This window comes from Bacteroides sp. AM16-13, assembly GCF_003602705.1.
GTDB lineage: Bacteria > Bacteroidota > Bacteroidia > Bacteroidales > Bacteroidaceae > Bacteroides > Bacteroides xylanisolvens.
Map to the genome: position 1 here is coordinate 3826 of NZ_QTLK01000029.1, position 57671 is coordinate 61496.

Consider the following 57671-nt stretch of genomic DNA (forward strand, 5'->3'; position numbering starts at 1 on the left):
ATGAAGTGCCTGCTATTGTTCAAGGTTGGTTCCTGGGGTCGGAAGCCGGAACAGCTCTTGCTTCCGTATTGGTGGGAGACGCTAATCCTTCAGGAAAACTTCCTTTCACCTTCCCTGCAAAACTGGAAGATGTAGGTGCTCATAAACTGGGCGAATATCCGGGTAATAAAGAAGAGCTGGCACAGTCTAAGCATAGAGGGGACACCATTAATGAAATCTATCGGGAAGATATTTTCGTAGGTTATCGCTGGGCGGATAAAGAGAAAATCAAACCGCTGTTCCCGTTCGGACACGGATTGAGCTACACTACTTTCGCCTATGGAAAACCCTCGGCCGACAAGAAAACAATGACTGCAGATGATGCCATTTCTTTCACAGTCAATGTGAAGAATACAGGCACTCGTGAAGGTCAGGAGGTTGTTCAGCTTTATATCAGTGATAAGAAATCCTCTCTCCCTCGTCCGGTAAAAGAGTTGAAAGGTTTCCAAAAAGTGAAATTGGCTCCGGGAGAAGAGAAAGCGGTAACGCTGACGATTGATAAGAAAGCATTGAGCTTCTTTGATGATGCCAAACACGAATGGGTGGCCGAACCGGGCAAGTTTGAAGCGGTTATTGGAAGTTCATCAAGAGATATTAAGGGAATTGTTCTGTTTGAATTAAAATAAGATCTGAATTTTAATATAACTCGTAAGATGTAAATATTTATTAGGGTTTCTCGTAGGAAAGCAATTGAATTGTTTGAAATAAGAGTAAGGAACAGAATAGGGATGGAAATTTCAACTATACTGGGCGATTGTCGGAAAATAAAAAAATGTGTAGTTATATTTTTTATTGAAAAGGCTGTTTTGTATATAATAATATTCTGTTGAGCCAAAGCCTAGTACTATTATGGACTTCAAATGGAAAACGAATCTAATACGACTAGACCTAGATATTGAAAAATATATTATATGGCTGATTAGGGAATTTTTTCTCACTACTTATTTTGGGGGTAGTCAAGCAGGAATGAAGGATGTAAGTATAGATTATTATGTGTTTAAAAATTAAAATATTCTCGGGATATATTATCTTGATATTCCTGCTTGTCTTGACCATTTGTCTCTTCCGTAAGGAACAGATGAAGCGAAACTGTTTGCAACAGGATGAACAGGAACTGCTTCATTTCTGGCATCTGACCGGAGAAGCCTACGCCGGCCTGCTGGATCTGGCTACTTATGGAGAGACGGTCAGTGTGTGGGACGAGAATGACCGGAGTACTTATCAGAAAAGGAGAAACGAGGTATGCGGCACATTACAGTCCTTGAAGCAATATGTCCATGCATCCGGACAACGGGTGCATATAGATTCGCTGTGCCTGCTTCTGGCGAGAAAGGAACAGTTGCTTGACACGGTAATGCATACGTTCAGCCGTTTTCGTGAAGCCGGTGAAATCATAAACCGGAAAATCCCGGTGATTGCATCCCATATCCGCGAAGAGAAAGTGTCTGTTGGAGTCAAAGAGGAAGTTTCGAAGAAAAGTTTTTGGTCCTTCCTCAAACGTAAGAAGAGAAAATCCGTTTATTCGGAACAGAAGGAAAAACGGGAACGGCTACAACCTGCAGAAAAAGACCGGGAGATCTCAACTGCAAGTATGCTTCATTCTCTAAACAAGGAACTGACCGGCAGGCAGGAGACTGAGCGTGAACGGCTGCTGGTACAAATGGAGCGTCTGTACAATAACAATATGGCATTAAATTGCAGGTTGTATGGTATCATCAGGGATTTTGAATCGGAGACCGACCGGCGCCTTGAGGAACGTTACATGCAGTTCCTTTGGGCACGAGACCGGTCCTTTTATACGGTTTCCACTCTTGCCGTCTTTATTTCATTGCTGACTATTTTACTTTATATCATCATACATCGGGAGTTGAACCGGCGGAACCGATACCGACATCAGCTGGAAGCTTCCAACTTGGAAAACATGGAACTCCTCCAATCCAGGAAGCGTATGATGCTGACTATCGCCCATGACCTGCGCTCTCCCCTTGCCACTATCAGAGCAACGGCGGAACTGCTGCCCGGTGAAAAGGAAAGGGCCGGACAGGAGGAATATGCCGAAAATATCCGGCATGCATCGGACTATATGCTTTCTCTGGTTGATACACTGATGAATTTCTATCTGCTTGATACAGGACAGGCACGGGAGAATATTTCCGTTTTTTGTCTGGAAACCCTGTTCAGGGAGATTACCAACAATTACATGCCGCTCGTTCAAAAGAAAGGATTGCAACTGTTGACCCGGTATTCCGGCATGAACGCTGTTGTCAGTTGTGACAAGGGACATTTACAGCAGATTGTGAATAATCTGCTTTCCAACGCTCTGAAATTTACCGGGAAAGGATATATCCGGCTGGAGGTGACATTCAACGTCGGCGAACTGTGTATTAAAGTACAGGATACGGGAGCGGGAATGAATGATGAGGAACAGAAGCGGATATTCAATGCGTTCGAAAGGCTTGACAATGCCCGTGGTGTTTCCGGTTTCGGACTTGGCCTTGCCATCGTTTCTCAGCTTGTTTCACAGCTGGGCGGTTCCATCGGGGTAGAGAGTCACCCGAGGAAAGGCAGTTGTTTTACCGTATCTCTGCCCCTTTTCCCTGCTGACAGTAGTTCCTTGAAGGAGAAGTTACAATTTCCGTCTGATTATCAAATGGAAGGCCTGCGTATTCTTCTTCTTGATGATGACCCGAGACAGCTTTCCGTAACACGTGAGATATTCAGGCGAAACCGGGTTGAATGTGACTGTTATACCGATTTCCGGCAGGTGGTTGCAAAATTACGGGATGAGGATTATGATGCGTTGCTGACGGATATCCGCATGCCTGACATGGACGGGTTCGGGTTGCTGGAGTTGTTACGTTCATCCAATATGGAAAGGGCCGGAACAATTCCGGTCATAGCCGTGACTGCCGATATGGATCCGGAAGAGGAGTACCTTTCCCGGGGATTTGCCGGATGTATCCGTAAACCCTTCCGGATGAATGAGCTGCTGGAAACCGTTTCCCGAATTGTCAGAGAAAATAGGCGGACGGCATGGCAACCGGATTTTTCCCTGATTTTGACCGGGGAGGACAACAAGGGGGAGATGCTTGGTATCTTCATCTGGGAAAGCCGCAAGGATCTTGACAGATTGCACGGGGCGTTGGAAAGGGATGATCGTCAGACAGTCCGTGAGATTCTGCACAAGAACCTTCCCCTGTGGACAAGTGTCCGCCTTGATTATCCGATAGAGGAACTGCAGGCTATTGTACTGTCTGAACCGGAACTCTGGACGGAAGAACAGATAAGGTGTATCTATAAAGTAGGAAAAGCTGCCGGGAAACTAATTGCCTGTGCTGAAAATATGAAGAAGAATATAAAATAAGCAAATGAAAAATATACTGATTATAGAGGATGATGTTGTCTTCAGTCGCAGTATCAGTAACTGGCTGAAGAAAAAGGGTATGGCAACCGCTTATGTGGTTACACTCTCGGCAGCCCGTAAGGAACTTCAGGCTAAGGAGTTCGACCTTGTCCTGGCAGACCTGCGTCTGCCGGACGGCAGCAGTATGGAGCTGCTGAAGTGGATGAAGGGAAAACATTATTCCATCCCGTTCCTTATTATGACCAGTTACGGCCAGGTGGAGAATGCGGTGGAAGCCATGCAGCTTGGGGCTTCCAATTACCTTTGCAAGCCGGTACATCCGGACCGGCTTTGGGAAGTCATAGAAAAAGAGTTCAGCCGTCCGCAGCATGGCAGTACGGAATTCTACCGTGGTGAAAGTGAAAAGGCCCGTGAGATGTACCGGCTGATAGGCCCTGTGGCCCGTTCTGACATGTCCGTCTTGCTTCGTGGAGCATCGGGTACGGGTAAGGAACATATTGCCGCCGAGATTCATGAGCGGAGCCTGCGCAGGCACAAGCCTTTTGTAGCTGTGGACTGCGGTGCCGTTTCCGATGACCTTGTCAGATCCGAATTCTTCGGGTACTGCAAAGGGGCGTTCACCGGTGCGGACAGTGACAAGGCGGGACTTTTCCAGGCTGCCGAAGGTGGTACGTTGTTCCTTGATGAAATCGGTAACCTTGCTCCCGTAAATCAGATGAAACTGCTTCGCGCCCTGCAAGAAAAGCGTTACCTGCCGGTCGGGACAGTCAGGGAACGGCCCTTTGACATCCGCCTTATCGCCGCCACCAATGCGGATCTGGAGAAGGCCATTGCGGAAGGGAGTTTCCGTGAGGACCTGTACCACCGTCTGAACGAGTTCACTATCCGGGTTCCCCTGCTCTCCGAATGCGGGGAGGATATCCTTCCGTTGGCTGAATTCTTTCTGAAGCAGTTTTCCGCAAGATACGGGAAATCGGTTCAGGGCTTCGACCGGGAAGCGGCTGCCGTGTTACGGCAATACGGCTGGCCGGGGAATATCCGTGAACTGAAGAATACCGTCCGGCGTGCCGTCGTGTTTGCCGGGGAGGGGCGGATATCCGCACAGGAACTGAATCTGGATCAGGGCATGAAATTGGGAAACATGATTGTCTGTCCGGAAAAGGAGGAGCAGCAGATACTTCGGATACTTGGGCAGACCGGTAACAACCGCACCCTTACCGCCCGTGTACTCGGCATCAGCCGGACTGCCCTGTATTACAAGCTGAGGAAATACGGTATTGTGTGAATAAGGGAATATAGGACAGCCCCCGGAAAACGGGGGCTGTTTCATCTTTCAAAATTATGGAGGAGGAAATGCGCATTTATTCCTGTTTCCCGTTTCTCTTCTTTTTGTCATCTTCATTCTCCAGTCCCAGCCTTCTGCAGAGTTCCGGGTCATTTTTAATGCGTTCCATTTCCATGTTGATGATTGCCTGGGCATCCGCCTTGATCCTGTCATAGTTCCGCCCGATCTGCTGCGTCATGATGTCGTTTCCCTCCCTGTCCCTGAATTCATTGATGACGGGTATTTTTCTGTAATTCTTCTCTTCCCCGCTGACTTTTTCATGGTCCACGATGATTTCGGCGTGGAATATCTTCTGTTCTATTTTTTCTCCGAAGTTGTCCGATACGGCACCAACGAATGTTCCTTGTGAAAGGTTGGCTATCTTGGAGGCAGGAATAAGAGAGTCGAGTTGCGTGTTGATTGAGGTGGACACATCCTGCCGGTTGATGGATACGGACTGCCGCTTCTGGAGTACTTTCCCGAACCGCTCTGAAAGTGTCCTGGCTGTTTCCCCGACCACCTGTCCACTAAAAATATTGCCCACAGTATTTTGCACCACTTTGGATTCTTTTTCACCATAATCGCGGTTTAACTGGCTGAAATCCTGAAAGCCCAGACAGACCGCTACCTTGTTGCTTCGTGCCGTGGCAATCAAATTGTCCAGTCCCCTGAAATATATAGTCGGTAGTTCGTCAATGATTACCGTACTTTTCAGTTGTCCTTTTTTATTGATCAGCTTTACAATGCGGGAATTGTACAATCCCAGGGCCGCCGAATAGATATTCTGCCGGTCGGGATTATTGCCTACGCACAGCAGTTTCGGTTCGTTCGGGTTGTTGATGTCTAAGGAAAAATCATTACCTGTCATTACCCAGTAAAGTTGTGGCGAAATCATTCTGGTGAGCGGGATTTTTGCACTGGCAATCTGCCCCTGGAGCTGATCCTGAGCTCCGGATTTCCAGGCGTCCATAAAGGGTGAAAGGTAGTTCTCCAGCTCCGGATAAGAGGTTAATATAGTAAATAAATCTGAATACGGTTTGTTCAGCAGTTCCACCGCATGCGGGAATGTACAATAGATGCCGTTTTTGTAAATCTTTAAATACCAGATAATTGCCGCCAGAAGAATGATGGGTGATTCCACGAAGAAATCCCCCTGTTTCTCAATCCACGTTTTGTTCAAATTTAGCATGATTGTGTAGCTTGCTTCATATGCATCCGAGATGTCCGTCATGAACTCCGGATTGATAGGGTTACATCTATGTGATCTACGCGGGTCATCAAAATTAATGACATAGAATTTGGGCTTTACCTTGTATTTATCCATATTATTTAACAATGTGTTATATGCAATTGTGGATAAATCGTCAAACTTGTAATCGTAAATGTAACAACTGTATCCCTTTGAAATCATCTGGCGTATGTAGTTGTTTACCACTGCGTATGATTTTCCCGAACCGGGTGTGCCAAGCACGATGGTTGCGCGGAAGGGATTCACCACATTTATCCATCCGTCATTGAGCCTCCCCTGATACTGAAACTTTGTCGGCAGGTTGACTGAGTATTCATTTTCCATCAACCGTGTTTCCTGTTGGAAAGACTCGTTTTCGAGATTGAACACGTCCTCCATCAGGTTGTGCCTGTATAGACGGCTCATCCACAATCCTGCCATCAGCAGGCAAAGATAGCCGGACACCAATGTGAATACATAAAGTGCGGTGACAGCCGCATGGTGCAGGGTCAAATCCAATATCCACCAGTTGAGAAAGAAAAGGATGCATCCTGCGAAGAGTGCTGCATGGATTTTGTGCCGGGTGATCTTCTCGCCCTTGACACCTTTTGTTCCCAGACACGAGACGGCCATCAGCAGGGTAGCTGCCAGCTTGCTCCATAGGACGCAATTGAAGATTCCGGTTGTATTGTTGAAGTTCATAATTATCTTGTCTGTCACTTCCAGATTTAAATTCCAGCTGGCAATGCTCGGATAACAATACACGTATACGTGTACCACCAAAAGAAAAATGCTCACCGCCCTTCCGAATTCCATTATTTTGGCGAGTGCTCTCAAATCGTCTTCCTGTTGCATAATACTTATGTGTAAATGGGGGTAATAATCAGTTTACCTTAAATACCGCGAGACTTTCGTTTCGCTTTTCTCCTTTTCTTCATCCGGCGTGCAAGGGCCTCCTCCCCGTAATCCACCGGATTGGTTTCCATGGAGAATATGCCTGCCGCCTGTTCCAATGCGCTTCCCGGTTCTGCCTTGTGCGAATGGTGCTGCCATAGTTCGGTACCGGTATGTGCGGAACGTTCTGTGGCAGGTATGCCGTCCCACCATTTGAAAAGTTCATTGTAAATGTTAGCGGAAAACTCCTTGCCCATGCGCGAACCGTTGAATACTTCCCGCCTGTTATGGTCGATGAACGTGACACCGTAGATACGTCCCTGCTCATTTTCCCGGAATACTGCATCAATGCGGGCTTTCTTTAATAGTCCGGCCAGTTCTTCACGCGAACGTGCGTGCCGCATGGCATAAACCACCTGTGCATGAATAGCCGGTGCCCATTTACCATCCTTGAAATCCCTGGTGTGTGAAAGCATCCTCTTTTCCAGGCGTTCGTTCCCGAAACGCTTGCCGAAGCGTGAACTCTTGAAAGGCGGGCTGACCACTTTCCCGCTATCATCGGTTGCCGAGTAGATAATACCGGTATAAGGTTCGCCTTTGAATTCTCCCCGTACCTGCCTGGCTTCAATATTGAAGGTAGACAGTACCGCGCTGTATTCCCCGAATGTCTGGAAGCGGTAACTTCCTAATACGGCTTTTAGGGTGTTGCTTATCTGATGCCGTATGTCTCCCCCGGACGTATTTACCTTCTTTAACTCCGCTTTCGGGTTCCGTTCTTCCATATCCGCACTATTGCGTAATCCGAAGTCTGTTTCCAATTCCCGGCAGGCGGTCATGGAACGGCGGTGCTCGAAAGAATCATTGATTTTCCGTCCCTCTTCATCCACGCATACACTTACGATATGAATATGCGTATTGTACGTATCAGCGTGTTTATAGGTAATGTAGGGCTGATTGCCATATCCCATCTTCTGCATGTACATTTGTGCCAGTTCTGCCAGCTGTCCATCATCAAGTTTGTCCTCCGGTGCCGGACTGAGTGCGATGTGCAGGACAGGCTTCTCCGTGTTCCTGTTTGCCAGCAGGTAATTCTCAAAGGAGAGCAAGGCAAGACGCATGTCCTCGCCCGGTCGTCCCGGGCGGTCTGAAATCATCCGGTTGCCGGAGAGTATTTCAGCCGTCCCTTTCTCTACTTTCTCGTGGTTGTAATGCAGTGCCCCGTACAGGCTGGCTCCATGACTTATTTTTGCAACCATTTCTTTTGGTATTCTTCGGTTAGTGCTATAACTTTTTTAGTCAGTAGCATCAGTTCAAGTGTCATTTTCTCCAGTTTGTAAAGTAGCGACATCGCTCGTTTCTCCCCGAAATTGGTCTTGATGGCACGTACGACCTGATTGTAGTTGTTACCGACGGCCTGGAATTGTCTGTGAAATTCCGTAAGGCGGATGTAGTAATCCATTGTCGCCTTGTCGATTTTAACCACTTTGATTGTGCCACCGAAAATGGCTTTTTTGATGAAACGTGTTTTGTCTTTTGCCTCTGATTCGGTAACCAACTTTTCGAACCTCGTGTTCTCTCCGGCATTCAGGCGGAAGCTGTATTTGTAGTCCGCCGGATCGCTTTTGGGCTTTCTGCCCGTTTTTGCTCTCGATTCTTCCTTCATACTCATTGCATAATTATGGTCCGTCCTTTTTTCTCTTCCGGAATTTCCGACTTTGGAGGAAATTCCCCGACTGTCAGGTCGGGCAAGCTGTTTTCGTCGGACAGGACACTTCCTGTCGGACGAAAACACAACTTGCTATGTTCGTTTGAACATAGAATCCTCCTTCGTCGGATTGCTGCGCGACGTTCACGGCGTGCTGTTGTCCGATGAAGCATGGTTTCCTCCATTGTCTTATTCCGACTTTGCAAAGTTATGAAGGACTAAATGCTTGTGAAATAGAAGTTTATGTGACAAGTGATGACATCTGATGACATGTCATGTCAGGTGAAGCGGATTTTAGTTATTGTATCAAAAATCCGTTCTACTTTTGGAACATGATAGTGAAAGGACAGTGTAATCTGATGATAAAACTATGAGATTTTATTCGTGTGTCAGGCTGTTATTTCGGCACAAATAAATAATAGTGTGTCAACATTATAAAATAAGGAAATGACGACAGGGAAATATAATTATACAATAAAAGTCTGTTATAAAATGATGGCAGGGCAATATGAGTATAACGTTTTACCGTACGGTTATAATCAGATATTGTTCTTATAAGCCAGAACTGGTTCGACATGTTCTGATAAGGATGCATTTTCTGTCTCTCTTTTATAGGAATATGATGCGGTTGCAGTGTGGAAAACATGCAATGTTTTTCAGAGAATTTCCAAACAATAAGATACCGGAACGATAGAATACCGGGGTAATAAAGAAACAAATAATGAGAATGTGAAACTGATTATTAACCAACCATTTGAAACGTATGAGCAAACAATGTATTTTTATTGCCTTGAGCAATCAGAAAGGCGGAGTGGGCAAATCCACCATGACGGTGCTTCTTGCCAGTTATTTTCATTATGTGAGAGGTAAAACTGTCGCGGTCATGGATTGTGACTATCCGCAGTTCAGTATTCAGACCTTACGTGACCGTGATGTGTCAAATGTAGAGAAAAGTGAACAGCTCCAGCGGAAGCTTTGTGAGCAGTATGAGCGGGTCGGTAAAAAAGCCTATCCTATTGTTACTGCCGGAGCAGACAAGGTTCTGGAAGCGGCAGGCAGTCTGTCGGAAACTTGTGACCTTATTTTCTTTGATTTACCCGGAACGGTAAACTCTCCGGGAGTACTCGAGGCCATTATGAATATGGATTATGTGTTCACTCCAGTTATACAGGACCGGATGGTGATGCAGAGCAGTCTGTCATTCGTTTCCACCATCCAGGATTTCATCCGCCGACATCCTCAGGTGCCACTGAAAGAAATCCGCTTGTTTTGGAACAGGATTGATGGACGTGTTTCCAAGGACATTTATAAGTTATACAATGAAATTTTTGGTAAGATCGGGCTGTCAGTACTTGATACGGTAATGCCAGACATGGAGCGTTACAATAAGGAGGCTACCACAGGCAGTCGGTTCCTTTTCAGAAGTACGTTTTTCCCTCCTTCCGAGACCTTACTGAAAGGAAGTAACCTGGATATGCTGGTTACGGAAATTGAAAGTATTATTCACTTGTGAGCACTTAGATTATGATAAAAAGAGAAGCTTTCAGTGTTAATGCAGAACGATTGAAGGAAATAATGGCAAAAGAAACGTCTGCTGATGGTACTCCAAAAAAATCCCGGATTGAAGAGGATACACAGATCCCGCAGAGACAGGACGTGCCGGAAAAATCGTTGGTTGCCCCGCGAAAGACAGACCGTACGGTTTCCGCTATTGCGGAAAAGGTTGAAAAGTATGAAATGATTTTCCTTAGTCGTAAGGAATCAGTGCATCGCAAGCAGACTTATATCAGTTATGAGACCTATCGCAAACTTGCTCGTATCCTGCCGTTACTGAGTGAACGTATGACGGTTCCAGTTTTTTTGGACAATGTGCTGGACCATCATCTGAAGTTGTATGATGAGGAACTTGGTGAACTGGTTCGTCGTAATACCCAAAATACACTTTAATTATGGAACAGATTTTTATTTACCCGATTTTGGTTTTTACCAGTTATTTGTTATATAAGGTGTTCAATTTGAAAAGCCGTGAAAACAAGTTGAGAAATGAGAAGTCCTGTTTACAGGATACATTAGATACACTTATAAAAGCGGAAGAACATCTTAGTGAAGTGGAAGTGTCCAATGACCTCTCTGAAGACCCCGTTAAGCCGTCTGATGAAGCACCAGACATTGATGCTTATACAAGAACTTTTTTATGTAGAAAAACAGGCGGAGTGAGAAGGCAGACTTATGTGAATTCTCCATATTATGAATACCTGTCCCGTATGCTGCCGGTTATTGCACCCGGTACGTCTATTCCCATGTTCCTGAATAACCTGTTGGAAGAACATTTGCATCGGTATAGTAGCCTACACGACCGGCTATATGTACAGAAGACCAAAGACACTATAAAGGAATTTAATGAATGGATAAGTTGATTTACATGTCGGTACATCTGGTCTGTCTTGTTTATATATTATATAAAGTATGGGGCTGGAAAAGTAAAGTGTATGAGATCTGCATATTACTTTATGAGAAAAAGTCGGAAAAGAATTTTGTGAATGAGAAACCGTTTGATTCTTCAGTACCGATTGATGAAACTGACGTAATTGGACATACCCGCTTTGTTTTTCTGGATGAGAATGTCGGAGAGACAGTATCTCCCTATATGAGCCAGCCTTTGGATATGGAGTCGGATTATATAGGGGGGGAGGAAGATACACCGGAAGAGGAAGTGGAATGTAGTTTACCTTTGGAGGAAATGAGAATGTTGAAAGAAGAGCAGGAAGAATTGGATGCTATATCTCCTGAAACGGATGTAGTGTCCCAGGCTGTGACGCCGGATGATCTTGACAATGCCGGTGACGTATTGTTCAAGTTGAATGATGCGGATAAGGACGAGGAAAAGTCCCTCCGTGCTGCTATTACTTTGTATACCATCCGAAATACGGACCTGTATGATGTCTTTTCATCGCAGATGGAGAATAAAGAGGTTATTGAAAAACTGTTTGGAAAATATTTGGATGGGAATGGCATTCCTTTCCCGTTGAAAGATAATAAGAGGAAGCAGTCACAGCATAATTGGCGGAATCTTTTTTGACACTTTTTACTTGTATGAATTTAGGGGAGAGCCTGTATACCGAATAAATGTTATGCAGGCTTTATCTTTTTGATAGTTATGGCTAAGAAAGATTTTCTCTCTTCTAATTTGTTAGTTCAATATTTTTATTATATCTTGGCATTTAATTTCAGTTAAGTTTGTTTGATGCATCTTTTTTCTATTTACGTATAGAAATGGAGTGTAATCTGATACTATTTGAGAGGAAAAATTTCAGCTAATTTAAAAAAGTCCTAAATTATAAGGAGGTTTATATGATAAATAAAAGTCATTTATTTTTGCGCAATGAACAAGGAACTTCACTTTATTTTGACCGTACTCGTGGACGTGATGATTCAGAAGAAAACAAAAATGAGATTGAGAAGAACTATCGATATCAAAAAGATAAATTGTATGAATCTTATGTTGAATTTGAAAGAAGCAGGAGCCTTCGTCATGAGCGTAGAAGTAGTAGAATAGCTGGACTTTCTCATTATGATCTTATCTCCATTGATTTCTTAAAGATGGTGGGAGATCAATTGGCCCGTGAAATAGAACGAAAGTATGGACTTGCAGCTGTGAATTTTTCGAATTTCAATCAAACAGTACTTTTTGCTATAACAGAAGAAGAACGTTTTGAGCAAAATTTTAAAAGACAGATAGAGGCATATTATGCTGAACAAGAAAATATTGTACCTGATGAGTGTAAAACTATCACGACTATTCATCAATTTGAATATTTGGATAGTAAAGAAATCAGAAATGGAATGTCATCCAGCTATTATTCAAAGGATATGGTTGTTCAATTAATAGACGACAATCTTCTTATACAAAAAACTTATGCTGATATTAAAAATAGAATGTTTGAATTCCTTTCTTCGAGGCAAATAGAGATAAAGGAATTAACATCCCGTTTATTTCAGATAGATAGCATTGATGAAAAAACTTTGGATGAGTTATTGGATAACTATGACATTATTCAGCAGGTGCAAGGCCTCAGACATTTGTTGATTCGTCCTGATGAATCTGGCAATCCTCAGTTATGTGATGGACTGTGTCTTAGTTTAGTTCCAAATGCACCGACTATTGGAATTATAGATACCGGTATAGAGGCTGTTTCATCCTTACGGCCAATTTTGGCTGATGATGGCATTGATATTGTTTCACCTGCTGCTCCAAATCCTTATCATGTTGAGGTCGATCATGGTACAACTGTTGCCTCTTTGGCTTCGTTTGGTGATGATTTTTTTAATAATCCAAATTCTAATTTAACAGCTGATGCAAAGGTTTTTTCTATAAAAGTTCAGGCAATGGAGGAAGGACAGACTAATCTATCCGGTATTCAAACCGCGATTCGAAAGGCCTATATGGATTATGGTATCCGCATTTTTAATCTTTCGATGACAGCTGGTTGTAAGAATTATAATTCAGATATTTCAGCTTATGCCTATGTGCTTGATAAATTGGCTTATGAACTTGATATCTTAGTTTTTATTTCAGCAGGAAATCTTGATAAGCAAGATATTGAACAAATTGAATTAGAAAGAAGGGGACCCAACACCGATGGTTTTATACAGGATTTCTTAAAGTATCCACATCATTTTTATGATCCTTTTATAAAGATAGAGGATTCTCCGGTTCATGTCTGTGAATGTACAAATATAAGTGAGCCGGCCGAGAGCATGAATAATATAACAGTCGGAGCTTTAGCGGATAATTTGAGAGATGGCAATGATTATACCGATTTATCCTTAGGAAAGGAATATCCAGCTTATTATTCAAGAAAATACTATGTTGATTATAATCAACAGATTAATAATACAGGATTTAAAAAGAATCAAAAGAATAGCCATCTTTTTAAACCGGATATCGTAATGCCCGGAGGGGATTTATTGAATAGTAATTCAAAAATGCAAGTGCTTGGTTTGAATAATGGATGTCTTGCATATGTCTTTGGTTCTGGAACAAGCTACGCCGCTCCTTTGGCTGCCAATATAGCAGCCAAGATAGTGCGAATATATCCAGGGTTAAGAATGCAGACAGTAAAAGCTTTGATTATTAATAGTGCAAACGAGTTGGATAATAGATATTTGCTTCCTTTGATTGATACACTTAAAGCTAAAGATAATCCAGATTATCCATCTGTTGATAAGAAAGAAAAGACAAAACTTTCCTTAAAGTATAGTTCTGATTTGTTAGGTCATTATTTGTCCGGCTATGGGAAGCCTGATATTAAGAAATGTTTGTATTCTGATGATAAAAGGGTGACTTTCATAGTTGAAGGAATGATACAATTTGATAGTTACAAGGTTATCAATCTAAACATACCGGTTTATTTGTATGATCATCCTAATAAACAAAAAGCATTGATTATTAATGCTACGTTATGTTATCGATTCGATCCTATATTTGGTAACTCGATGTCGTATCTTCCAATTCATATAAGTTTTAATATGGGAAACAGTATGAATCATAATGATGTGAAAGCAAATGCTGAAGAATATTCTAGAATGCGTGCGAAAGATGACAATGATAGAATGGCTATCAAATCTAAAATGTCATCTTGGTCAGATGATTTTTTTCCGGCAAATACCAAGCTGTTTTCTAATGTACAGAAAATGAGGATGAGTCTGGTAGCAGAAAACCTGCGACATATAGATGGACAGATGGCTATTATTTTTAGATGTACTGGTCGTGATACTGCAACACTGTCTTCTCAATTGAATGTTGCTCACCCTTTTTCTTTTGTATTTACTATTGAAGAAGTACCTTCGGAAGAGTTAGCGGAAGAGAGTCTTTATGATGAAATATCCTTGGATAATTCGGTTGAAAGCATAGCAAATCTGGAAACAGAACTTACTTTAAATGCAGAAGGTTGAGGATTCCTCAACCTTCTTTTATTTCATTTGATATTAATTTCTTCCATATTTGCGTTTGGATGATATTATCTGTATGTCCATCCAAAATTGTACGTTTTATTGCATTCAATAAAGTTCGTTTTATTACATAGTACGAAATATTATGGCAATCTTCAATAATAGAATCTTTTAATTCGGAATTATCAAAAGTAAATCGGCCATTGATAGTGCGGTCTATTAAACTTCTTACCTGATCAATCTGGGGAAAATCCAATTTTAGAGATAAGTCAAAACGTCTTATTAAAGCATCATCAATCATTTGTAGTTGATTCGTGGCTGCTATGATAATAGAATTTTGACTCATAAAGTCGAAAAGTTGTAAGATGGTATTTACGACTCTTTTCATTTCACCATGATCCTGGTCATAATCTCTGATCTTACCCAGGCTATCAAACTCGTCCAATAGAATAATAGCCTTTTCGTGGCAGGCTTTTTTAAATATTCTAGTTAGATTTTTACTGGTTTCACCTAATTTGGAAGAAACTACTGCACCTAGATTTACAATAATGAGTGGTTGCTGCAATTCTCCAGCCAAGACATAAGCAGCTAATGTTTTTCCACAACCAGAAGGACCATGCAGGATAATTTTATTGGAGACAGGAATGCTCATGTCATGTAAAGATTCTGCTGCTTTACGTTCTTTAATAAAATATTCAAACTCTTCTTTGACGTCCGGAGTGCAGATTAAATCTTTCATTTTGAAAGATGACATAACAGTTTGCAAAATAATATTGTCAGAATTTGAATCTATATCTTGATTGGTGTAGATTTCCTTCAATTTCCCAATTTCTTCCTTTCTTGTAGAATCCTTGATAATAGATTGGAGTTGGGCTGCAAATTTGGCTCTATTATTTTTTTGGGAGTAGTCCACAAAATCGTATAAGGCTTCACGCAAATGATTTTGGTCATTTGCTAAAGCTAAACGTGCAATTTCTTTTATATAGTCAAACTGACTCATTATACAGTATTTATTTGGCAAAGTAACCATTTTTTTTAGAGTTTCCCAAGGGAATAACAAAGAATTTATATAAAGTGTTTTTAAAAGTTTGATTTTAATTTAGGATACTTTTAAAAATTGCAATGATGAATCGTATCTATATTATAAAATGGTTTTTACTATCATTTTCCGGTGGTTATGAGACATCTGCTGACATTTGCTGCCACCTGATGAAATGTTTGTATCATGGTCTTTTGTCTCTTCCTATATTTGCGTTCGAATTCAAATTTATGTTTCACCTTAAACGATTCTACAATGAGAAAGAGAATCCTTTTTTCAGTGCTTTTCGCGTTTTTCGCAGCCGGCTCTTTTGCGCAGGGGCAGGGGCTTGCGGGCATTAACGAAGCTACGAGCATGCTGACCTCGTATTTCGATCCGGCAACCAAACTGTGCTATGCCATCGGCGCGGTGCTTGGACTGGTCGGGGGTATCAAGACCTACAGCAAGTTTTCAAGCGGCGATCCCGATACCAGCAAGACGGCAGCCAGCTGGTTTTTCGCCTGTATATTTTTGATTGTGGCCGCCACTATCCTGCGTTCCTTCTTCCTCTAGAGGCTATGGAATATGAGATAAACAAAGGCGCGGGTAATCCTTTGGAATTCAAGGGCCTAAAATCACAATACCTTTTTATTTTTGCGGGCGGGCTTGTCGCGGTGCTGCTTGTGGTGGTCATCCTTTATATAGCCGGTGTGAACCAGTGGATATGCATTCCTTTCGGGCTCCTGTCCGGTTCGCTGCTGGTCTGGCTGACTTTCCGCCTGAATGCCCGGTATGGTGAACACGGCCTTATGAAGCTGCTGTCGGGGAAACGCCATCCTCGTTATCTGATCCACCGCAGGAGATTATTCCGATTACTGACCAAAAGAAGAAAGAAATGAGAAATGTATTGAAAGCTGAAACGCTTGAACGTAAGTTCCCCCTGCTGTCTGTGGAGAACGGCTGCATTGTCAGCAAGGACGCCGACCTGACCGTGGCCTTTGAGGTGGAACTTCCCGAACTGTTTACTATGACTGCGGCCGAATACGAGGCTGTCCACTCGTCCTGGGTAAAGGCTGTCAAAGTGCTGCCGGATTTTTCGGTTGTCTGCAAGCAGGACTGGTTCACGAAGGAGACCTACCGTCCTGATTTCCGGGACGGTGAACAGAGCTTCCTATCGAAAAGCTATGAGCGTCATTTCAACGAGCGCCCGTACCTGAACCACAAATGCTACCTGTATCTGACGAAGACCACGCGTGAGCGCAGCCGGCAGAGGAGTGACTTTAACAGCCTCTGCCGCGGTTCCCTTCTGCCCAAGGAGATGGTTGACAAGGACACGGCGCTCCGGTTTCTGGAAGCTGTGGAACAGTTCGAGCGTATCATGAACGATTCCGGCCATGTCAGCCTGCGCAGGCTGGAGGCGGACGAGATTACCGGCACTGAGGGACGTCCCGGACTGGTGGAGAAATATTTCTCCCTGTCGCTGGAGGATGAAACCGCCGTGCTTCAGGACATCTGTCTTAATCCCGGCGGTATGCGTGTGGGTGACAAGCGGCTGTGTGTGCATACCCTTTCTGATACGGAGGACCTTCCCGGCAGGGTGTCCACCGATATGCGTTATGAGCGTATGTCCACCGACCGCAGTGACTGCCGCCTCTCGTTCGCCGCTCCCGTCGGCCTGTTGCTTCCCTGTAACCATATCTATTCGCAGTATGTGTTTATAGACGATGCGCAGGAGATTCTCCGTACGATGGAAAAAACTTCCCGCAACATGCTCTCCCTCTCGAAGTACAGCCGGAGCAATGCGGTAAACCGGGAGTGGACGGAGATGTATCTGGATGAAGCCCATACGAAGGGCGTATTGCCCGTCCGCTGCCACTGCAACGTGACGGCGTGGGCTGAAGACAGGGAGGAACTCAGACGTGTGAAGAACGATACCGGCAGCCAGCTTGCCATGATGGAATGCACGCCGAGGCACAATACGGTGGATGCCCCGGTGCTCTACTGGGCTGGCATTCCCGGCAATGCGGGCGATTTTCCTGCAGAGGAGTCGTTCTACACTTTTCTGGAACAGGCCGTCTGTCTCTTTACGGCTGAAACCAATTACCGGAGTTCTCCCAGTCCGTTCGGCATCCGTATGGCTGACCGCCGGAACGGCATCCCCCTGCATGTTGACATCAGCGACCTGCCGATGAAACGCGGTATCATCACGAACCGCAACAAGTTCGTTCTCGGTCCCAGCGGTAGCGGCAAATCCTTTTTTACCAACCACCTGGTCAGACAATATTATGAACAGGGCACACATATCTTGCTGGTGGATACGGGCAACAGCTACCAGGGACTGTGCCGTATGATCCATGACCGTACGCACGGTGAGGACGGCATCTATATAACGTATGAGGAGGATAATCCGATAGCTTTTAATCCTTTTTATACGGACTCCGGACAGTTTGACGTTGAAAAACGTGAGAGTATCAAGACGCTGATCCTGACTTTGTGGAAACGGGAGGACGAAGCCCCGAAACGTTCGGAGGAGGTGGCCCTGTCGGGTGCGGTGAATGCCTATATCCGCCGGATTACGGATGACAGGGCGTCCAGGCCGGATTTTAACGGCTTCTATGAGTTTGTCCGTGATGACTACCGCCGTATGATCGAGCAAAAGAAGGTGCGTGAAAAGGACTTCGATATTGACGGCTTTCTGAATGTACTGGAACCGTTTTACAGGGGCGGGGACTATGACTTCCTGCTGAACTCGGACAGGGAGCTGGACCTGACGAACAAACGGTTCATAGTCTTTGAACTGGACAACATCTCCTCCAACAAGGTCCTGCTTCCGGTGGTTACGCTTATTATCATGGAAACCTTTATTTCCAAGATGAGAAAGCTCAGGGGAATCCGCAAGATGATATTGCTGGAAGAAGCCTGGAAGGCATTGATGTCCCCCAATATGGCTACCTATATCCAGTACTTGTTCAAAACCGTCAGAAAGTATTTCGGTGAGGCCGTGGTAGTGACGCAGGAGGTGGACGACATCATCTCTTCGGATATTGTCAAGGAGGCGATCATCAACAACTCGGACTGCAAGATACTGCTTGACCAGCGTAAATATATGAACAAGTTCGAACATATCCAGAAACTTCTGGGACTGACGGAGAAGGAGAGGGGTCAGATCCTTTCCATCAACCGTGCGAACCGTCCCGGACCTTTCTACCGTGAAGTCTGGATCGGGCTGGGCGGAACACACTCAGCCGTTTATGCGACGGAGGTCAGCGCGGAGGAGTATACGGTGTACACGACCGAAGAATCCGAGAAGCTGGAACTCCATGAACTGACGCGGGAACTGGGCGGCAATCTGGAGCTCGCCGTCCGGCGGCTGGCTGAGAGGAAAAGAGAGGAACAAAAACAAGTATCAACCCCTAAATGAACGAAGTTATGAGAAACAGACAATTGGTGAGGCTGGCGGTATGCCTGGTCGGCATGGCCGCCATGGTATTGCAAAGTTGTATGGAAGCAAACGGAACGGACTGTGACAGACTCTGCGGTTCGTGGAGCAGCGTGGAGGGTAAGCCTGACGTGCTGGTCTACAAGGAAGGCGGAGCCTATAAGGTGACGGTCTTTTCCCGCAGCGGAAAGACACGTGTCCTGAAACCGCGGACCTACCTGTTGGTCGAGGAGAACGGCAACCTTTTCATCAACACCGGATACCGCATTGACGTATCCTATAATGAAGCGACCGACGTGCTGACTTTTTCCCCTCACGGTGATTATGTACGTAATGAAAACAGACGATGAGAACGGGAGGCATATGGAAAAAGGCAAGCCTTGTTTGTACGGTGTTTCTGCTGGCAACCGTACAGTCAAGTGCTCAGTGGGTGGTTACCGATCCCGGAAACCTGGCCCAGGGTATCATCAACATGTCGGACAATATTGCGCATACCTCCAAGACGGCCACGAACACCGCGCAGAGCTTTTCCGAAACGGTCAATATCTATGAGCAGTCAAAAAAATACTATGACGCCCTTAAATCCGTGAACAACCTGGTGAGAGACGCCCGCAAGGTGCGTGAAATCATCCTGATGGTGGGTGACGTGTCGGATATCTATGTCACCGGCTTCGGCAGGATGATGAAGGATGAGAATTTCTCGGCAAGGGAACTGGACGCCATCGCTTCCGGTTATACGAAACTTCTGGAGGAGAGCAACGGCGTATTGCAGGATCTGAAGCAGGTAATAGATGTCAGCACCCTCTCCATGACGGACAAGGACCGCATGGACGTGGTGGATGAGTGTTACCGTGACATGCGCCGTTACCGGAACCTTGTCAGTTATTATACGAACAGGAATATCGCCGTGAGCTACCTGCGTGCCAGGAAGAGGAACGACATGGACCGCGTAATGAGGCTCTATGGTGATGAAACCTCCAGATACTGGTAGCCTATGGTATTGTTGTCGATAGATTTTGCCAGCCTCCATGCGATACTGGAGAGTCTGTACAATGAGATGATGCCTCTTTGCGAGGACATGTTGGGTGTGGCGAAGGGCGTTGCAGGACTGGGTGCCCTGTTTTATGTCGCCCTCCGCGTCTGGCAGTCGATGGCCCGTGCCGAGCCGGTGGACGTCTATCCGTTGCTTCGCCCTTTTGCGCTGGGTATCTGTATCCTGCTGTTTCCGACACTGGTGCTGGGAACGATGAACAGTATTTTAAGTCCCATTGTGCAGGGGACCCACAGGATGCTGGAAGGGCAGACACTGGACATGCAGCAGTACAGGGCGCAGAAAGACCGGCTGGAGAGGGAGGCCATGATGCGCAATCCCGAAACCGCCTATCTGGTCAGCGACGAGGAGTTTGACCGCCAGCTGGACGAGCTCGGCTGGTCTCCGGGAGACGCCGCCACCCGTCTGGGAATGTATATGGAAGTGGGCATGTATAATTTGGAGAAGAGTATCCGTGACGCTTTCCGCAGCCTGCTGGAACTGCTCTTTGCAGCCGCTTCGTTGCTGATAGATACGGTACGGACCTTTTTCCTGGTGGTACTTTCCGTGCTGGGTCCGATAGCCTTCTCCATTTCGGTGTGGGACGGCTTGCAGTCCACGCTCGGGCAGTGGTTCACAAGATATATATCGGTCTACCTGTGGCTTCCTGTCAGCGATCTGTTCAGTTGCATGCTTGCCAAGATACAGGTGCTTATGCTTCAGAACGATATTGCCGAACTGCAGGGAAATCCCGATTATTCACTGGACAATTCGAACTGCGTGTACATCATTTTCATGTTGATCGGGATTGTCGGTTATTTTACCGTTCCGACCGTTTCCGGCTGGATTGTCCAGGCGGGAGGTGGCGGCAACTATTCCCGCAATCTGAACCGTACGGCGACTAAAGCCGGTGGTTTCACTGCCGGTGCCGGCGGTGCGGCACTGGGTAATATCGGAGGGCGTATACGTGGAAAATAAACAATCAAAAACGATTCACAGATGGAATTCAAGTCATTGACTAATATTGAAAGCAGCTTCAGGCGTATCCGCCTGATGCTGGCAGCCTTTGTATGCTGCTGCACGCTCATTACCGGCTATTCGTTGTGGAGCTCCTACAGCTTTGCCGAGAAGCAGCGTGAAAAGATCTATGTGCTGGACGGCGGCAAGTCGCTGATGCTTGCGCTCTCGCAGGACCTTTCGCAGAACCGTCCGGCGGAAGCCAGGGAGCACGTGAGGCGCTTCCATGAACTCTTCTTCAGTCTTTCGCCGCAGAAGGACGCCATCGAGCACAATATCCACCGGGCTCTGCTGCTGGCTGACAAGAGTGCCTACCATTATTATGTGGACCTTGCCGAGAAAGGGTATTACAACCGTCTGATTTCGGGTAACATCAACCAGGTTGTCCAGGTGGACAGCGTGTCTTGCGACTTCAACAGTTATCCCTATAAGGCGAGGACGTATGCCCGGCAGATGATCATCCGTGAGAGCAACGTGACGGAGCGCAGCCTGGTGACGGAGTGCCGGCTTCAGAATGCTGTCAGGTCGGATGACAATCCGAACGGGTTCATTATCGAGCATTTTACCATTACGGAAAACAGGGATTTAAGGAGTGCCGACCGATGAGAAGAAGAAAATACCCGTGGAAACAGGCGGACATCCTGATACACCGATACTGCCGCAGACTGACGACAGGGCAGCGGTTGGCTGTCATCACCGTTGCATTTGCACTGTTTGTGGCAGGCTGCCTGTATATGATCCTCTCTTCCCTTTCCGGTTTCGGAGAACCGGGCGGGGGACTGAAAATTGAGCATATCCGTCCTTTGGATATAAAGCCGGAGAAAGATACAACCATTCACTTTAAAGACTATTATGATTATGGACATTCAGAAAATCAGGACACTGTTAGGCTTGTCTGCTGACAGACCTTTGAGTCCGGAGGAAAAACGCAGGCGTACCAGATATATTGTCTATCCCGCCATGTGCCTGCTCTTTGCAGGTTCGTTATGGCTGATTTATTCGCCGTCTGAGAAGGAGAGGGCGGCGGAGGAGAAAGAGAAGGGATTTAATACGGATATTCCTTCCCCCGGACAGCAAAGGATGGACGGCAACAAGGTGGACGCTTATGAGCGTGAAGAATTGGAGAAAAAGGATAAGTATCGTAAAAATGCATTTCAGGAGATGGCCTCGCTGTTCGGCAGTTCCGGTAAGGATATGGTGCACCTGCCTGAAGGCATGGCGGAATTACCGGTGGAAGAGGCGGATAACCCCTCTACAGGTTCCCATAATATTGTCCGTTCTTCTGCCGGTGCCTACCGTAACATGAACCGTACGCTGGATAATTTTTATACCCGTGCGGAGAACTCCGAAAGGAATGAACTGCTCCGACGTATCGAAGAGCTGGAACATGAACGGCAGATGAAAAAGCCGTCTCAGGAGACTACGATGGAAGAGAAAATGGCGCTGATGGAGAAATCCTATGAACTGGCTGCCCGGTACAACGGGAGACAGGTGGCGACGACTTCTCCGGCAATGGATAAAAGACAGCGGACGGCTGTCAAACCGGTAAAACAGGTCCGGCATCAGGTGGTGTCTTCCCTGTCACAACCCGCGAGCAACGGGGAATCAGGGAACGGATTTGCGGGGGAAAGGAATGTAGGGTTCAATACTCCTGTGGGGAAAGTGCTGACTTCTGACAGGAATACCATTCCTGCCTGCGTACACGGTACACAGACTGTTTCGGACGGTCAGGCGCTACGTATCCGCCTGCTGGAACCAATGGTGGTCGATGACCGGTTTATTCCTAAGGGGACGATCCTGACCGGCGGAGTCCGTATGGAAGGTGAACGGCTTGATATCCTTGTTCAGGCGGTTGAATATAAAGGTACGGTTATTCCTGTAGAACTGGAGGTTTACGATGCGGACGGCCAGCGGGGAATACCGGTTCCCAACTCGATGGAGTATGATGCGGCACGTGAGATAGCGGCAAATATGGGAACCTCCATGAACGGCAGTATTAATATCTCTACGGATGCCGGGGTGCAGATCGCTTCGGACCTGGGAAAAGGAGTGATACAGGGCGTGTCGGGATATGTCGCTAAAAAGATGTGGACGGTGAAGGTCACTCTGAAAGCAGGACACAGGCTGTTGCTTCATTCTCCCGAACAGTGAGACACAAAAGCAGTAAAAGAAAATCAATCATTAACCAACCAATCAAGATGCAATCGGATATGAAAAAGATTCTGATGATGTTTTTTGCCCTGATGACGGGTGTGACGGCTGCCAGTGCGCAGTTGAGTAGCGGGGATTTTTTTGAGGGACTGAGCCGCAAGATCGGCTTTAGCAGGATGATAGCCCCGCACGGGCTGGAAATCACTTATGATAAAACGGTACATGTCATATTTCCTTCCCCGATCAAGTATGTGGACCTGGGGTCCACCAATCTGATAGCCGGAAAGGCGGATGCGGCGGAGAACGTGATCCGTGTGAAAGCGGCTAAAAAGCATTTCCGGGATGAGACGAACATGAGCGTGATCACTGAAGATGGAAATTTTTACACGTTCAATGTCAGGTATGCGGATGAACCGCTCCTGCTGAACGTGGAGATGTGCGATTTCATCCATGACGGTGAAACGGTGAACCGTCCGAACAATGCCATGGAAATCTATTTGCAGGAACTGGGCAATGAGTCCCCGCGTCTGGTACGCCTGATTATGAAGTCCGTGCACAGGCAGGACAAAAGACGGGTCAGACATATCGGCTGTAAACGTTTCGGGGTCCAGTTCCTGCTTAGGGGGCTTTATACCCATAATGACCTGCTGTACTTTCATACACAGCTAAGGAATGAGACGAATGTCCCGTTTGATGTGGATTTCGTGACCTTTAAGATTGTTGATAAAAAAATCGTGAAACGTACCGCTATGCAGGAACAGGTGATCTATCCTTTGCGTGCCTGCAACTATGTGACCCGTGTGGATGGAAAGGCCTCGGAACGTACGGTGTTCGCGTTACCCAAATTTACGATACCGGAGGACAAGAAACTGGTGGTGGAGATGTATGAGAAACAGGGAGGCCGCCACCAGATGTTTGAGGTGGATAATGAGGACCTTGTGCGTGCTGAACCCGTTAACGAATTGAAGGTACGATGAGAATGACCGGAAAATTTGTGTTGCTGCTTGCGGCTATGCTTGCCCTGTTTCTGGGGCAGGCGCAGGCCCAACGCTGCCTGCCGGGTATGAAAGGTGTGCAGCTAATGGCGGATATGGTTGACGGTTTTTATTGCGGGAAGGAACGTAATGATACGGGATTCGCTTTCGGACTTGCCGTTTCTACCTATGCCAAGGGAGGAAACAAATGGGTATCGGGTATTGAAATCATGCGGCGGTATTATCCCTACCGTAATACACGTATCCCTTTGGAGCAGTATACTGCGGAAGGCGGCTACTATTACAATTTCTTTTCCGACCTGGGGAAAAATGTATTTCTGAATATTGGTGCTTCGGGATTGATGGGGTATGAAACTGTAAACGGTGGAAAGGGACTGCTCTTTGACGGTGCCGTCCTGAAAAAACACGAATCGTTCATTTATGGCGGTGCAGTGACACTGGAAGCGGAAACTTATCTTTCAGACAAGGTCGTCCTGTTACTGCGTCTTCGTGAACGTGTTTTTTGGAGGAGTGCCGCAAAGCACTTCCATACCCAATATGGCTTGGGCATCAAATACATTTTATAATGACTAAATCCATACGAAAAATGAAAAAGATACTTGATCTGATAATGATATTGTGCTGTATGGCAGCTTCCTTGTTTTGTTTTGGCTCTTGTAGTGATGACCTGGATATTCAGCAGGAATATCCGTTCACGGTAGAGGCGATGCCCGTAGCGGACAAGATAGCCGGCGGTCAGACGGTGGAAATCCGTCTGGAAATTACCGAAGAGGGCAATTTTTCCGGAACGCTTTATACTCTCCGCTATTTCCAGCCTGACGGGAACGGATTGTTGAAGCTGGAAGACGGTACGGTTCTGAAACCCAATGACCGCTATTTATTGAGTGAGAAGAAGTTCCGGTTGTATTACACTTCAAGGAGTACGAATGAGGCACAAACGATTGATTTGTACTTTGAAAATAACTGGCAGGATGTCCGGCAGCTGAGTTTCAGTTTCAATAACAGGAATGACGGGGCGGAGAAAACGGAAGGAGGAGCCCGTGCCCAGTAAATTGAGCAGGATGTTCTTGAACTGCAGTGACGAGAAATACACTCCGGGATACGGAGTGGCTCCCATCATCAAGTATCTGCCTGAGGGGAAGATCATATGGTGCCCTTTTGACACGTGCCACAGCGAGTTCGTGCTTCATCTGCAGGAAGCCGGATTTCAGGTAAAATACTCGCATATAAATACCGGACAGGATTTTTTTGCTTACGAGCCGGATTGTTGGGATATTATTGTATCTAATCCGCCTTTCAGCAGAAAAATGGACGTTTTTGAACGCTGCCTGCAACTGGACAAGCCGTTCGCCCTGCTGATGTCCAATTTCTGGCTGAACAGTGTCGGTCCGTGTCGGCTGTTCAAGGACAGGGAGCTTCAATTGCTGATGTTTGACAAACGCATCCAGTTTGACAAAGGGGGAGGTGTCTCATTTGGCAGCAGCTATTATTGTCACCGTCTTTTGCCTAAACAAATCGTGTTTGAGGAACTGGCGGTCCGCCGGAATGATTACAGCCGTATGCATCGGGATGTGGATAACTTGAATCGGAATATTGCGGAAGAAGACGCCGGACTTTCCTTAGGCGTTGTTTGAAAGCACAAACGGAAAAATGGATTATGGGAAAAAACTTTTTTATTGTTCTTTCGATTTCCGCCTTTTCCGCCCGTGCCGGAAATCCGCCTTCCATGATTGACAAGGCGGTCACCTGCATCAAGGAGTGGGATTATGACAAGTAAGATATTATGTAAAGTGCAATACTTATAAAATGAGCAAACCTATTGTATATTAATGAATTTATTTAGTCCCTTCGTATAAAAACTTCTCATTATATTCATTCTGTATATATCTAATTATAAAAGAATGATTTTATGGAGAAAGTAGAATTTAAAAAGCTCATTGAACAATGCCTCAATTACTTTTATGAGAGTGGTTATGCGAAGGGTACTATTAATTATTACAAGTGTTTGTGGACAAAAGGTGTTTGTCGGACGAAGGTATTGATATGTATACCTGCATATAGAGGTGTCCGAAGGTCCCTTTGCGACGGTCGGGTTTGGTGTGGATATTGATAGTTGTAAACCCTCTGCTGTTATCCATTCCTGTAAGTTCGGCCTCATCACTAAGCTTGTTGAAGACTTCTACGTCCTCAATCATGTCCGCTGGAATGTGCTTTAGTGTAGAGAGGACATCATTGCCAAAGAACTCTTCCCCATCAATCATGATTTTTCGTACACTTCGTCCATGTGCTTCTACTCCTTGATCGGAAACGGATATACCTGGCATTTTGGTCAGTAGCGATTCGGAGTTGGCTTCCAATACGACCTTATAGGCATTGGCACGATAGCTGAGAGTATCATCGTTCTGTGTGGAACGTAGAGCAGGAGTGCTGATTACTACCTTATCTAACAACTGCACATCTGGTTGCATTCGTATTGTGTCGGGAGAGAGAAAATGTGCATTCAAACGTATGTGGATTCGGGCAGGTTCATAACCCACAAACGTTGCTGTTACATTATAATCTCCATATGGTATTCCTTGAAACTTGGCTTTGCCGTATTCATAGCTTACAGTACTGAGTCGGGCAGGTAGAGCAATTCCACGACAGCCCCTTTCACTGGCTCACCGATGGTGAGGTCGTATAGCGTAAATTCAATATTCTCTTTTTTCTGACCGAAGGCAGGAGAAAGGACAAAGAACAAAGAAACACACGACCAAGGCTATTGTCTTGGAAAAGTTCATGATGATATAATGATTAAATAAGTTCTTGTTGTATTTGCAATTGGTCTAATGATGAATCTCTTCCCTGCAACTATTGTGAGAAGAGATTCATCGGTATTGAAAATTACGCTCCGGACACACGTGGCATCAATACAGGTTCGGCTTTCATGCGTGCCTGTAATGCTTTCAGCAGTAATTCTTTCTTGATTTCTTGGTATTCGGCATCATTCCAGCGATTCACCATTTCATTCGGGTCTTTTTCTAAATCAAACAGTTCTCCTTCATCGCTGTTCATATCGAAAGCTAACTTGTAGTGTTTGTCGATGTAAGTGCAAACATAGAATTTGGTCATTTGGAAACGGTTTTCCACTAAAACATGTTCCCTAAGTTCGCTCTTTTTGCCCATTAATACATCGGTTTGATCAATGCCGGTCATGGTTCTTGGGATATCTTTACCTACTATACCTAAAATGGTAGGAGCAATGTCCACCAATGAAATGAGTGCTTCACTTCTTTTGCCTTGCGGCATCTTGCCTTTGAAGGAGGCGACAAATGGAATCTTCACGGCATCTTCATAGTCGAATGCACCTTTGCCCACTAAACCGTGATGTCCGATAAAGGCTCCGTGGTCTGTTGTAAATATAATTAAGGTGTTGTCTATTTGTCCGTTTTCCTCCAAATGATCCAATATCTTGCCAATGTAATGATCCATCATGGAAACCATTCCATAATAGATGGCTTTGTTTTTCTGCAATTTTTCTTTTGTCCAGCGGTGCCGTGCAATGCCGTGCACCGGATAAGACGGATCTCCTTCCTGCCAGATGGATTTGTCTGGATTCTCCTCTCTGGTTATTCGATAGTGAAGAGGCATGTCTGAAATGTCATCGTTCACGGTTTCGGGTATGTCCATATCATTCGGATTGTACATGGATGCCCACGGTTCAGGTATTAAGTAAGGATTATGTGGGTCGAAGAAACTTGCCCATAAAAGGAAAGGTTTGTCTCCTTTCTTATATTGATCAAGTAGCGCGATGCAACGTTCGGCAATCCAAGCATCTGTATGGTACTTTTCTGGCATTGCCCATGAGCCATATTGTCCTTGAGGAGCATTTCCGGTAGGTGTGCGGTACCAGTCTTTCCATTGCTCTCCGATCTGATTCTGTAACCAAATGATATAATGTTGGCCTACGTGGGGCTCATCTGCATGATTTCTGGCTAACTCTACATGATTGAAACCATAAAATGGTCCGGTGAATGTTTTCCAAAAGTCTAAGTCCTGCAAGATAGGATATGCCTCGGCCGAAGGGTATTGAGCATTTCCAGCCAATGGTTGGAAATGGGCTTTCCCTATGAGTGCCGTTTCATAACCGTATTTTGACAGACACTCTCCGATAGTCAATTCCGTTTCCGGCAATTTAGTTCCTAATGCGTAAGCACCATGTTGGCTGGGATAACGTCCGGTGATGATGGATGCACGTGCGGGGGTACTTACAGGATTGCAGGTATATGCTTTATCAAAGATAACACCTCTTTGAGCCAATCTGTCCAAATTGGGTGTTTGACATTTTGGGTCATTATATCCCACAGCCATCCAGTGATGCTGGTCGCTGGTAATCAAAAGTATATTAGGAGCATTTTGGGAGATTGGGCTATCAATCTGTTTTCCATAATACTTTTGGTAAACCTCGTTAAGTGCAGACTCTTGCGCAATAATCAGCTGGGGTAAAATGACAGCTGTATTTAGCAATAAATTTTTCTTGTTTGTCATTGTAATTGTTCGTTTTAGTAGTTAATAAATTTAGATATGGCCAAACGGCTATAGGCAAATGGTGTTTATACTGTTGGCACGTAGTAAAACCATTTTCTTTTCTTTTCCAGAAGCTGATATTTCTATCCATTGATCTTGACCATCTTCTTCCACCATGATGATGATAATCTGCCCATCCGGATTGACGAATGAGATAGATTTCTGTGCTGCTTCGCCTGTGCTTTTAATGTAATGTGCATCTGGACTGACAAAATGTGATACGTGTTTCATCAGGTAATATTCCGGTGTCCAACGGTAAGTATGGCGAGTAGAATCGACTACAGCCAAAGAGTTTTGTGCCCATCCCCATCGGCTGACACCACCTTCTAATAAAGCCATATTCCAATAGTTATAGATGCTTACCCCATTATTCACGAAATGCTTTAGGATGTCCCAAGAATGGAGTAGCCCTTCCCAGTCGTTTTTGCCGTTGCCACACTCTTGTTCGGTTTGCAGCAAGCGCATTTGCGGGTATCTTTTGCGTACTTCACCAATGGCTTTGCGTCCAGCCCATTGAAAACCTACACCGGAGATGTATGGTGTGGCAGACGGGTTCTGTAAAATGGTATCCACTTGTAGATAATGGGGGCGTTCCATAGTTCCGAACATTACTTCTACTCCTTCTTTTTTCATTACCGGACCTAAATAGCTCCCAATAAATTTGGCCAGGCTGTTTGCTGTCCATATGCAACTGGGAAATACTTGTGCGCTATTATACTCGTTTTGGGGCATCACTGCAAAAATATTTATCCCGTTTTTACGATAGGCTTGGATGAACTTTTGGAAATAGAGGGCGTATGCATTCAGGTGAATCGAATCCGTACGGAACATATCGGTACCTTCGTGCCCTTCTTGTGATAAGAGCAATCCGTTACGGAACTTGTCGTTACGGCAATTGCGTTGATATCGTGAGGCATAGTGCCCGTTGGTTTTCATCCAAGTAGGAGGACACCACGGAGAAGCCCAAATCCGAATATCCGGATTGAGCTTCAAGGCACTATGAATAAAAGGAATAAGCGTTTCCTTGTCATGCTCGATAGAGAAATGTTCCATGGCGTAGTCGTTGGGAGTCTCTGCATATGAGTACCAATCCCTTGAGAAGTCATTGGCGGCTATAGGCATACGACAGATGTTGAAATTGGCTCCTTTCCCAGGTTGAAATAACTCTTGCAATACCTCATTTCGATCTTCTTCGGAGAGAAATGACAATGCGTCCCATCCCAGTTCATTGAAACAGGCTCCAAAACCCTCTATGACTTGGCCGGTATCGGCAGTGTTAATAGTCAGGGAAAGTGCGGAAGCCGTCTGTGAATTCTGCAAAATAATGTTAGTAACCATCTGCCAGGGAGCTTCGATGGTAGTGCTGATATGTAGGTGTGAACTTTGTGAACACCCGGTTAATAAAATTAAGACGCTTGCTATGTAGTAATAAATCTTATTCATTATGTAGGTCCTTTAAATTATTTTCCCCATTTGATAACGACAGTTTCTTCAGGTGTAATTGTAACTTGATTGGCAGTAATGCGGGCATCCTTATTGGCAAATACTATGTGACCTTTGTTTTTCCCACCAACGATGTTAACGCTCTGCATAGATTGAGACTTATTGATAATCAGAGAATAGACGCTGTTTTTACTGCGGAAGCTTTTCATAAAGACATCTTTGTGATGCCTGTCGAAATGAATGGTCTCATTCTGCATTTGAGATGGAAGCAGGTCAATGGTAAATTTAGCCAATTCAGAGTAATTTTTGGATGCACGCGCGCCTAGTGCGATGGGGGAGGGAATCCAATATACCTTTCCTTTGCCATATTGGTTGCTGCAAGCAATGCAGTTTCCGTCTTTGTCCAAAATGGGTGTGGCTTTTGAAGTTTCGATGGTTCCTTTCCACAGATGTGCAGACAGAGCGTACGGAATATTCTTCATGCCTAAATCGAATACGTTCTCTTTTAACTTGAACTCAATGGGGGAAGCTCCGAACAGATTCTCCAATGCAAATCCGCTGACCATCGTGCTGTGTGCCTGGTAGTCATAGAAACCGGTTAATCCGTCGGCAATCAATGTTCCTCCTTTTTCAACAAACGATTCAAGTTGTTGGATTGCCTTATCGTCCAGGGCTATCTGGTGGGAAAGGATAATCACTTGGTTGGTAAAATCATTCAGAGAGAAATCGAACTCTTTGAACTCTTTCAAGCTAACTTGATAACCGACTTCTGTTAATGCTTCGAAATAGGATAGAGGAGAACACATGGCGGCACCGATGCTACGTCCGTTACCATTTTGTTTGCCTCTGGTTTGTGCGGCTTCCACCCATGCGGATTCACGATTGTATAAAATGGAAATGCCGCTGTTCAATGTCTGGATATTCGACATCATTTCGGTGTTATCTGCAATGAACTTTCCTATTTTCGATGCCGCTGTTACTCGGTCGGTAGCCCTGTTCTTAAAATCAATCATTGCCCATTCTCCGGCCTCTGCGGCAGTACTTCTTGCATTGAAACTCCAGAAAATGTTTCCTTTGGCTTCGGTGGCAAAGTTAATCCAAAGCCATTGGGTAATCTCTTCGGCTGTCGGACAGAGAGGATTGGCGCCGCTATAGAGGTTGTTGCCTCCTTGAAGTTCGGTCATTAGCCAGGGTAACTCTCCTGCTCCTGAACGTATCAATTCGGCATTGGCTGACATGCCCACTGTATAGGATTTGCGGGGGAAGTAACCAAAGTGCCAACTTGCGTGTGCCGATCCGCCTAAACTATTCAGAAAAGTGCGCCATGTCGGGAAGTCGTATAAACCGTAGAGCCTGAATATGTTATGTGGATTCACGTGCAGGTTGTGTTTCTTGTCGTAGGTGCGTACCTGTTCTGCTAACCAATTCAGATACCAATTGTGGTAATCGACTACAAATTTGTCTTTTTCAAAGTTCAATACCGGATACCCTTTTTCGTTATAAGCAGAAAACCGGTGTTCTTTTTGCCAATTGGCAAAGTGTTCTTGAGTGAACTTTTCATCGAAAGGCAGGTTCGGTGTGCCCGGTTCATTAATTAATACCCACGCTGTCAAATTCTTGTATTGAGAGAAGTGAGACACTACATTCTTGATGTACCCTTCCACCTCTTTCTGGTGTGCGTCTGAGTGGGGAAATTTGAAACCACCTACATCGGTAAAGTCTGTATCGGGGAATAGAGTGGCATATACTTTTATTCCATATTTTTCCGCCATTTTGAAGGCTGTGTCGAATAAAGTAAAATTGTATGTACCGTTGGAAGTTTGTATATATTTTCCAAACATACGAATACGGCAAGTATTCATGTGGTTTTCTGCCAACAACCTGAACCACTGTTCGATTTCTACTTCGGTTTGTCCTGGTTCAATGAAAATTTGAGCTCCGATAAATGGAGTACTTTGCTTACTGATGTTTGTTCCAAATGAACTTAGATAAGGAACCAGCATGAATAACAGCATTAAAAATGTTTTCTTTTGCATACGGTTATTGTTATAAAATGAATGATTATTTTTTAGATGTTTGTTTTACAAATTCAGATGGAAGTATTTTGAAGTACTCTTTAAATGTCTTGCAGAAATAGGAATTACTGCTAATACCTACCTGATACATTACTTCTGAGACTGTATAATTGCCCTCCTTAAACAGTTCATAAGCCTTTTCCATTCTCAGATTGCGTATCAGCACGGATATAGGTGTATCAGTGACAGCCTTTATCTTTCGATATAGCTGGGTCCTACTCACATTGAACTCTTCGCAGATATTTACGATACTAAAATCCGAGTTACTGATATTTGTCTGAATCAGAGTAATCAGGCTTTCATAGAATGGGTCACAGGGTTTCTTGTCTTTCCTATGTTCTGTACTTTCGTTCAAGGTATATTTGATTAGATCTTTTTTACGGTATTTGATGATGTTATCTATCTTTCTTTGCAATATTTTCATTGAGAACGGTTTCAGAATATAATCTTCGGCACCGCATTCATAGCCTAAGGCAATTTCTTCAGGAGTGTCTTTGGCTGACAGCATCAAAATGGGGATATGATTGGTTATCATGTTGTTTTTCACAATGTGGCATAAGTCATATCCCGTTTTGTCACCTTCTAACATGATATCCAGAAGAATCAAGTCTGGAATGAGCCGTACAATCTCCTTGATAGCCTCATTGACATTGTTCTTGCAGATGATATTGAACTTCTCTGCTAATGAAACACCTAGGTAAGTGCTCATGTCTGAGTTGTCTTCCACAATGATAAGAACGGGTTTATCTTCCTGGAGATTTTCTGACTGTTCATTAATCACAATCGGGCTATCGCCTTTTTCCATTTTTTCATTTTCGTCATAACACTCTTTACCGATCGGCAACTTTATTGTAAATAGGGTTTGAGCTCCATCCGGGTTACTCTTTACCGAAATAGTTCCTTTGTGCAGTTTCACCAATTGATTTACTAATGAAAGTCCTATTCCTGTTCCTTTACTCTTTTGACGGTCATTTTGATAATACCGTTCAAATATATGCGTGATATCATCTTTGGAGATGCCATATCCGGTGTCTTCTACAGAAAACTCAATCGTATCATTGATTAAGGTCACAAATACAGTTACGCTATTTCCTGATTGGCAGAATTTGATGGCATTGGAAATTAGATTGCTGAGCATTTTAAAGACTTTGTCCTCATCCAAATAACCGATAATGTTTGAAGGTTCACAAATCAATCGGAATTCTACCCCTTGTTTGTCGGCAATGGGTTTGAAACGTTCATAGACATCTTGAAATAGTAGGGAAATATTAGTCTTGGTAACACAGAGCGAAATGGAACTTTCGTCAATTTTATGCAAATCTAAAAATTGAGAAACTAAATTGTTCAAATAATCTATGTTTCTGCGTACGATACTTAATTTTGTACTATCCGCCACCTCTTCGATGTCATTAATAATGTCATTAAGCGGAGCAGTCACTAAGGAGAGCGATGTACGTATTTCGTGCGAAATATTGGTGTGAAATTGCAATTTCGTTTCATGCAATATCTGCTCGTTTTCCCGTTGGATATATTCTATCTGTAAATCCCTTTTTAACTTATATTTAATGAAATAGTGATTTAGAATCAGTCCTATTATCCCCGTCACTACAGCTAAATATAATAAGTAGGCCCATCCGGTATTCCATGGAGCTTCTTCTACAGTTACTTCTATACATTTTTCAGGTGTATTCCATACCTCTGCTGTTTCTGATGCTTTTACTCGAAAGATATATTTCCCGGCCTTTACGTTGTTATAGGTGGCGATACGATTCTCCGAGGAGGTGTTGACCCAATCTTCGTCTACTCCGTCCAGTTTGTAGGCATAGTGCATTTTATCAGGGAAGGCATAATTGGGTGCGATGAATTCAAAAGAAAAGTTGTTGTTTAAGTAAGATATCTCTATTTTGTCAGCCTCTGTGATGTTGCACTTCAATGGTACACTTGAGTTAATCTCTTGATTCGGCTTGATAGTTTTGTTGTAAACCATGAAGCGTATGATTTGTGTTTGTGTATTACTTTGAGTGTTAGTGATTTTTTCAGGTTTGAAATAGTTTATGCCATTGATGCACCCCACATATAAGACTCCGTCAGTATCCAAAAAGCTGGCTTCTGTCATGCAATTGGAGTACAGACCGTCGTTGTAGTAGTATTCTCGGTAATGGTTGTTGGTGGGATTGTAATACAATAATCCTTGACTGGTATTTAGCCAAATAGAACCGTCTGCCACCTCTGTTACACTCAGTATTTTATGATTACTCAGTTTTTCATGATTGGAATAAGTATCCGAGCACTCTTTTAAAGAGGAGGTGTCGAATGAATTGAGTCCTGAATCGGTTGCTACCCAAATTTGTTTCCCGTTTTTAGACAAGCACATATCCCAAATGTAATTGCTCTTGAGCATGCTGTTGGCGGTATTTATGCTCTTATATTCCAGAATATCCGAAAATATATTCAATGTAATTATAAATATGCCGTTGGAACGGGATCCTAACCAGATATGTCCCATATCGTCTTTCTCTAAACAGAATATGTCTTGTGTGTATGGAGCATTGAAATAGTTTACAGAGACAGATGAAGAGAAGAGACCTTTTATTCTGACCATTTTCCCCGTACCGCCAATCCAAATGGTACCTTGATCATCTTCGATAATAGCGCTTGCGGCAAGTATATGGTCGTAAATGTCAGTAGGAATGCCTTTTATCTCTTTTAAATTATACAATCTGCTCCTTTTGTAAATATATACGTTCTTATTAGTCAGTATCCATAGGTTTTGGGAAGAATCTTCCATGATGGCGTTGAAATTCTGATTAGAATCGACGGGAAATCTGGTATAAATGCCATTTTTCAGTCGATACAATCCGCTTAATTTGATGCCTATCCATAAGTTGTCCGAGGCATCTTTGCTGATTACTCGCACAAAAGGGTGTGCTTCTTCTTCCGGCATAGGTAACTTGACAAAGGGTAGAGGGTTTAGGCTCAGAATGGCAGCGCCGTTGTGTCCGCTCCCTATCCATAAGCAGTTGGAACGGTCTATAAAGAAAGTCCGAATTAGATTTGACTGAAAGAAAGTGAGACGATTTATTCTTTCTGTGGAAGAAATTTGAAAAATTCCTTTTTGTTCTGCTTGCAGTATACGTATGCCATCATTTTCTGTCCCAGCTATATAAAAATCTTTTTTTATCTCTTGTAGGATTGTAAAAGGAATTTCTATGTTGGTTTTTATCACTTCTTTCCCGGCAATCATATACAAACCTTCATGGTGAAGCATGAATAGTTGAGACGAAGAATTGCAAGAGATGGTTCTGGTCCCTTTGATGCAAGGATGGTCATAAACTTTCTGTATGTTTTGGTTTGTGTCCAGTTGGAACAATCTTTTCTGAGTAAGCACCCATATGCTATTGTCTGACGACCGTACGATTTGTTTGATGTTGGCTTGTTTTAGTTTGTTGATTTTGGTGTGCTCCCAAGTCACTTGATGTGTACTGTCTATATGTAAGAAATAGAGTCCAGTGGAAGTGCCTACCCATATCTTTTGATTGATATCTTCCGTTAAACTTCGGCAGTCTTTCCACGGAGCTTCGGTCAGTGTACGAAAGTTATCTGCATTTTTATCATATAGATTCACACAGTGGGGGCCTTCTGTACCCACAATCAAATTCCCTTTCGAATCAGCAAGAATGGAAAGAATTCTGTTACTTGACAAAGAATTCTTTGCCTTGTTAATATGGTAGTAGTTTTTGTAACCGATGCTGTTGTATTTGCATAATCCGTCATAAGTTCCTAACCAAATGAAATCATTTTTGTCTTGGGCTATGGACGTAACTGCCTGCTGCGGCAATCCTTCGTTTACGGAAAAAGTGCGTAATTGCATCGGGAGTGGCGCATCAGTAGTTTGCCCACACAAAGGTGTGGAAAAAATAATCAAAAGGAAAATGTATAGAATGTAAATCATAATATATTGTGGTTATGCAGGCAAAGGTATAAGTTTTTTATAGTTCTCTTATATTTTCAATCATAAAAGTGTCTTAATGGATATTTTGAGCAAAAGAATGGTATGATAGAGCAAGCCCTAAACATATAAGAGTTGTATTTTTGCAGCAAAATATTAATCTTAAATTATTTTTAAAAGTACAATGAAAAAACTATTATTTGTAACTTTGTTGCTAATATGGAATGTGATTGTGAATGCACAAGTGAAGGTGACTGGTACTGTTTACTCCAAGCAGGATCGTGAAATCTTGATTGGTGCGACTGTTGTTGAAGCGGAAACAACAAACGGAAGTGTTACTGATCTTAACGGTAAATTTTCTATTAATTGTAGTCGTTTACCGGTAACTCTCAAAGTGGACTATATGGGTATGGATTCCAAATTGGTATTGGTGAAGAGTAAAACAGAAATTCCTCTGAAAATCTATTTGGAAGAGACAGCAAACGAAATTGACGAAGTGGTGGTAATCGGTTACGGTACCGTTCGTAAAAGTGACTTGACCGGTTCGGTCAGCTCCATGAAGGGTTCGGACATAGGCAACTCTCACATGTTGTCGTTGGAGCAGGCCATGGCAGGTAAAATGGCGGGTGTGAATATTGTTAATACCAGTGGTGAACCGGGAGCTGGTATCAGCATTACGATTCGCGGTACCGGTTCTATCAACTCGGATAGTGAGCCTCTGTATGTCATTGATGGTGCCCCAATGTCTAAGGATATTGGATCGGAAGTGGGTAATCCTAATGGACTTAGTTCTTCTGTATTCAATCCGCTGTCATCGTTGAACCCCAATGATATTCAATCTATCGAAGTCTTGAAAGATGCTTCTGCCACGGCTATCTATGGTTCGCGTGGTGCTAATGGTGTTGTGCTGATTACCACTAAATCAGGTATGGAAGGCAAGCCTGTGGTCTCTTTTTCAACTTATGTAGGTGTGGGAAATGTATCTAAGAAGATTGATATGCTGCAGGGTGCCGAGTATTTGGACTATATGGCACATGAACGTCAAGATGAAGCTTATATACAAAAATATGATTCTTTGCAATCCACTCCGTTCTATGATTGGCAGGACTATCTGTTCAAAAGCTCCATCACTCAAGAGTATAATATAGGTGTACGAGGTGGAGGAAAGACTACCAGATACTCAATGAGTGCTGCTTATACTGACCAATCCGGTTTGGTGGATAATTCGGGCTTCGACCGTTTCACGCTTCGTTCCCGAATTGACCAGAATATCGGGACTAAGGCGAAGATGGGTGTTAATATCAACTTCTCAAAGACTTCTCAAGATGGTGTGCCTTCCGGTGGGTCGAAAGACACAGGAGCGGATGTATTCCAGCAAGTGCTGAGCTATCGTCCGGCCAATGTGCGCTTTAATGATAAGGATATATTAGACAGTGGTGACTTAACTGATGACTATAATCTTCAAACTAACCCTTATGACTATGTAACTACTGTACAGAACAGATTGAACACTGTCAGAACCAATGCAAATCTCTATTTGCAATACGATATTATCAAGGGACTGCAATTTAAGACATCTTACAATGTGGATATGGTTAATACCAACAAAGAGATTTTCTTCGGTCCTAATATCGCAGCCGGTGCGTCTAAGCACGGTATCGGTGTCAACTCTTGGGCAAAACGTTATAATTGGTCTTGGGAAAATATCCTGACTTATAATAAGGTGTATAAAAAGGATCATAGTTTCAACGCTATGGTGGGATACACTATGGAGAGAAACAATGGTCGTAACTTTTCCATTGAAACTTGGGATTATCCGGACGCTTATGTTGACTTAATTGGTGGTAACGTAGGACTAGGATTGAATATCCAGGCTCCTTCTGTTAAGGAATATACTACAAGTTTAGTCTCTTATTTAGGTCGTGTAAACTATGCCTATAAAAGCAAATACCTGTTTACGGCTAGTGTGCGTGCTGATGGTTCTAGTAAATTCCCAAAGGGTAATAAGTTCTCCTATTTCCCTTCTGCGGCTGTGGCTTGGAATGTGCACCGTGAAGATTTCATGAAATCTTTGAAAAACCTGGATGAGTTGAAACTGAGATTTAGTTATGGACGTACTGGTAATCAGGGGATTGCCGCATATAGCAGCCTCTCTACTTATGCTAATGTATACTATTCGTTTAATACAGTCAGCGGTATTAGACCAGCTTCTGGACTGAAACCCGGTATTGCTACCAGCTCTATTGCCAACCCTGATTTGACTTGGGAGACCACTGAACAGTTTAATGCAGGTTTTGATGTGTCACTGTTTAAACGGAGACTTTCACTATCGGTGGATGCTTATTATAAGAAGACTTTCGATTTGTTGTTGGCTAAACCGTTGGAATATACAACCGGTTTCAGTACGATGATGTACAACTCTGGAAGTTTGGAAAATAAGGGTATTGAGTTTGTGCTGAACTCCATCAATGTGTCTAACAAAGATTTTTCTTGGACTTCTTCTTTGAATATGTCTTTTAATCGGAATAAGGTTCTTAACTTGGGAGAGAACTCAGCTTTGACTTTCAATGCCAACAATGTCTATAGTGAAGCCTTTATACTTAAACCCGGACAGCCTGTAGGCACTATGTATGGTTTCATTTACGATGGCGTTTATCAGTACAAAGATTATAAGAATTTTTATAAGAACAATGACCCTGCACAAGGTCTGTTGTCTTTGGAACAATGTCAAGAGATTTATGACCGTGCCAAGAATGGTGAGGAAACTTTGGTCTTGATGGACGGGCAGCCCAAATATGCTAATGACGTACCGTTGCCGGGTAGTGCTAAGTTTAGAGATGTGGTAGGAGATGATAATAACATTACTACAGATGATAGAACCTATATCGGTAACAGCGAGCCGAAGTTTACCGGTGGATTCACTAATAAATTCAATTATAAGGGGTTTGACCTGAATATCTTCTTGTCGTTCTCGTATGGTGGTAAGCTTTTTGTAACTAATTATTTCCCTGTTAGTGGTTATAATAATCGTAACATCCTGAAACAAATTTATGATGATGCATGGAGACCCTACAGAGATTCCAACAAATGGCCTGACTACACTATAGATTCTTATAAGAACCTCTCATCCAGTCTGTTTGTGGAAGATGGATCTTATCTGAAAATCAAGGATGTTACTTTGGGTTATACATTACCTTCTGCATGGCTTAAGAAAGCCAATATCAACAAGGTGCGCATTTATGTGACAGGACAGAATCTGTTCACTTTCACCAAATTTAATTGGTATGACCCCGAAGTGACTTCCAACAATCCAATTACAGCCGGTAAGTATCATTTTGTTTATCCGAGTTCAAGAACCTTTATTACAGGTCTTTCTATCGATTTCTAAACCCTAAAACAAATATGAAATGAAAAATATAAATAGATTTTTGTTAGTTGCTATAGCTTTTGTGGTGACTTCATGTGAAATAAATTTTCTTGATGAGGAGATGACTACCCAATTGGGCGGTGACCAAGTTTATAAGAAGGTCAGTGATTATGAAATGGCACTGATTGGTGTTTACGATCAGTTGGGCACGCGTAGTTTGCCCACATTGGGTAATGAGATTACAAATTATCTGTCCAACTATAATGCTGGAGTGATACTGTTGAACGAACTGGCTACCGATGAAATGGGTGCCATTGCTGCTGGTGCTTCTAAACAATTGATGCTTGAAGAGTTGGATAAATGCAGACCTACTCCTCAGAACGGTATTATCAAGTCTCTTTATGCCGGTCAATATGTTTTGATTAACCGAGCTAATGATTTGATTTTCCATGCGGAAAAAACAAATTTGAAAAGTCCTGTTATCGACCGTTGTGTGGGTGAGGCCAAATTCTTGCGCGCTCTTACTTATTACAACCTGACTTCAATTTTTGGTGGAGTAGTGTTGACCACTTTGCCTGGTTCAGAACGAGTGGGAAAGGTTTTTCCGCGTTCTTCAACCGAAGCAGTGTATGGACAGATATTCCAAGATTTGAAAGATGCCTATGATGTTCTTCCGGTAAGCTTCGCTGCCCAGAAAGAACTGGGACGGGCTACCAAAATTGCTGCTGCCGCTTTGATGGCAAGAGCTAGCCTGACTGCTGCTACCATGGGAAAATATGCTCACATATCTTCGGAAATGGCTTTGGAAGATGGTATTAACTCGTATGAGTGGGCTAAGACCAGATTTACTGAATTGATTACCCAGGCTAAGACCTATGCAGAATTGGTTATCACTGAAGGATATGGCGGTGATAAAGGAATTTTAGAGACTATGCTTTATAGTGATAGCTTTTATCCATCGGAAAATATGCCTGAGATTATTTTTGATGTACAGTTTAAAGATGCGATGTCTCAAAATGAGGCTGGTTGGGTAGGGCAAGTGTTTGGTCCCGGCTCATGGAACTGGGTTCTTCCTACAGGAACTGCCGCTGGTACTTATAAGCCTTACGGAGGAACTCTTGCACAAAATTTCCCTAAAGATCCTACTAAGGCAACGTGTGATATGAGAAAGTATAAGACTATCACCAATTTCCAATATAAGGGAGACGGTACTTTGTGGCCACCCACGGCTGCCAACAAGACCTATAATTTGGGTAAATTTGCTATGGAGAGAAAACCTGATTACCCCAAGCAGCAGACACCGATTAATTACGTAGTGCTCCGTTTGGCTGAAATGTATCTGATTATAGCAGAAGCAGAAGCCGAGCTGAATAATGGACCTACTGATGAAGCTTTTAAAATGGTGAACCATGTCAGAGCACGTGCTGCCAATGCCACTATCTTGCCGGTAATTACTAAGTCTAATATGGCCGATCCCGATGTCGTGAAGCCTATTGCGGGACTTACTCCTACCACCGATTTGGATAAGTTCAGAATGTTACTTATGCAAGAACGTATGTTGGAGTTTTTGGGTGAAAGTTTGCGTAGAGTTGACCTGATTCGTTCGGGTTGGATAGCAGAATATTTGGAAAATACGAACATTATAGACTTTGATGAAGTAAAATATGTCTATAGGAGAAGACAGTTTGAAGATTATTCTATCTTCTATCCGATTCCTTCCAGAGAAATTACAATTACGAACAATGTCATTAAACAAAACTTCGGATATGGTATTTAAAAACTTACACTTAGTGGCTCCACTTATGGCAAGTGGAACTGCCATGTTCTTTTCCGCTGCCTCTTATGCGGCTGTTCCGGTGGAAGGCAAACCTAATATTCTGCTGATTATGGTGGACGACTTGGGACTTGGTGACCTGTCGTGTCAATATGCGAAGGATATACAGACACCGAACATCGACCGTCTGTTTCATCAGGGCCTTCATCTGAACAATTTTTATGCTAGTTCTTCCGTCTCTTCTCCCAGTAGAGCCGGACTGTTGACCGGTTGTTTCCCGGATATGGTGGGGGTACCGGGAGTTATCCGTACTGAACCGACTGCAAGTTGGGGCTATCTTTCACCTGATGCTATACTGCTTCCTGAAATGATGTCGAAAGCCGGCTATCAGACTGCTATTGTTGGTAAGTGGCATTTAGGTCTTGAAAGTCCTAATCTGCCTAATGAAAGAGGATTTGACTTCTTCCACGGTTTTCTGGGCGACATGATGGATGATTACAATACCCATTTGCGTAGAGGCCACAACTACATGCGGCTTAATACCCAAGAAATCGACCCAAAAGGACATGCCACAGACCTGTTTACCGACTGGGCATCCGAATACGTTACAGAAGCAGGAAAGAAAGACCAACCCTTTTTCCTTTATTTGGCTTATAATGCACCCCATTTGCCTTTACAGCCGAAAGCTGATTGGGAAAAGAAAGTGCGTAAACGTGAACCTACTATTTCGGATACCCGTGGAAAATTAGTTGCCCTTATTGAACACATGGACGATGGAGTAGGCAAAGTCGTTAAGACGTTGGAGAAAAATGGCCAGTTGGAAAATACTCTGATTATTTTCTGTTCCGATAATGGTGGTGACAGAAAAGCGGAAGCCAATAACGGTCCGGTAAGAGGTGATAAAGGAGATATGTATGACGGTGGTATCAAAGTTGCTTGTTCCATCTACTGGAAAGGACATTTGGAGCCTCGAAAAGTGGACAATCTGATTATGATGTCGGATATATTCCCTACATTATGTGATTTGGTTCAAGTGCCTGTAAATCATCGTATCGACGGTATGTCCGTACTTCCGGTACTGCGCAACAAGGAGCAGGTGACCGATGACCGTTATCTGTTCTGGGTACGTCGCGAACATGGCGATTTGGGTGGAAAAACTCAGACTGCCGTGAGATACAAAGAGCACAAACTGTTACAGAACAGACCTTTTGAGCCTTTACAGTATTTCAATGTGAAAGGGGATCCCAAAGAAGCCAATCCTTTGGAGAAAGATCCTCTTTATACTAAGATGTATAAAGCCATGATTGAACATTACAGAGTATCGGGCGCAGTCCCCTGGCAAAAACCTTTAACAAAATGAGGCTTATGAAGAATATTGGGAAAATAACCTGTTGTTTACTGTTTGCTTTAGTAAATCTTTTCCCTGCTGTAGCCCAGCAACTCTCTATCGACCTAACGAAAATGTCGGGTGATAAAAGGGGCATTGTTGAGACCGAGTTCAATAATACAGTTCCGGATAGTTTAGGGGTGTTGAGATGTTATCAACTCAATCTGCCTAACTATATCAAGGCTGTTTATTATGCTCAAGATTCATTTTATGATTACTGGCAGGTGAACGGGAACCGTGTACTCCCGTGGATATTTACTCCCGCTACCCTTAAAGATGTATTTACGCAGCCTGCTTATGGGGTGGATGATCAGAAGAATCCGGCATTCAAAAATGTCGGATTCAAAGATCGGACTCGATATGTGACCAAAAGCGGCTGCTTCATGCAACTATTACTTGCTGATGGCAATGTGCTTGCGGTACTGCCTTTGGCTAATTCTGAAACCATTTCGGACATTTTTGTGACCGAAGAGGGAAAACTTACTTTGCGGGTTGCCAATTACGGAACCGAATCGGTTTCTTCCAAAGTTCCTATATTGGCATGGGGATTGGGATGCAATACCAACGAGGCCTCTTACACTCTTTTCAGCAATCTCCTTACACATGATATGTATAAAGAAACGATGCGCTTGCGCTATCAGAAAGATTATCCCGAAATGTTCAAATATTTGGGATGGTGTACGTGGGAACAATACAAGAAGAGCATTAATTCCGAATTGCTTTTGGGTGAGATTGCCAAATTGAAGAGGGTTAATCTGCCCATTCGTTATGCCATTATCGATGACGGTCATCTTGCTTTACGTTCTGTTGGGAACCTCAAGAATCAGTTGACGAGTTTTGCACCTAATGAAAAGTTTCCTCAAGGATTTGCTCCGTTGCTTTCGCTTCGTGAACCGAACGGATTGAAATGGATGGGGCTTTGGCAGAACTTTAACGGATATTGGGGCGGTTTCTCACCGGTCAATGATTTTGATGATGATATTAAGCAATGCTTACGTACCATTGAAAAGACTGGTTATACCCTGCCGCGTGTGGATGAAACTTCCATCTCTAAAGTATATCAGGCATTTTTGGGTAAATCGGCAACTGACGGATTTGATTTCCTAAAAGTGGACTGGCAGGCTGCCAATCTGTATATGCAAAGATTTGGTGAAAATGCGGCAAAGGGAGCTTTTCTGACTTCAAGAACTGTTGACAACATTGCCAACCGCTATTTTTCCAACGGACTTATTAACTGCATGGCCATGAATAATGTTGTTCTACAGAACACCTATTACGCTAACATTACTCGAACTAGTATTGACTATAAACTGAATAACATGTTTATGGCCAAGGAACATTTGTTGCAATCGTATCACAATGCCCTCTATATGTGTCCTACGGTATGGGGAGACCATGATATGTTCCACTCTTCGGACAAAGTATGTGGTGATGTGATGGCGTTGTCCAAAGCTGTATCGGGTGGCCCGGTTTATCTGTCGGATGCTCCCGACCATATTTCAGTTGCTAAGGTGATGCCTTTGTGTTACAATGACGGACTGATTATTCGTCCTCTGGCACCGGCTACAGTTATGCCGCGCTCGGTGTTCACCTCTCCATTGGTAGAACGGGTGCCTTATTATGTCTCTGCACCTTTGGCAAATGGAGCAGCTGCTATCGTTGCTTATAACTTGTGTGTGGATTCGGTTATGGTATCGGGTAGTGTGAATGCTGCCGACTATGCCATGACCGGTACGCTGATACAACCTTATTCCGGTGAATGGAAACAGCCTAAAGAAGGACTTTTCCTTTATGACTATAAGGCGCATACGGGATATGCTCTCGGAAAGAAGTCGCATAATTTCCAGATTAGCGGATTTGATGACAGACTCTTCTTCTTGATACCTGTATATAAGGGATGGGCGATAATCGGTCGGACGGACAAATACCTTTCTCCGGGCACTGTATCTGATATCAAGTATAAGGAAAACTCTATAGAACTAACATTGCCGGAAAATGGGACCTTTGATTTCTGGTTGAAGAAAGGTACTCCTTATGCCGAAAACATCACTTTTACCGCTTTAGGTAACGGCATTTGGCGGGCCAATGTCAAAAATGTTTCAAACAATAGAATAACCATATTTAAAAAATAACGATTAAAATGAAGAATTTATTATCCATCAGCTCTTGTGTTGCATTAGCAGGATTAACTTCCTGTGCCGTGAGCACAGCTCCAAAAGAACAAGCTCCCAAGCCTAATATTATATATATATTGGCAGATGATTTAGGCTATGGTGATATTGGCATTTTAGGACAGAAAATCATCAAGACTCCCAATATTGACAAATTGGCCTCCGATGGTATGATTTTCACCAATCATTATGCTGGAGCACCGGTGTCTGGTCCTTCCAGATGCATCTTGATGACCGGCAAACACTCTGGCCACAGCAGCATTCGTGGCAATAAGAGTATAGCCGGAGTGGGTGTGGCTCCAATGTCAAGCTCTGATATTACTTTACCGGAAGCTATCAAAAACCAGACAGACTACGTAACCGGTATGTGCGGACGTTGGCATTTGGGTGGTGAGCTGACCAACCAGACGCCTTATCATCGTGGCTTTGACTATCATTTTGGAAAACTGAGTGCCGACTTCCCCAATCGTTACGGAGTATTTATCGATCCCTTATGGGATGAGGACGGTAAGCACGTTTCGTATGACGTGTATTCCAAAAAGAATATTGAGCCGATGTATGAGAATGGCAAATATTACAACCTGACAGAAGAGGAGAATAAATGCCGTCCGATAAATATGGATAGAATGGTGACTGATAAGGCGAAGAAGTTCATCTGCAATAATAAGGACAATCCGTTCTTCTTGTATGTAGCTTATTCGTTGATGCATGCTCCGATGGAATATCATGCAGATATGCCGGTGGAAGCCAACGATTGGCCTGAAGAGGAGAGAGCTTTTGCCTCTATGATGATGAGTCTTGACAAGTATGTCGGTGAGATTATAGCTCAGGTAGATAAGTTGGGCTTGGGAGAAAAGACGCTGATTATATTTACCAGCGATAACGGTGCCCACAACGAAGGTGGACACGACTACCGTTTCTTCCACTCTACCGGAGAGTATAGAGGTTACAAGCGTGATTTGTATGACGGAGGTATGCACACACCTATGTTCGTCCGTTGGACAGGTACTATCCCTGCCGGTTCACGGAACGATGTGTTATCCGCCTTCTGGGATGTGATGCCTACTATCTGCGATTTGGCTGGTGCTCCTATTCCTGAACAGACCGACGGTATTTCTTTTGCTCCCACACTTCTCGGAAAGACTCAAGAGAAGACGCATGAATTCCTCTATTGGGAATTTAATGAGCGTTCGGAACGTACCAAACCAAGACATGAGTACAAACAGGCTGTGGTGTTCGACAATTGGAAAGTCATCAACTACATTGATGCTGACAGGATTGAAGTCTATCAATTGGATAAAGACATTGAAGAAGTCAATGATGTGGCACAGGATCATCCTGAAATCGTGAAAAAGGCGTTGAAGTATATGGAAGAGTCCCATCTGCAGAACCCAATTTTTCCGATGACGAAAGAGGAACGTAATATTCATTGATAAAAAGAAAATGCTATGAAAAAAAATCTATGTACACTGGTTCTCTGTTTCTGCTGTCTGTGCAATCTTTGCGCTCAGAAGAAGGAGTTGCCAGCAGCTGGAATGATTTATTTTGCTAGTACTGGTTTCATTGATAACAATGAGGTCTTAAACAATCCTTATATCATCGGTGGAATGTACACTATGTACTGGTCGTCAGTAGAGGCGGAGCAAGGTAAATTCGATTGGAAAGAGGCTGATGACTTTGTAAAGCGTTGGACCAAAGCCGGCAAGAAAGTGGCTTTGCGCATCATGTGGTCCAGTAGCGGTTATTGGAAAAATAAAGCTGCTGGCAAACCGACTCCTTCGTGGGTGTGGAAGGCCGGAGCAAAATATGCTTATCACAAGGAAAGCGATACCGAACTTCCGCTGTTTTGGGATCCGATATTCAGAAAACATGCCATGAACTTTATGAAGGCAGTCAATGACCACTTTAAAAACAATAAAAATATTCTTTTTATCGATGTGACTCCCGGAGCAGAAACAAATCCGTATCGTTTCGGTACCATTGCTAAAAGAGACCCGCAGTTTAAAGATGCTTTTGTAAAGTTAAAGAGCAGTGATGGTAGAACTTATACGGAAGAGCTTTGGACGGAAACCGTGAAGGAGTGGATAGGAGAGACGGCTAAGATTATGTCTGACCTTCAATGTCTGATTACTTTGAATCGTGGTAGTCTTTTGGGAAAAAACAATTTTCCTGTTTTTGGACAGGCTGCGGTAGATAACGGTATGTATGTAGGTCAGAACGGTATAAACGAGAAAAGTTACAATGGCAATGATGCCCTCCGGACGAAACTGTTCTCTGAGTGGAAGCAGAAGACCAAACTCTTCTTTGAAATGGTGCATGCAGCTGAAACGCAGAACACCGGTTCCATGCAGGGAGTTGTGGAGGCTGCCAAGCGCATCGATTGTGATTTTTTGAATGTCTATCCTCAAGATGTATTGAAGTCTACTAAAGGTTCTTCATATTATAAGTCCAAATGGGATGAGGCGTTGAAAAACGGTCTAGAATATTTTTCATCAAAAACAAAAAACAGATGATGAGAATAAGTATTTTTTTATTTTGTCTGTTAATCAGTAGTGCTTCCTGTTCAGGAAGCACTACTATTAAGGATACTTCTGCTATTGATTCGGAGATAGCGGAAAAGGAAAGTGAGAATGTGGTAAACGGTGGGTTGGTCTATTTCGCAAACTCGAAACTGCCTGATGATATTGCCATACAGAACCCGTATATTATGGGAGCGCTCTACACCATTTATTGGAGTGAAGTGGAAAGGGAAAAAGGCGAATATGACTGGAGTGAAGTGGATAAATTCTTCAAGAATTGGACTTCTGCCGGTAAGAAGGTGGGCATCCGTGTGATATGGATTTCTACCGGACTGTGGCCGCATGAGGTTGCGCGTCATCCTGCTCCCGAATGGCTTTGGAAGGATGGAGCCAAATATCATTATGATGAGAAGACGAAGACAGAGATTCCTCTGTTTTGGGATCCCATCTACAATGAGCATGCGCTTCGACTGATGCGGGCTATCTATGACCGTTACGGTAAAGACCCTAATTTTCTGTTTGTGTCAAGCACGCCCGGTTATGAGACTTTCCCTTGTCATCCTAGAACGGCAGAGGTGAATCCTAATTTTTTTGAGGAGTTCGCTCAAACCAAAGACAGTCAAGGACGGGCTTATTCACCGGAACTATGGCAAAAGACAGTCAAGGAGTGGATTTTTGCGGTGTCAGCCATATATAAAGAGGTACTAGCTTTCGTCTCTTTGAACAGAGGCGGACTCTCCCCGAAAGAGGATTATTTCCAACTGTTCGGTGAGTATGCAGTGGAGGCCAATGCCATAGTAGGACAAAACGGAATAAAGGCTTCCAGCTATTTGAATGCCAATGGCGGTCGTTACAAACTCTTTAAAGAGTGGAAGAAGAAGGTGCCTGTTTTTCAGGAAATGGCACTTGCTTCGGGTAATGAAGAGAGACAGGTTGGAACGTTGATGGGGGTTATGGAGGCTGCGGTGAGAATTGATACGGACTATCTGAATGTCTATGCCATTGATGTACTGAAAGGTACAAAAGGTTATAAGGACTACGATCCGACATATGAGGAGGCACTTAAATTTGGATATGAAAAGCTTCAACTAAAAAAATAACAATTATGCGCACAAATACACAGGTTATTTATATATTATTTGCTTTCCTTTTTGGGCTCACTTCTGTGAATGCCCAAAAGACAGAGGGCAAAAAAGGATTACTTTATTTTGCCAGCTTTGAAAGTTCAAAAGATGATTTGGTCAAACAGAATCCTTATATTATCGGAGCGGTAAAGACGATAAAATGGGCAAATATTGAGAAAGAAGAGGGTGTATACGACTGGAGTTCTATCGATCAACTGATTGAGTCGTGGGCAAAGTACGGCAAGAAAGTGGTACTAAGAATGCAATGGGTGACCAGTGGCTATTGGAAAGATCCCATGTCTAAGACACCGACGCCTCAGTGGGTGTGGAAAAAGGGAGCCAAGTTTGCTTACCATGTTCCGAGTGAAACGGAAATTCCTCTTTTCTGGGATCCCATCTACCAACGTTATGCACTGCACTTCCTGAGTAAAGTGGCGGGACGGTATGACAATAATCCCAATGTACTCTTCATAGATATTACTCCGGGTGCCGAGACCAATCCGTTCAGATTCCGTACTATCATCAAAAAAGACCCAGGCTTTAAAAAGGAGTTTGTGACTGTAGCGGCAAGCGATGGACGTAAATATAGTGAAGAATTGTGGCAAGCAACGGTTCTTGATTGGTTGCCAAAAGCCTCCGGCCTGTTTAAGAAACTGCCTACAGAAGTGGCGTTGAACAAAGGATCCTTGTTCGATAATAACAATTTTGAATTGTTCGGTGAGCAGGCTGTGAAGTGTGGTATGTACATCGGTCAAAACGGCTTGTCTGGTAATCGCTATACAAAAAATGAATCCGGTAAAGTACAGTTGTTGTCTAAATGGGCAAAGAAAACTAAAATTTTCTTTGAGATGGTCGGTTCCACTTCGACCGATGTTGGCTCTCTGAAGGAGGTGATGGATGCGGCATATCGAGGTAAGTGCTCTTTCCTTAATGTCTATGCCAAAGATGTAGAAAAGGGTACGAAGGGATTCCCTGAGTACGATAAGAGCTACGAGGAGGCTCTTAAATACGGAAGTAACTTATTGAAAGAATCTTATTAAAATCAATGAACCATGAATAAAGTCCTGACTTTAGTAGCCACGTCGCTGACAGCATTGCAATTGCATGTTGTGGCACAAGAGGCGCGCCCAAATATCATATATATCATGTCCGATGACCATGCTCTTCAGGCCATTAGCGCTTATGGAAGCAGATTGGCTAAGGTGTTGCCTACACCTAATTTGGACAGAATCGCCAATGAAGGAATCCGTATGGATAACTGCTGTGTGACTAATTCTATCAGTGCACCTAGTCGAGGCTGTATCATGACGGGACAATACAGTCATAAGAACGGTGTGTATACGTTGGACGATGGCTTGGCCCCCTCTCGAAATAATTTTGCTAAAGAGTTGCAGAAGGGAGGATATCAGACGGCTATTATTGGTAAGTGGCACTTGAAACATGAGCCCACGGGATTTGACTACTATAATGTCCTGCCCGGTCAGGGACGCTACAAGAACCCCATTCTCATCTCCAAAGAAGATCGTAAAGGACACACGGGTCCCTTTGACAAGACTCCGGGGAAAGTGTATCAGGGACATTCTACTGATGTGATTACTACTCAAGCTATCGACTGGATGGATGCGCATAAGAATGACGACCACCCGTTCATGCTTATGTGCCATTTCAAGGCTCCCCACAGAGCCTGGGAATATGCCGACCGTTTTGCCGATTTGCTGAAGGATGTGGAGATTCCCGAACCGGAAAATATGTATGATATGTATGACGGTAGAGCACATTATACTGAATTGCAGACCATGAGTCTTGAACATATGGATGAAAAAGACATGAAATGTGAACTACCTACCAATCTGTCAAGAGATGAGTTCCGTAAATGGGCCTATCAACGCTATATGAAACAATATCTTCGTTGTATTGCTGGTATTGACGAAAATGTAGGCCGCATTCTAAAGTTCTTGGATGAGAATGGACTGGCTCAGAACACTATTATCATCTATACTTCCGATCAAGGTTTCTATTTGGGAGAGCATGGCTGGTTTGATAAACGTTATATGCAGAAAGAAAGTCTGAATATGCCGTTGTTAGTGCGTTATCCTAAAGAAATAAAACCGGGTAATACCAATAATAGTATCGTTATCAATGCAGACTTTGCACCCACATTGTTGGACTATGCTGGAATTGCTAAGCCGGACTACATGCAGGGTGAAAGTTTCAGAAGTATTCTTAAAAACGGGAAAAAGCCTAACGGATGGCGTGATGCAATGTATTATCGTTATTGGATGCACGGTGACCGTCATCATCACACAGTCGCTAATTATGGTATTTGTACGGAACGTTATAAACTGACCTATTATTATGGCGAGACCTTGAATAAGAAGGGAACCCATGAGATGCCTTATACTCCTGATTGGGAACTCTTTGATATGAAACGCGATCCACAAGAGATGAAGAATGTCTATAATGACAAACGTTATCAGAAAGTGGTAGCCCAATTGAAGGAGAAATTGTATCAGTTGAAAGAATATTATCAGGATAACGAATAATGTAGAACCATTGAGATATTGAGATGAAAAAACTATTTCTATTTCTATTTCTTTTGTCTTCTACATTAGTTTGTGGGCAGGTTGTGAGGCAAAATCTGTCTGTTAGTACAGAGAACACCGTTATGGTGTTCTCTGTTACTGAATCTGATGAGTTGATTTATAGATATTATGGAAATAAACTTCAGAATTTAGATGCTTTTTCTTACGAGTTGCAAAGAACTCCCCACCAGCCGTTACCGGTTGCATATCCTTCATTCGGTGGCATAGCTTCGATTATTCCTGCACTGAAGCTGACTCACGCGGACGGTGTGATGATTTCAGAACTTAAATTCTCGGAGATTTCCACAACGGCAGTGGATGCCAATGTGACGGAAACTGTCATTCGGATGAAAGATAGATGTTATGACATTGACGTCGTTCTTCACTTCAAGGCCTACCTAAAAGAGGATGTCATTGCTCAATATGTCACGATAAGCCATCGGGAAAAGGGGAATATTAAGGTGGAGAATCTTGCTTCCGGATACTTGAACTTGCATGCTGACCACTATTACCTGACTCATTTTGCTGGAGCATGGGCCGATGAGATGGGATGGCAAGAGGAGTTGTTGACCCGTGGCGTGAAATCCATAGAGAGCATCAAAGGGGTACGGACTGCACAGACCGAGAATCCTTCTTTTCTAATCAGTGTAGATGGAAAAGCGGAAGAGTATGCAGGAGATGTGTATGCCGGTGCGTTGGCTTGGTCGAGTAACTACAAACTTTCTTTCCAATTGTCGGAATCCGGCTGTTTGGATGTAGTAGCAGGTATGAATCCTTTTGCCTCCACATTGACGATAGAGCCGGGGAGAGAAATCAAGACACCGGAGATGATTTGGTCGTATAGCCACAACGGCAAGAACCGTATATCACAGAATTTTCATAGTTGGAGTCGTCGTTATGCATTGGCACATGGTGATGACTTACGCCCCATTGTACTGAATAGCTGGGAAGGGGTGTACATGAAGTTCGATGAACAGGCTATTCTTTCTTTGATTGATGATGCGGCTGAGTATGGTGTGGAGATGTTCGTGCTGGACGATGGATGGTTTGGCAGCAAATATCCGCGTGATAAGGCCGACTCCGGTTTGGGAGACTGGATGGTGAACAAAAGGAAGCTTCCGCATGGTATAGGGTATTTGGCCGATTATGCCGTAAAGAAAGGGATACGGTTTGGCCTTTGGATAGAACCGGAGATGGTGAATCCTCGTAGTGAATTGGCGGAAAAACATCCTGAATGGATTGTAAAGACAGGTAAATATACTCCCTATCTGGAAAGGAATCAGTGGCTATTGGATTTGAGTAATCCTGAGGTACAGCGTTTCGTGGAGAAGACATTTGATGACGTTGTGGCAATGTCACCCAACATCTCGTACATCAAGTGGGATGCTAACAGACATGCCAATAATGTAGGCTCTTCATATCTCCCGGTGGAAAAACAGTCGCATTTTTGGTATGAATATACCCAGGGGCTCTACAGTGTGTATGAGAAGTTGCGGAACAAATATCCTGATCTGATTATTCAACTGTGCTCTTCAGGTGGTGGTCGTGTCGATTACGGGGCGTTGAAATATCACGATGAGTTCTGGGCTAGTGACAACACTAATGCCGTAAATCGTATTTATATTCAGTACGGAACGAGTCACTTCTTTCCAGCTATTGCCATTGGTTCGCATATCTCCTCAAGCCCCAATCATCAGACGGGTATGCCATTGCCTTTGAAGTTTAGAGTGGATGTAGCCATGTCGGGACGTTTGGGTATGGAGTTGCAACCTCAGGATATCAAAGGGAAAGACATCGTTTTTGTAAAACGGGCGGTTGAAACTTATAAAGAGGTTCGGTCCGTCATACAGCATGGTGATTTGTTTAGATTGAAGTCTCCTTACGACAGTACGGATTGGGCCTCATTGATGTATGTCTCTTCTGTACAGAACAAGGCGGTCTATTTTGTCTATAGTCTGGGTTATCATAATCGACATCAGTTCTATACAGAGAAACTGAAAGGATTGTCGCCAGATAAAAGATACAAGGTGACTGAAATCAACAAAGGTAATAAGTCTGCTAGTTCGGCTGCAGGCAAGGTGTTTATGGGAGAATATTTGATGAACGTAGGTATTCAACTGAATCTCTCAAAGCCGTATGAAAGTGCAGTACTGTTGCTTGAGGAGGTGGAGTAAGAGTGTTACTTTATTCGTTGCTCAAACAACAAGACTTTAAAATATCAATAAAAAATTATCAAGAGTAGAATATGGATAAGATTATATTATCTTCAGCCTTATTGGCTTCTTCATTTTGTATGGGGTATGCACAGCAAAAAAATAATAAGGCACTTCGCCCCAATGTTGTATTTATCATGGCTGATGATTTAGGCATTGGTGATTTAGGATGTTATGGACAAGAGCAAATAAAAACTCCTGCCATTGATGCTTTGGCTGCCGAAGGAATGAGGTTTACTCAACATTATTCCGGCTCTACTGTTAGTGCCCCTTCTCGATGTGTATTGTTAACGGGTAAACATACCGGGCACTCTTATATAAGAGGAAATAAAGGAGGAATTGTAATTGATGGTCGTCCATACGATATGAGCCTTTCGTCTCAAGAAGTTACTATTGGTGAAGTATTTAAAAGCCAGGATTATGCTACAGCTTGTGTTGGTAAATGGGGACTTGGAGGCCCTTTTTCTGAAGGACATCCTAACAATCAAGGGTTTGATTACTTTTTTGGTTATTTAGGGCAAAAGAATGCTCATGATTACTATCCCGAACAGCTCTTTGAAAATAATACTGCTGTAGCTTTAAATCATGAAGTTTATTCGCATGACCTGATTGCAGACAAAGCTTTGGAGTTTATTGATAAGAATTGTGATAAACCTTTTTTCTTGTATTTCACTCCTACCATACCTCATGCGGATATTGTAGTCCCCAATAATGAACTCTATGACTATGATAGTAAATTTGAAGAGGTCCCTTATGCTGAGGATAGGTATCATGCACAAGCCAAGCCTAAAGCAACTTTTGCTGCTATGGTAACCAGGTTAGATCATGATGTACAAAGAATTGTAGATTTGTTGGAAGAGAAAAATTTGTTGGAACACACTCTGATAATCTTTACCTCCGATAATGGAGCGCATATGGAAGGCGGTCACCATCCTTCGCATTTTAAAAGCAGTGGCTCCTATAGAGGCATGAAACGCGATTTATATGAAGGTGGTATTCATGTTCCATTCATTGCAAAATGGAAAAATGTAATTCCAAAAGGAAGTATATCCTATCATACTTCTACATTTTGGGATTTTATGCCTACTGTCTGTGATCTGATTGGGGCAGAATATCCAGAACACATTGATGGTATTTCTTATCTACCTACACTCATTGGTAAAGGCAAGCAAAAAACACATGATTATCTTTACTACGAATTTCATGAAAGAGGCGGTAAACAGGCCGTTATCCAAAACGGATGGAAATTGGTTTATTTAATGGTCAATGATGCTAAAAAGGCATATTATGAATTGTATAATCTAAAGGAAGATCCGGGAGAGACCGCTAATGTAGTCGATCAATATCCTAATAAAGCTCAGGAACTTAAAAAGATTATGCTACAAGCTAGAATTCCAAGTGAACATTGGAAGTTTGCATTTGAAAAATAGCATGATGTCTTAAATATTAGTATCGAACTGACGTTATTTAGCTTTCAGAATAATACGAAAACGGCCTCTAGACTGACATACCGGTCCCACAAAACGGTTCGTTTTTCCTGTGAAAATTAGAGAAAAGAGAGGTGTAGATGCGTAGTTTTTGCCCTTCAGATGCATGTTTTGACAACCACAAGAACAGCCGGAAGAGGGAGAAAAGCGGACGCAACGTGTCGGAACCCTTCGTTTTCTCCTCGCTGAAGGGCTGTTTTCATGCCGAAGAAGTTCTGTTTCCGTCTCGTTGGATTGTAATGATTTCTATATACGCATGCAAGACAGCGAGTTGCGGTTTTTCTTTCCCGTATTTCTGTTCCGCCTTACCCTCGGTCGCAAACAAGCGATTCTCGCGCGATAGCGAAAAAGCAAAATGGCAGAGCAAAAAGGGAAATTCTAAATGCTCTGAATGATATTACGTTAAATTAATACTTTTGTCGCTATGCCCTTAATAATCAATGAATATCTGCGGTTTATATCGAACTGACGTTAACTTACAGTCATTATGAAATACGACTTTTTTATCTCTTATTCCAGTAAAGATAGTGGGGTAGTATTTGAAGTATGTGTCATGTTAGAGGCAGTTGGTGTAACCTGTTGGATTGCTCCAAGGAATGTATTTGATGGCAAGTCTTACGCACGGGAAATAATTGAAGCTATGACTAATTGTTTTGTCATGAAATAATAATGTCTAGGATTTATCTAATCGATAAGTTCTATTGGAAAGACTTGCCTCCCTATCAACTATTTTTTATAGTCCGGTAATTTGTCCATTGTGAATGGTTCTGTTTTACAGTTGTTTGCCGGACAATGGAAAGTCCGGCAAATTCTGCTGATTTTTCATTCTATGATTGTCGTTTTTCCATTTTAGTTGTTTTTCACCCGGTTCATCAGTTGCCCGGATATCTCATGCAGCTCCCTGCTGCGTTCCGGCTCCTGTTCCCGTGCAAAGGCGGTGATGCCCTGTGCCAGTTTCCAGAGTGTTGCCCCTCCTGTTATGCCGTCGTCGGGGTTGTTATTCATCAGGAGCTTTTCGACTTCCCGTCCTTCGTTTTTCAGCAACGCACCACGCTGTACCAGGGATTTAAGTTCCTTGTCAAAGTCCACGTCTATTTCCGACGCTCCCTGAATTTCGATGGCTTTCTGCATGATCGTGTCCTTGCTGTAGAGCCCTTTAGTCAAATCTTTGACTGCCGATACGGTTGTCTTGGTGTCCAGTTCATAAGTTCTTTGCGAGAGCGCAAGCGTATCCGGCAGGCGTCCTCCCAGATGAATCTGCCGCATGACCGATTCACGTACCATGCCGTTCAGGCAAGCTCCGTTGAGCAGGAACGAGCGCATGTCCACCGAACCGTTTCCGAAATCGGATGTGCTGAATCTTGCTCCCGCGAATATGATTACCGTCCCGTTTTTACAGGTGGGTATTTCAACCGGTGTAGGAAGAATCGTCTCACACCATACTTTGGTGTCATTCATATAGGCGTCGGACACGACGGCTCCGTTGTTTGCCGCTTCCCTGATGAATGCGGTTAGTATGTCCACGGAGTTGAGCCGCCGGTACGAGTCTGAGAGTACACCCCTGATTTCCGTTCCTACCGCACGGATGAGTACGCGTGTGCGTCCCGTCCATCCCGAATGTTCGTTAAGAATGGTTGCGCACAGCTGTTTCTGCCAGGCGTCTCCTGCGGAAAGCTCCCTGAGATATTTTGCCGGAATGCCCATTTTCTCGGAAATCTGGCTGATGGCATTTCCGTGCAGGTTGAAATTCCCTTCCGGCATGTTCATCTGTACCTGTTCCTCTGCCTGGAATGTGATAACCGGATGGCGGTCCTCATTACGCAGGTTCACTCCTATGGGGGCAATGAAGTCTTGTGCGATTTTTCCCTCTTCGAGCAGGCGGGTGATTGTAGCCATGACACCCTGCTGTTTTCCTTCGATCATTTTTTGAACCTTGTTTATGACTACCTGGTTCAATCCCTGCTGCTTCTGTACCGGTGCAGCGGCCGGCATTACTGTAACTTCCATAATTGCTGTATTTAATGGGTTAATAAATGAATTTGGCATACCGGTGGTATGCTTATAAAATATTGTATGTAATCATTTTTTTTATATTGATGATCGTGTTTGGTATCATATTTTATGTCGTTATTACATCTTGAAAATGGCTTGTAAAGGCGGAGGGGAATCCGCCTTACGCTTCCTGCCACCCGTTGGCATCGTTTTTCGTAAGATATAAGGGGATGCTGGAAGATTCCTGCCTGCCCGGTATTCCTCCATGCTCATTCTCTTTATCGTGGGAATGCCTGTCCATGTTAGCATGGGATTGACCTTCCAACCGTCCACGAAGTTTCCGGGATTCAGACTGTCATGGCAGATGACTTCCCCTATGCATCCGTGTATGAGCATGTTGCATACGGTCATCAGGCAGCAGGTCCGGTTGATATCCTCCCCTATAAGGTAGTTTCCCGGATTCCGTGCATGGCAGGCCAGCAGCAGCCTTCCGCTTCCGCAGGTCGGGTCACCCATCCTCTGTCCGGTCTTTTTTTCTTCCGTTTGGGTGCACAGCACCATGAGGTCGCAGATATGTACCGGAGTGAAGAATTGTCCCTGTGACTGCTGGGTACTTTTGGAAACCAGTGCCATATATAAATCCCCGAAAGGGTCATACCAGCTTGTATCATCCTTTATCCGGCTTGCCATGAGCCGTACCCATCCGGTGAGCATTTCCATAAATTTCATGTTCTGCTGCCGTTTGTACTTCCAGCTCTGCAGTGGGGGAGCACCGGGAGAAAACCCGTGGATGATATAGGTCAGGAAATCGTTGAATACATTGACGGGATCGAGTCCGTTTGTGTAGGAGAAATCCATTATCAGCT

Annotated in this window: 44 protein-coding genes and 1 pseudogene (1 of these 45 running past the window's edge); 33 read left to right on the plus strand and 12 right to left on the minus strand. The window is 43.7% G+C overall.

The features are described 5' to 3' along the window. The 3 genes from DW173_RS24210 to DW173_RS19650 all read left to right on the plus strand — a co-directional run. Nucleotides 1-665 (plus strand): fibronectin type III-like domain-contianing protein (locus DW173_RS24210; protein ID WP_233562235.1); only part of this gene is annotated, 665 nt, incomplete at its 5' end. Nucleotides 666-1030: 365 nt separating this feature from the next. Beyond that, the gene (locus DW173_RS19645; protein WP_120145043.1) at nucleotides 1031-3403 is read left to right on the plus strand and encodes an ATP-binding protein; all 2373 of its coding nucleotides are present in this window, start codon (nucleotides 1031-1033) and stop codon (nucleotides 3401-3403) included. Nucleotides 3404-3407: 4 nt separating this feature from the next. After that, complete coding sequence (locus DW173_RS19650) at nucleotides 3408-4688, plus strand: sigma-54-dependent transcriptional regulator (protein WP_120145044.1); 1281 nt, start codon at nucleotides 3408-3410, stop codon at nucleotides 4686-4688. Between the two features lie 76 nt (nucleotides 4689-4764). Here the strand turns inward: DW173_RS19650 and mobC are convergent, their stop codons facing one another. From mobC to DW173_RS19670, 4 genes are read right to left on the minus strand one after another with little or no spacing between them, the layout of a single operon-like run. Beyond that, nucleotides 4765-6810 carry a conjugal transfer protein MobC gene (gene mobC, locus DW173_RS19655; protein WP_120145045.1) on the minus strand — a complete coding sequence of 682 codons (2046 nt, stop codon included), beginning with the start codon at nucleotides 6808-6810 and terminating at the stop codon, nucleotides 4765-4767. A gap of 38 nt (nucleotides 6811-6848) precedes the next feature. Next, nucleotides 6849-8105 carry a conjugal transfer protein MobB gene (mobB, locus tag DW173_RS19660; protein WP_199722852.1) on the minus strand — a complete coding sequence of 419 codons (1257 nt, stop codon included), beginning with the start codon at nucleotides 8103-8105 and terminating at the stop codon, nucleotides 6849-6851. Beyond that, entirely contained in the window at nucleotides 8090-8512 is a 423-nt protein-coding gene (gene mobA, locus DW173_RS19665; protein ID WP_120145091.1) for a conjugal transfer protein MobA, read from the minus strand. Before mobA ends, mobB begins: the two co-directional genes overlap by 16 nt. Nucleotides 8513-8514: 2 nt before the next feature. Next, nucleotides 8515-8739, minus strand: a complete 225-nt coding sequence (locus tag DW173_RS19670) for a hypothetical protein (RefSeq protein ID WP_120145046.1) — start codon at nucleotides 8737-8739, stop codon at nucleotides 8515-8517. A gap of 578 nt (nucleotides 8740-9317) precedes the next feature. On the opposite strand from DW173_RS19670, the gene DW173_RS19680 reads away from it, so the two are divergent. The 5 genes from DW173_RS19680 (at nucleotide 9318) to DW173_RS19700 (ending at nucleotide 14509) form a co-directional block, all read left to right on the plus strand. Next, entirely contained in the window at nucleotides 9318-10067 is a 750-nt protein-coding gene (locus tag DW173_RS19680; protein WP_004323187.1) for an AAA family ATPase, read from the plus strand. A gap of 11 nt (nucleotides 10068-10078) precedes the next feature. After that, nucleotides 10079-10501 carry a DUF3408 domain-containing protein gene (locus tag DW173_RS19685; RefSeq protein ID WP_004323186.1) on the plus strand — a complete coding sequence of 141 codons (423 nt, stop codon included), beginning with the start codon at nucleotides 10079-10081 and terminating at the stop codon, nucleotides 10499-10501. A 2-nt stretch (nucleotides 10502-10503) separates the two neighbouring features. Next, a complete protein-coding gene (locus DW173_RS19690) occupies nucleotides 10504-10971 on the plus strand; it encodes a DUF3408 domain-containing protein (protein WP_120145048.1) in 468 nt (155 codons plus the stop codon). Further along, nucleotides 10959-11633 carry a DUF4122 family protein gene (locus DW173_RS19695; RefSeq protein WP_120145049.1) on the plus strand — a complete coding sequence of 225 codons (675 nt, stop codon included), beginning with the start codon at nucleotides 10959-10961 and terminating at the stop codon, nucleotides 11631-11633. Before DW173_RS19690 ends, DW173_RS19695 begins: the two co-directional genes overlap by 13 nt. 272 nt (nucleotides 11634-11905) lie before the next feature. Continuing rightward, on the plus strand, nucleotides 11906-14509 hold the full coding sequence (locus tag DW173_RS19700; RefSeq protein ID WP_233562238.1) for a S8 family serine peptidase: 2604 nt from the start codon (nucleotides 11906-11908) through the stop codon (nucleotides 14507-14509). 7 nt (nucleotides 14510-14516) lie between these two features. Here the strand turns inward: DW173_RS19700 and DW173_RS19705 are convergent, their stop codons facing one another. Next, on the minus strand, nucleotides 14517-15506 hold the full coding sequence (locus tag DW173_RS19705) for an AAA family ATPase (protein WP_120145050.1): 990 nt from the start codon (nucleotides 15504-15506) through the stop codon (nucleotides 14517-14519). Nucleotides 15507-15715: 209 nt separating this feature from the next. On the opposite strand from DW173_RS19705, the pseudogene DW173_RS19710 reads away from it, so the two are divergent. From DW173_RS19710 to DW173_RS24005, 13 genes and pseudogenes are all read left to right on the plus strand, one after another. Beyond that, nucleotides 15716-16097, plus strand: a pseudogene (locus DW173_RS19710) (DUF4134 domain-containing protein). A 5-nt stretch (nucleotides 16098-16102) separates the two neighbouring features. After that, nucleotides 16103-16423 carry a DUF4133 domain-containing protein gene (locus DW173_RS19715; RefSeq protein WP_004297787.1) on the plus strand — a complete coding sequence of 107 codons (321 nt, stop codon included), beginning with the start codon at nucleotides 16103-16105 and terminating at the stop codon, nucleotides 16421-16423. Then, a complete protein-coding gene (locus DW173_RS19720) occupies nucleotides 16420-18945 on the plus strand; it encodes a TraG family conjugative transposon ATPase (RefSeq protein WP_120145051.1) in 2526 nt (841 codons plus the stop codon). Before DW173_RS19715 ends, DW173_RS19720 begins: the two co-directional genes overlap by 4 nt. An 8-nt stretch (nucleotides 18946-18953) precedes the next feature. Further along, nucleotides 18954-19313: a DUF3876 domain-containing protein gene (locus tag DW173_RS19725; protein ID WP_165938053.1), complete on the plus strand. Its 360-nt coding sequence runs from the start codon at nucleotides 18954-18956 to the stop codon at nucleotides 19311-19313. Further along, nucleotides 19310-19954: a DUF4141 domain-containing protein gene (locus tag DW173_RS19730; RefSeq protein ID WP_120145052.1), complete on the plus strand. Its 645-nt coding sequence runs from the start codon at nucleotides 19310-19312 to the stop codon at nucleotides 19952-19954. Before DW173_RS19725 ends, DW173_RS19730 begins: the two co-directional genes overlap by 4 nt. Nucleotides 19955-19957: 3 nt before the next feature. After that, nucleotides 19958-20971 carry a conjugative transposon protein TraJ gene (gene traJ, locus DW173_RS19735; protein ID WP_120145053.1) on the plus strand — a complete coding sequence of 338 codons (1014 nt, stop codon included), beginning with the start codon at nucleotides 19958-19960 and terminating at the stop codon, nucleotides 20969-20971. A 21-nt stretch (nucleotides 20972-20992) separates the two neighbouring features. Continuing rightward, entirely contained in the window at nucleotides 20993-21616 is a 624-nt protein-coding gene (gene traK, locus DW173_RS19740; protein WP_120145054.1) for a conjugative transposon protein TraK, read from the plus strand. Next, the gene (locus DW173_RS19745; protein ID WP_120145055.1) at nucleotides 21613-21912 is read left to right on the plus strand and encodes a TraL conjugative transposon family protein; all 300 of its coding nucleotides are present in this window, start codon (nucleotides 21613-21615) and stop codon (nucleotides 21910-21912) included. The genes traK and DW173_RS19745 overlap by 4 nt, the downstream gene beginning before the upstream one ends. Further along, a complete protein-coding gene (traM, locus tag DW173_RS19750) occupies nucleotides 21863-23161 on the plus strand; it encodes a conjugative transposon protein TraM (protein ID WP_120145056.1) in 1299 nt (432 codons plus the stop codon). The genes DW173_RS19745 and traM overlap by 50 nt, the downstream gene beginning before the upstream one ends. A gap of 59 nt (nucleotides 23162-23220) precedes the next feature. After that, nucleotides 23221-24138, plus strand: coding sequence for a conjugative transposon protein TraN (gene traN, locus DW173_RS19755; RefSeq protein WP_060451330.1), 918 nt, complete (start codon nucleotides 23221-23223; stop codon nucleotides 24136-24138). Further along, entirely contained in the window at nucleotides 24135-24722 is a 588-nt protein-coding gene (locus tag DW173_RS19760) for a conjugal transfer protein TraO (RefSeq protein WP_120145058.1), read from the plus strand. The genes traN and DW173_RS19760 overlap by 4 nt, the downstream gene beginning before the upstream one ends. Before the next feature lie 20 nt (nucleotides 24723-24742). Continuing rightward, complete coding sequence (locus DW173_RS19765) at nucleotides 24743-25207, plus strand: DUF3872 domain-containing protein (protein WP_199722853.1); 465 nt, start codon at nucleotides 24743-24745, stop codon at nucleotides 25205-25207. A 10-nt stretch (nucleotides 25208-25217) separates the two neighbouring features. After that, nucleotides 25218-25790: a tRNA (adenine-N(6)-)-methyltransferase gene (locus tag DW173_RS24005; RefSeq protein ID WP_199722854.1), complete on the plus strand. Its 573-nt coding sequence runs from the start codon at nucleotides 25218-25220 to the stop codon at nucleotides 25788-25790. 354 nt (nucleotides 25791-26144) lie between these two features. Here DW173_RS24005 and DW173_RS19775 read toward each other — a convergent pair whose 3' ends face one another. The 5 genes from DW173_RS19775 to DW173_RS19795 all read right to left on the minus strand — a co-directional run bounded on the left by DW173_RS19775 (nucleotide 26145) and on the right by DW173_RS19795 (nucleotide 36192). After that, the gene (locus tag DW173_RS19775; RefSeq protein ID WP_233562240.1) at nucleotides 26145-26693 is read right to left on the minus strand and encodes a hypothetical protein; all 549 of its coding nucleotides are present in this window, start codon (nucleotides 26691-26693) and stop codon (nucleotides 26145-26147) included. A 346-nt stretch (nucleotides 26694-27039) separates the two neighbouring features. Then, nucleotides 27040-28683: a sulfatase gene (locus DW173_RS19780; RefSeq protein WP_120145060.1), complete on the minus strand. Its 1644-nt coding sequence runs from the start codon at nucleotides 28681-28683 to the stop codon at nucleotides 27040-27042. 48 nt (nucleotides 28684-28731) lie between these two features. Further along, nucleotides 28732-30165, minus strand: a complete 1434-nt coding sequence (locus tag DW173_RS19785) for a glycoside hydrolase family 30 protein (protein WP_120145061.1) — start codon at nucleotides 30163-30165, stop codon at nucleotides 28732-28734. A 17-nt stretch (nucleotides 30166-30182) separates the two neighbouring features. Then, entirely contained in the window at nucleotides 30183-32201 is a 2019-nt protein-coding gene (locus tag DW173_RS19790) for a beta-galactosidase trimerization domain-containing protein (protein ID WP_120145062.1), read from the minus strand. Nucleotides 32202-32226: 25 nt separating this feature from the next. Then, nucleotides 32227-36192 carry a hybrid sensor histidine kinase/response regulator transcription factor gene (locus tag DW173_RS19795; protein ID WP_120145063.1) on the minus strand — a complete coding sequence of 1322 codons (3966 nt, stop codon included), beginning with the start codon at nucleotides 36190-36192 and terminating at the stop codon, nucleotides 32227-32229. A 181-nt stretch (nucleotides 36193-36373) separates the two neighbouring features. On the opposite strand from DW173_RS19795, the gene DW173_RS19800 reads away from it, so the two are divergent. The 12 genes from DW173_RS19800 (at nucleotide 36374) to DW173_RS24345 (ending at nucleotide 55480) form a co-directional block, all read left to right on the plus strand. Beyond that, entirely contained in the window at nucleotides 36374-39577 is a 3204-nt protein-coding gene (locus DW173_RS19800; protein ID WP_233562242.1) for a SusC/RagA family TonB-linked outer membrane protein, read from the plus strand. A 19-nt stretch (nucleotides 39578-39596) separates the two neighbouring features. Beyond that, nucleotides 39597-41333 carry a RagB/SusD family nutrient uptake outer membrane protein gene (locus DW173_RS19805; RefSeq protein WP_120145064.1) on the plus strand — a complete coding sequence of 579 codons (1737 nt, stop codon included), beginning with the start codon at nucleotides 39597-39599 and terminating at the stop codon, nucleotides 41331-41333. Beyond that, nucleotides 41323-42690 carry a sulfatase gene (locus DW173_RS19810; RefSeq protein ID WP_120145065.1) on the plus strand — a complete coding sequence of 456 codons (1368 nt, stop codon included), beginning with the start codon at nucleotides 41323-41325 and terminating at the stop codon, nucleotides 42688-42690. Before DW173_RS19805 ends, DW173_RS19810 begins: the two co-directional genes overlap by 11 nt. A gap of 5 nt (nucleotides 42691-42695) precedes the next feature. Next, nucleotides 42696-44849: a Sip1-related alpha-galactosidase gene (locus DW173_RS19815; protein ID WP_120145094.1), complete on the plus strand. Its 2154-nt coding sequence runs from the start codon at nucleotides 42696-42698 to the stop codon at nucleotides 44847-44849. Between the two features lie 8 nt (nucleotides 44850-44857). Next, nucleotides 44858-46321 (plus strand): arylsulfatase, encoded by a 1464-nt coding sequence (locus tag DW173_RS19820; RefSeq protein ID WP_120145066.1) that lies wholly within the window; start codon nucleotides 44858-44860, stop codon nucleotides 46319-46321. A gap of 15 nt (nucleotides 46322-46336) precedes the next feature. Continuing rightward, nucleotides 46337-47401 (plus strand): beta-galactosidase, encoded by a 1065-nt coding sequence (locus tag DW173_RS19825; protein WP_120145067.1) that lies wholly within the window; start codon nucleotides 46337-46339, stop codon nucleotides 47399-47401. After that, on the plus strand, nucleotides 47398-48507 hold the full coding sequence (locus tag DW173_RS19830; RefSeq protein WP_120145068.1) for a beta-galactosidase: 1110 nt from the start codon (nucleotides 47398-47400) through the stop codon (nucleotides 48505-48507). Before DW173_RS19825 ends, DW173_RS19830 begins: the two co-directional genes overlap by 4 nt. A gap of 5 nt (nucleotides 48508-48512) precedes the next feature. Continuing rightward, nucleotides 48513-49571 carry a beta-galactosidase gene (locus DW173_RS19835; protein WP_120145069.1) on the plus strand — a complete coding sequence of 353 codons (1059 nt, stop codon included), beginning with the start codon at nucleotides 48513-48515 and terminating at the stop codon, nucleotides 49569-49571. 12 nt (nucleotides 49572-49583) lie between these two features. After that, nucleotides 49584-51074, plus strand: a complete 1491-nt coding sequence (locus DW173_RS19840; protein ID WP_120145070.1) for a sulfatase — start codon at nucleotides 49584-49586, stop codon at nucleotides 51072-51074. Between the two features lie 23 nt (nucleotides 51075-51097). After that, on the plus strand, nucleotides 51098-53287 hold the full coding sequence (locus DW173_RS19845; protein ID WP_199722855.1) for an alpha-galactosidase: 2190 nt from the start codon (nucleotides 51098-51100) through the stop codon (nucleotides 53285-53287). Nucleotides 53288-53358: 71 nt separating this feature from the next. Beyond that, a complete protein-coding gene (locus DW173_RS19850) occupies nucleotides 53359-54756 on the plus strand; it encodes an arylsulfatase (RefSeq protein WP_120145072.1) in 1398 nt (465 codons plus the stop codon). 544 nt (nucleotides 54757-55300) lie between these two features. Then, the gene (locus DW173_RS24345) at nucleotides 55301-55480 is read left to right on the plus strand and encodes a toll/interleukin-1 receptor domain-containing protein (RefSeq protein ID WP_255421378.1); all 180 of its coding nucleotides are present in this window, start codon (nucleotides 55301-55303) and stop codon (nucleotides 55478-55480) included. 182 nt (nucleotides 55481-55662) lie between these two features. Here the strand turns inward: DW173_RS24345 and DW173_RS19865 are convergent, their stop codons facing one another. Beyond that, the gene (locus DW173_RS19865) at nucleotides 55663-56820 is read right to left on the minus strand and encodes a hypothetical protein (protein WP_120145074.1); all 1158 of its coding nucleotides are present in this window, start codon (nucleotides 56818-56820) and stop codon (nucleotides 55663-55665) included. Between the two features lie 123 nt (nucleotides 56821-56943). Then, a protein-coding gene (locus tag DW173_RS19870; RefSeq protein WP_120145075.1) for an N-6 DNA methylase crosses the window boundary here: on the minus strand, nucleotides 56944-57671 show its 3' portion. The gene runs 43 nt beyond the window's last position; the window shows 728 of its 771 coding nt (coding positions 44-771); the start codon falls outside the window, past its right edge; its stop codon occupies nucleotides 56944-56946.

Coding starts and splice junctions, on each gene's coding strand:
- DW173_RS19645 (WP_120145043.1), top strand. CDS start 1,031: ATGTGTTTAAAAATTAAAATATTCTCGGGATATATTATCTTGATATTC.
- DW173_RS19650 (WP_120145044.1), top strand. CDS start 3,408: ATGAAAAATATACTGATTATAGAGGATGATGTTGTCTTCAGTCGCAGT.
- mobC (WP_120145045.1), bottom strand. CDS start 6,810: ATGCAACAGGAAGACGATTTGAGAGCACTCGCCAAAATAATGGAATTC.
- mobB (WP_199722852.1), bottom strand. CDS start 8,105: ATGGTTGCAAAAATAAGTCATGGAGCCAGCCTGTACGGGGCACTGCAT.
- mobA (WP_120145091.1), bottom strand. CDS start 8,512: ATGAAGGAAGAATCGAGAGCAAAAACGGGCAGAAAGCCCAAAAGCGAT.
- DW173_RS19670 (WP_120145046.1), bottom strand. CDS start 8,739: ATGGAGGAAACCATGCTTCATCGGACAACAGCACGCCGTGAACGTCGC.
- DW173_RS19680 (WP_004323187.1), top strand. CDS start 9,318: ATGAGCAAACAATGTATTTTTATTGCCTTGAGCAATCAGAAAGGCGGA.
- DW173_RS19685 (WP_004323186.1), top strand. CDS start 10,079: ATGATAAAAAGAGAAGCTTTCAGTGTTAATGCAGAACGATTGAAGGAA.
- DW173_RS19690 (WP_120145048.1), top strand. CDS start 10,504: ATGGAACAGATTTTTATTTACCCGATTTTGGTTTTTACCAGTTATTTG.
- DW173_RS19695 (WP_120145049.1), top strand. CDS start 10,959: ATGGATAAGTTGATTTACATGTCGGTACATCTGGTCTGTCTTGTTTAT.
- DW173_RS19700 (WP_233562238.1), top strand. CDS start 11,906: ATGATAAATAAAAGTCATTTATTTTTGCGCAATGAACAAGGAACTTCA.
- DW173_RS19705 (WP_120145050.1), bottom strand. CDS start 15,506: ATGAGTCAGTTTGACTATATAAAAGAAATTGCACGTTTAGCTTTAGCA.
- DW173_RS19715 (WP_004297787.1), top strand. CDS start 16,103: ATGGAATATGAGATAAACAAAGGCGCGGGTAATCCTTTGGAATTCAAG.
- DW173_RS19720 (WP_120145051.1), top strand. CDS start 16,420: ATGAGAAATGTATTGAAAGCTGAAACGCTTGAACGTAAGTTCCCCCTG.
- DW173_RS19725 (WP_165938053.1), top strand. CDS start 18,954: ATGAGAAACAGACAATTGGTGAGGCTGGCGGTATGCCTGGTCGGCATG.
- DW173_RS19730 (WP_120145052.1), top strand. CDS start 19,310: ATGAGAACGGGAGGCATATGGAAAAAGGCAAGCCTTGTTTGTACGGTG.
- traJ (WP_120145053.1), top strand. CDS start 19,958: ATGGTATTGTTGTCGATAGATTTTGCCAGCCTCCATGCGATACTGGAG.
- traK (WP_120145054.1), top strand. CDS start 20,993: ATGGAATTCAAGTCATTGACTAATATTGAAAGCAGCTTCAGGCGTATC.
- DW173_RS19745 (WP_120145055.1), top strand. CDS start 21,613: ATGAGAAGAAGAAAATACCCGTGGAAACAGGCGGACATCCTGATACAC.
- traM (WP_120145056.1), top strand. CDS start 21,863: ATGATTATGGACATTCAGAAAATCAGGACACTGTTAGGCTTGTCTGCT.
- traN (WP_060451330.1), top strand. CDS start 23,221: ATGAAAAAGATTCTGATGATGTTTTTTGCCCTGATGACGGGTGTGACG.
- DW173_RS19760 (WP_120145058.1), top strand. CDS start 24,135: ATGAGAATGACCGGAAAATTTGTGTTGCTGCTTGCGGCTATGCTTGCC.
- DW173_RS19765 (WP_199722853.1), top strand. CDS start 24,743: ATGAAAAAGATACTTGATCTGATAATGATATTGTGCTGTATGGCAGCT.
- DW173_RS24005 (WP_199722854.1), top strand. CDS start 25,218: ATGTTCTTGAACTGCAGTGACGAGAAATACACTCCGGGATACGGAGTG.
- DW173_RS19780 (WP_120145060.1), bottom strand. CDS start 28,683: ATGACAAACAAGAAAAATTTATTGCTAAATACAGCTGTCATTTTACCC.
- DW173_RS19785 (WP_120145061.1), bottom strand. CDS start 30,165: ATGAATAAGATTTATTACTACATAGCAAGCGTCTTAATTTTATTAACC.
- DW173_RS19790 (WP_120145062.1), bottom strand. CDS start 32,201: ATGCAAAAGAAAACATTTTTAATGCTGTTATTCATGCTGGTTCCTTAT.
- DW173_RS19795 (WP_120145063.1), bottom strand. CDS start 36,192: ATGATTTACATTCTATACATTTTCCTTTTGATTATTTTTTCCACACCT.
- DW173_RS19800 (WP_233562242.1), top strand. CDS start 36,374: ATGAAAAAACTATTATTTGTAACTTTGTTGCTAATATGGAATGTGATT.
- DW173_RS19805 (WP_120145064.1), top strand. CDS start 39,597: ATGAAAAATATAAATAGATTTTTGTTAGTTGCTATAGCTTTTGTGGTG.
- DW173_RS19810 (WP_120145065.1), top strand. CDS start 41,323: ATGGTATTTAAAAACTTACACTTAGTGGCTCCACTTATGGCAAGTGGA.
- DW173_RS19815 (WP_120145094.1), top strand. CDS start 42,696: ATGAAGAATATTGGGAAAATAACCTGTTGTTTACTGTTTGCTTTAGTA.
- DW173_RS19820 (WP_120145066.1), top strand. CDS start 44,858: ATGAAGAATTTATTATCCATCAGCTCTTGTGTTGCATTAGCAGGATTA.
- DW173_RS19825 (WP_120145067.1), top strand. CDS start 46,337: ATGAAAAAAAATCTATGTACACTGGTTCTCTGTTTCTGCTGTCTGTGC.
- DW173_RS19830 (WP_120145068.1), top strand. CDS start 47,398: ATGATGAGAATAAGTATTTTTTTATTTTGTCTGTTAATCAGTAGTGCT.
- DW173_RS19835 (WP_120145069.1), top strand. CDS start 48,513: ATGCGCACAAATACACAGGTTATTTATATATTATTTGCTTTCCTTTTT.
- DW173_RS19840 (WP_120145070.1), top strand. CDS start 49,584: ATGAATAAAGTCCTGACTTTAGTAGCCACGTCGCTGACAGCATTGCAA.
- DW173_RS19845 (WP_199722855.1), top strand. CDS start 51,098: ATGAAAAAACTATTTCTATTTCTATTTCTTTTGTCTTCTACATTAGTT.
- DW173_RS19850 (WP_120145072.1), top strand. CDS start 53,359: ATGGATAAGATTATATTATCTTCAGCCTTATTGGCTTCTTCATTTTGT.
- DW173_RS24345 (WP_255421378.1), top strand. CDS start 55,301: ATGAAATACGACTTTTTTATCTCTTATTCCAGTAAAGATAGTGGGGTA.
- DW173_RS19865 (WP_120145074.1), bottom strand. CDS start 56,820: ATGGAAGTTACAGTAATGCCGGCCGCTGCACCGGTACAGAAGCAGCAG.